At 37.8% G+C, this 56,944-nt stretch carries 61 protein-coding genes and 2 pseudogenes (1 of these 63 only partly in view); 39 read left to right on the top strand and 24 right to left on the bottom strand.

Annotation, left to right across the window (positions count from 1 at the left end; all coding sequences use genetic code 11):
• The 7 genes from HEQ36_RS03010 to HEQ36_RS03040 form a co-directional block, all read left to right on the top strand.
• A protein-coding gene (locus HEQ36_RS03010) for a type IV pilus twitching motility protein PilT (protein ID WP_053538276.1) crosses the window boundary here: on the top strand, positions 1-335 show its 3' portion. The gene continues 883 nt to the left of window position 1, outside the view; only the last 335 of its 1,218 coding nucleotides appear in the window; its start codon lies off the left edge, out of view; its stop codon occupies positions 333-335.
• A gap of 48 nt (positions 336-383) precedes the next feature.
• Entirely contained in the window at positions 384-1,154 is a 771-nt protein-coding gene (locus tag HEQ36_RS03015; RefSeq protein ID WP_168637206.1) for a circadian clock KaiB family protein, read from the top strand.
• A 72-nt stretch (positions 1,155-1,226) separates the two neighbouring features.
• Entirely contained in the window at positions 1,227-1,445 is a 219-nt protein-coding gene (locus HEQ36_RS03020; protein ID WP_168637207.1) for a type II toxin-antitoxin system HicB family antitoxin, read from the top strand.
• Between the two features lie 2 nt (positions 1,446-1,447).
• Positions 1,448-1,591: a type II toxin-antitoxin system HicA family toxin gene (locus tag HEQ36_RS03025; RefSeq protein ID WP_168637208.1), complete on the top strand. Its 144-nt coding sequence runs from the start codon at positions 1,448-1,450 to the stop codon at positions 1,589-1,591.
• Positions 1,592-1,780: 189 nt separating this feature from the next.
• Complete coding sequence (locus HEQ36_RS03030; RefSeq protein WP_053538274.1) at positions 1,781-2,533, top strand: MBL fold metallo-hydrolase; 753 nt, start codon at positions 1,781-1,783, stop codon at positions 2,531-2,533.
• A gap of 99 nt (positions 2,534-2,632) precedes the next feature.
• Positions 2,633-3,946 (top strand): ABC transporter substrate-binding protein, encoded by a 1,314-nt coding sequence (locus HEQ36_RS03035; protein ID WP_168637209.1) that lies wholly within the window; start codon positions 2,633-2,635, stop codon positions 3,944-3,946.
• A gap of 23 nt (positions 3,947-3,969) precedes the next feature.
• Complete coding sequence (locus HEQ36_RS03040; protein WP_290706692.1) at positions 3,970-4,251, top strand: hypothetical protein; 282 nt, start codon at positions 3,970-3,972, stop codon at positions 4,249-4,251.
• 40 nt (positions 4,252-4,291) lie between these two features.
• Here HEQ36_RS03040 and HEQ36_RS03045 read toward each other — a convergent pair whose 3' ends face one another.
• Both HEQ36_RS03045 and HEQ36_RS03050 read right to left on the bottom strand, forming a co-directional pair.
• Positions 4,292-5,020 (bottom strand): hypothetical protein, encoded by a 729-nt coding sequence (locus HEQ36_RS03045; RefSeq protein ID WP_168637210.1) that lies wholly within the window; start codon positions 5,018-5,020, stop codon positions 4,292-4,294.
• A 315-nt stretch (positions 5,021-5,335) separates the two neighbouring features.
• A complete protein-coding gene (locus tag HEQ36_RS03050; RefSeq protein ID WP_053538271.1) occupies positions 5,336-6,922 on the bottom strand; it encodes a helix-turn-helix domain-containing protein in 1,587 nt (528 codons plus the stop codon).
• A gap of 901 nt (positions 6,923-7,823) precedes the next feature.
• Between HEQ36_RS03050 and fdxB the strand changes: the two genes are divergently transcribed.
• The 4 genes from fdxB to HEQ36_RS03070 all read left to right on the top strand — a co-directional run bounded on the left by fdxB (position 7,824) and on the right by HEQ36_RS03070 (position 12,034).
• A complete protein-coding gene (gene fdxB / locus HEQ36_RS03055) occupies positions 7,824-8,117 on the top strand; it encodes a ferredoxin III, nif-specific (protein ID WP_039200275.1) in 294 nt (97 codons plus the stop codon).
• Between the two features lie 570 nt (positions 8,118-8,687).
• Positions 8,688-9,623, top strand: coding sequence for a cytochrome c oxidase subunit II (gene coxB, locus HEQ36_RS03060; protein ID WP_053541197.1), 936 nt, complete (start codon positions 8,688-8,690; stop codon positions 9,621-9,623).
• Between the two features lie 49 nt (positions 9,624-9,672).
• On the top strand, positions 9,673-11,337 hold the full coding sequence (ctaD, locus tag HEQ36_RS03065) for a cytochrome c oxidase subunit I (RefSeq protein ID WP_053538270.1): 1,665 nt from the start codon (positions 9,673-9,675) through the stop codon (positions 11,335-11,337).
• Positions 11,338-11,437: 100 nt separating this feature from the next.
• Positions 11,438-12,034 (top strand): heme-copper oxidase subunit III, encoded by a 597-nt coding sequence (locus HEQ36_RS03070; protein ID WP_015078454.1) that lies wholly within the window; start codon positions 11,438-11,440, stop codon positions 12,032-12,034.
• Positions 12,035-12,152: 118 nt separating this feature from the next.
• Here HEQ36_RS03070 and HEQ36_RS03075 read toward each other — a convergent pair whose 3' ends face one another.
• On the bottom strand, positions 12,153-12,719 hold the full coding sequence (locus HEQ36_RS03075) for a Uma2 family endonuclease (RefSeq protein ID WP_053538269.1): 567 nt from the start codon (positions 12,717-12,719) through the stop codon (positions 12,153-12,155).
• Positions 12,720-13,066: 347 nt separating this feature from the next.
• Here HEQ36_RS03075 and HEQ36_RS03080 point away from each other — a divergent pair, with 347 nt between their 5' ends.
• On the top strand, positions 13,067-13,216 hold the full coding sequence (locus HEQ36_RS03080; RefSeq protein ID WP_168637211.1) for a DUF4276 family protein: 150 nt from the start codon (positions 13,067-13,069) through the stop codon (positions 13,214-13,216).
• Positions 13,217-13,227: 11 nt separating this feature from the next.
• Entirely contained in the window at positions 13,228-13,599 is a 372-nt protein-coding gene (locus HEQ36_RS03085) for a hypothetical protein (protein WP_168637212.1), read from the top strand.
• A gap of 491 nt (positions 13,600-14,090) precedes the next feature.
• On the opposite strand, the gene HEQ36_RS03090 is transcribed toward HEQ36_RS03085, so the two are convergent.
• The gene (locus HEQ36_RS03090; protein ID WP_053538267.1) at positions 14,091-15,389 is read right to left on the bottom strand and encodes an amino acid permease; all 1,299 of its coding nucleotides are present in this window, start codon (positions 15,387-15,389) and stop codon (positions 14,091-14,093) included.
• Between the two features lie 80 nt (positions 15,390-15,469).
• Complete coding sequence (locus HEQ36_RS03095; protein ID WP_053538266.1) at positions 15,470-16,672, bottom strand: AAA family ATPase; 1,203 nt, start codon at positions 16,670-16,672, stop codon at positions 15,470-15,472.
• Between the two features lie 415 nt (positions 16,673-17,087).
• On the opposite strand from HEQ36_RS03095, the gene cruG reads away from it, so the two are divergent.
• The 6 genes and pseudogenes from cruG (at position 17,088) to HEQ36_RS03120 (ending at position 20,358) form a co-directional block, all read left to right on the top strand.
• On the top strand, positions 17,088-18,263 hold the full coding sequence (cruG, locus tag HEQ36_RS03100; protein WP_168637213.1) for a 2'-O-glycosyltransferase CruG: 1,176 nt from the start codon (positions 17,088-17,090) through the stop codon (positions 18,261-18,263).
• Between the two features lie 752 nt (positions 18,264-19,015).
• Positions 19,016-19,273, top strand: a complete 258-nt coding sequence (locus HEQ36_RS03105) for a hypothetical protein (RefSeq protein WP_053538263.1) — start codon at positions 19,016-19,018, stop codon at positions 19,271-19,273.
• 9 nt (positions 19,274-19,282) lie between these two features.
• Positions 19,283-19,519 carry an HNH endonuclease signature motif containing protein gene (locus HEQ36_RS25960; protein ID WP_325064637.1) on the top strand — a complete coding sequence of 79 codons (237 nt, stop codon included), beginning with the start codon at positions 19,283-19,285 and terminating at the stop codon, positions 19,517-19,519.
• A 3-nt stretch (positions 19,520-19,522) separates the two neighbouring features.
• Positions 19,523-19,726 (top strand): hypothetical protein, encoded by a 204-nt coding sequence (locus HEQ36_RS25965; protein WP_325064638.1) that lies wholly within the window; start codon positions 19,523-19,525, stop codon positions 19,724-19,726.
• A gap of 111 nt (positions 19,727-19,837) precedes the next feature.
• Positions 19,838-20,050, top strand: a pseudogene (locus HEQ36_RS03115) (glycosyltransferase family 2 protein); the annotation flags it as partial.
• Positions 20,051-20,142: 92 nt separating this feature from the next.
• Positions 20,143-20,358 carry an NAD(P)H-quinone oxidoreductase subunit O gene (locus tag HEQ36_RS03120; protein WP_027401856.1) on the top strand — a complete coding sequence of 72 codons (216 nt, stop codon included), beginning with the start codon at positions 20,143-20,145 and terminating at the stop codon, positions 20,356-20,358.
• Between the two features lie 104 nt (positions 20,359-20,462).
• Here HEQ36_RS03120 and HEQ36_RS03125 read toward each other — a convergent pair whose 3' ends face one another.
• Both HEQ36_RS03125 and HEQ36_RS03130 read right to left on the bottom strand, forming a co-directional pair.
• Positions 20,463-20,753, bottom strand: a complete 291-nt coding sequence (locus HEQ36_RS03125) for a hypothetical protein (RefSeq protein ID WP_053538261.1) — start codon at positions 20,751-20,753, stop codon at positions 20,463-20,465.
• Positions 20,754-20,764: 11 nt separating this feature from the next.
• A complete protein-coding gene (locus tag HEQ36_RS03130) occupies positions 20,765-21,250 on the bottom strand; it encodes a hypothetical protein (protein WP_039204234.1) in 486 nt (161 codons plus the stop codon).
• 403 nt (positions 21,251-21,653) lie between these two features.
• Here HEQ36_RS03130 and HEQ36_RS03135 point away from each other — a divergent pair.
• From HEQ36_RS03135 to HEQ36_RS03145, 3 genes and pseudogenes are all read left to right on the top strand, one after another.
• Positions 21,654-21,965: pseudogene (locus HEQ36_RS03135) on the top strand (hypothetical protein); the annotation flags it as partial.
• A 67-nt stretch (positions 21,966-22,032) separates the two neighbouring features.
• A complete protein-coding gene (locus HEQ36_RS03140; RefSeq protein ID WP_168637215.1) occupies positions 22,033-23,100 on the top strand; it encodes an ATP-binding protein in 1,068 nt (355 codons plus the stop codon).
• A 394-nt stretch (positions 23,101-23,494) separates the two neighbouring features.
• Positions 23,495-24,589 (top strand): reverse transcriptase domain-containing protein, encoded by a 1,095-nt coding sequence (locus HEQ36_RS03145; protein ID WP_168637216.1) that lies wholly within the window; start codon positions 23,495-23,497, stop codon positions 24,587-24,589.
• Positions 24,590-24,766: 177 nt separating this feature from the next.
• Here HEQ36_RS03145 and HEQ36_RS03150 read toward each other — a convergent pair whose 3' ends face one another.
• The 4 genes from HEQ36_RS03150 to HEQ36_RS03165 are packed head-to-tail and all read right to left on the bottom strand — an operon-like array spanning position 24,767 to position 26,163.
• A complete protein-coding gene (locus HEQ36_RS03150) occupies positions 24,767-25,129 on the bottom strand; it encodes an aspartyl protease (RefSeq protein WP_168637217.1) in 363 nt (120 codons plus the stop codon).
• Positions 25,126-25,443, bottom strand: a complete 318-nt coding sequence (locus HEQ36_RS03155) for a hypothetical protein (RefSeq protein ID WP_039204224.1) — start codon at positions 25,441-25,443, stop codon at positions 25,126-25,128. Before HEQ36_RS03155 ends, HEQ36_RS03150 begins: the two co-directional genes overlap by 4 nt.
• 43 nt (positions 25,444-25,486) lie before the next feature.
• Positions 25,487-25,849, bottom strand: coding sequence for an aspartyl protease (locus HEQ36_RS03160; RefSeq protein ID WP_168637218.1), 363 nt, complete (start codon positions 25,847-25,849; stop codon positions 25,487-25,489).
• Positions 25,846-26,163 carry a hypothetical protein gene (locus tag HEQ36_RS03165; protein WP_027401848.1) on the bottom strand — a complete coding sequence of 106 codons (318 nt, stop codon included), beginning with the start codon at positions 26,161-26,163 and terminating at the stop codon, positions 25,846-25,848. The genes HEQ36_RS03160 and HEQ36_RS03165 overlap by 4 nt, the downstream gene beginning before the upstream one ends.
• Positions 26,164-26,245: 82 nt before the next feature.
• Between HEQ36_RS03165 and HEQ36_RS03170 the strand changes: the two genes are divergently transcribed.
• A complete protein-coding gene (locus HEQ36_RS03170; RefSeq protein WP_053541195.1) occupies positions 26,246-26,830 on the top strand; it encodes an L-threonylcarbamoyladenylate synthase in 585 nt (194 codons plus the stop codon).
• Positions 26,820-27,728 (top strand): sensor histidine kinase KdpD, encoded by a 909-nt coding sequence (locus HEQ36_RS03175; protein WP_053538256.1) that lies wholly within the window; start codon positions 26,820-26,822, stop codon positions 27,726-27,728. The genes HEQ36_RS03170 and HEQ36_RS03175 overlap by 11 nt, the downstream gene beginning before the upstream one ends.
• Here the strand turns inward: HEQ36_RS03175 and HEQ36_RS03180 are convergent.
• From HEQ36_RS03180 to sufB, 5 genes are all read right to left on the bottom strand, one after another.
• Positions 27,694-28,158, bottom strand: coding sequence for a GNAT family N-acetyltransferase (locus HEQ36_RS03180; protein ID WP_053538255.1), 465 nt, complete (start codon positions 28,156-28,158; stop codon positions 27,694-27,696). The genes HEQ36_RS03175 and HEQ36_RS03180 overlap by 35 nt on opposite strands.
• 357 nt (positions 28,159-28,515) lie before the next feature.
• Positions 28,516-29,781, bottom strand: a complete 1,266-nt coding sequence (locus HEQ36_RS03185) for a cysteine desulfurase (protein ID WP_168637219.1) — start codon at positions 29,779-29,781, stop codon at positions 28,516-28,518.
• Positions 29,782-29,966: 185 nt separating this feature from the next.
• A complete protein-coding gene (sufD, locus tag HEQ36_RS03190) occupies positions 29,967-31,316 on the bottom strand; it encodes a Fe-S cluster assembly protein SufD (RefSeq protein ID WP_168637220.1) in 1,350 nt (449 codons plus the stop codon).
• Entirely contained in the window at positions 31,316-32,101 is a 786-nt protein-coding gene (gene sufC / locus HEQ36_RS03195) for a Fe-S cluster assembly ATPase SufC (protein ID WP_053538252.1), read from the bottom strand. The genes sufD and sufC overlap by 1 nt, the downstream gene beginning before the upstream one ends.
• A gap of 51 nt (positions 32,102-32,152) precedes the next feature.
• Complete coding sequence (gene sufB, locus HEQ36_RS03200) at positions 32,153-33,592, bottom strand: Fe-S cluster assembly protein SufB (protein WP_027401841.1); 1,440 nt, start codon at positions 33,590-33,592, stop codon at positions 32,153-32,155.
• A gap of 238 nt (positions 33,593-33,830) precedes the next feature.
• Between sufB and sufR the strand changes: the two genes are divergently transcribed.
• From sufR to HEQ36_RS03245, 9 genes are all read left to right on the top strand, one after another.
• Entirely contained in the window at positions 33,831-34,502 is a 672-nt protein-coding gene (sufR, locus tag HEQ36_RS03205) for an iron-sulfur cluster biosynthesis transcriptional regulator SufR (protein WP_168637221.1), read from the top strand.
• 167 nt (positions 34,503-34,669) lie between these two features.
• The gene (locus HEQ36_RS03210; protein ID WP_168637222.1) at positions 34,670-35,365 is read left to right on the top strand and encodes a hypothetical protein; all 696 of its coding nucleotides are present in this window, start codon (positions 34,670-34,672) and stop codon (positions 35,363-35,365) included.
• Between the two features lie 49 nt (positions 35,366-35,414).
• A complete protein-coding gene (locus HEQ36_RS03215) occupies positions 35,415-35,882 on the top strand; it encodes a hypothetical protein (RefSeq protein WP_168637223.1) in 468 nt (155 codons plus the stop codon).
• A 27-nt stretch (positions 35,883-35,909) separates the two neighbouring features.
• Positions 35,910-38,732: a CHAT domain-containing protein gene (locus HEQ36_RS03220; protein ID WP_168637224.1), complete on the top strand. Its 2,823-nt coding sequence runs from the start codon at positions 35,910-35,912 to the stop codon at positions 38,730-38,732.
• 327 nt (positions 38,733-39,059) lie between these two features.
• Entirely contained in the window at positions 39,060-39,947 is an 888-nt protein-coding gene (locus HEQ36_RS03225) for an IS982 family transposase (protein WP_168634808.1), read from the top strand.
• 209 nt (positions 39,948-40,156) lie between these two features.
• Positions 40,157-40,804: a Uma2 family endonuclease gene (locus tag HEQ36_RS03230; protein ID WP_205748650.1), complete on the top strand. Its 648-nt coding sequence runs from the start codon at positions 40,157-40,159 to the stop codon at positions 40,802-40,804.
• Positions 40,805-40,939: 135 nt separating this feature from the next.
• The gene (locus HEQ36_RS03235) at positions 40,940-41,200 is read left to right on the top strand and encodes a hypothetical protein (protein ID WP_015080923.1); all 261 of its coding nucleotides are present in this window, start codon (positions 40,940-40,942) and stop codon (positions 41,198-41,200) included.
• A 242-nt stretch (positions 41,201-41,442) separates the two neighbouring features.
• A complete protein-coding gene (locus tag HEQ36_RS03240; RefSeq protein ID WP_168637225.1) occupies positions 41,443-43,131 on the top strand; it encodes a SulP family inorganic anion transporter in 1,689 nt (562 codons plus the stop codon).
• Between the two features lie 201 nt (positions 43,132-43,332).
• On the top strand, positions 43,333-43,881 hold the full coding sequence (locus tag HEQ36_RS03245; RefSeq protein WP_053538240.1) for a carbonic anhydrase: 549 nt from the start codon (positions 43,333-43,335) through the stop codon (positions 43,879-43,881).
• 26 nt (positions 43,882-43,907) lie between these two features.
• Here HEQ36_RS03245 and HEQ36_RS03250 read toward each other — a convergent pair whose 3' ends face one another.
• Positions 43,908-44,546: a hypothetical protein gene (locus HEQ36_RS03250; protein WP_053538239.1), complete on the bottom strand. Its 639-nt coding sequence runs from the start codon at positions 44,544-44,546 to the stop codon at positions 43,908-43,910.
• Between the two features lie 331 nt (positions 44,547-44,877).
• Positions 44,878-45,204, bottom strand: a complete 327-nt coding sequence (locus HEQ36_RS03255; protein WP_027402424.1) for a YbjQ family protein — start codon at positions 45,202-45,204, stop codon at positions 44,878-44,880.
• A 401-nt stretch (positions 45,205-45,605) separates the two neighbouring features.
• Between HEQ36_RS03255 and HEQ36_RS03260 the strand changes: the two genes are divergently transcribed.
• On the top strand, positions 45,606-46,286 hold the full coding sequence (locus tag HEQ36_RS03260) for a tetratricopeptide repeat protein (protein ID WP_168637226.1): 681 nt from the start codon (positions 45,606-45,608) through the stop codon (positions 46,284-46,286).
• Between the two features lie 77 nt (positions 46,287-46,363).
• On the opposite strand, the gene HEQ36_RS03265 is transcribed toward HEQ36_RS03260, so the two are convergent.
• Complete coding sequence (locus HEQ36_RS03265; RefSeq protein ID WP_027402426.1) at positions 46,364-46,513, bottom strand: hypothetical protein; 150 nt, start codon at positions 46,511-46,513, stop codon at positions 46,364-46,366.
• A 461-nt stretch (positions 46,514-46,974) separates the two neighbouring features.
• On the opposite strand from HEQ36_RS03265, the gene HEQ36_RS03270 reads away from it, so the two are divergent.
• Entirely contained in the window at positions 46,975-47,808 is an 834-nt protein-coding gene (locus HEQ36_RS03270) for an SWIM zinc finger family protein (RefSeq protein ID WP_053541192.1), read from the top strand.
• Between the two features lie 10 nt (positions 47,809-47,818).
• Here HEQ36_RS03270 and HEQ36_RS03275 read toward each other — a convergent pair whose 3' ends face one another.
• From HEQ36_RS03275 to psbD, 4 genes are all read right to left on the bottom strand, one after another.
• Positions 47,819-48,442 carry a Uma2 family endonuclease gene (locus HEQ36_RS03275; protein WP_053538237.1) on the bottom strand — a complete coding sequence of 208 codons (624 nt, stop codon included), beginning with the start codon at positions 48,440-48,442 and terminating at the stop codon, positions 47,819-47,821.
• Positions 48,443-48,618: 176 nt separating this feature from the next.
• Positions 48,619-49,599 (bottom strand): hypothetical protein, encoded by a 981-nt coding sequence (locus tag HEQ36_RS03280; protein ID WP_053538236.1) that lies wholly within the window; start codon positions 49,597-49,599, stop codon positions 48,619-48,621.
• Between the two features lie 213 nt (positions 49,600-49,812).
• Positions 49,813-51,195 carry a photosystem II reaction center protein CP43 gene (psbC, locus tag HEQ36_RS03285; RefSeq protein ID WP_168637227.1) on the bottom strand — a complete coding sequence of 461 codons (1,383 nt, stop codon included), beginning with the start codon at positions 51,193-51,195 and terminating at the stop codon, positions 49,813-49,815.
• Positions 51,179-52,234, bottom strand: a complete 1,056-nt coding sequence (gene psbD, locus HEQ36_RS03290) for a photosystem II D2 protein (photosystem q(a) protein) (protein ID WP_015080309.1) — start codon at positions 52,232-52,234, stop codon at positions 51,179-51,181. Before psbD ends, psbC begins: the two co-directional genes overlap by 17 nt.
• A 624-nt stretch (positions 52,235-52,858) precedes the next feature.
• On the opposite strand from psbD, the gene HEQ36_RS03295 reads away from it, so the two are divergent.
• From HEQ36_RS03295 to HEQ36_RS03310, 4 genes are all read left to right on the top strand, one after another.
• Positions 52,859-53,428, top strand: a complete 570-nt coding sequence (locus tag HEQ36_RS03295) for a photosystem I assembly protein Ycf4 (RefSeq protein ID WP_027402431.1) — start codon at positions 52,859-52,861, stop codon at positions 53,426-53,428.
• 158 nt (positions 53,429-53,586) lie between these two features.
• Positions 53,587-54,369 carry a peptidylprolyl isomerase gene (locus HEQ36_RS03300; RefSeq protein WP_053538234.1) on the top strand — a complete coding sequence of 261 codons (783 nt, stop codon included), beginning with the start codon at positions 53,587-53,589 and terminating at the stop codon, positions 54,367-54,369.
• Positions 54,370-54,501: 132 nt separating this feature from the next.
• Positions 54,502-55,638 carry a beta-ketoacyl-ACP synthase gene (locus HEQ36_RS03305; protein WP_168637228.1) on the top strand — a complete coding sequence of 379 codons (1,137 nt, stop codon included), beginning with the start codon at positions 54,502-54,504 and terminating at the stop codon, positions 55,636-55,638.
• A gap of 9 nt (positions 55,639-55,647) precedes the next feature.
• Positions 55,648-56,475, top strand: coding sequence for a class I SAM-dependent methyltransferase (locus HEQ36_RS03310; RefSeq protein WP_053538232.1), 828 nt, complete (start codon positions 55,648-55,650; stop codon positions 56,473-56,475).
• A gap of 51 nt (positions 56,476-56,526) precedes the next feature.
• Here HEQ36_RS03310 and gcvH read toward each other — a convergent pair whose 3' ends face one another.
• Positions 56,527-56,919 carry a glycine cleavage system protein GcvH gene (gcvH, locus tag HEQ36_RS03315; protein WP_053538231.1) on the bottom strand — a complete coding sequence of 131 codons (393 nt, stop codon included), beginning with the start codon at positions 56,917-56,919 and terminating at the stop codon, positions 56,527-56,529.
• Positions 56,920-56,944: the final 25 nt, after the last annotated feature.

The raw sequence follows: 56,944 nt of genomic DNA on the forward strand, positions 1-56,944 counted from the left end.
ATTTGTATTCGGGTGAAGAACAGGAAGCTATGCGAATAGCGGTTGCGGAATCTTTAGTAGCGGTGATTGCTCAAGGCTTGTGCCGAACTACAGATGGTAAACGGGCGGCTTTCCACGATATTCTCATTAATACTGAGGCTGTTAAGGAATGGGTGAAGGATGGCAAGTATGATGAGATTGCGGAGTTAATGAAACAAGCTGGTTTTGATGGCATGGTGACAATGAATCAGTCATTGCTCGATCTTTACCAAGAAGGTCGGATTACCGAGGAAACGGCACTAGAAATGTCGCCAACTCCTAACGAAATGGCTCAATTCCTCCGAGGTCGTGTTTAATTGGTAATGGGTAATGACCAATGACCAATGACCAATGACCAATCACTAATGACTAAGTTGAATGTAGACAAACTTTCTAAACCCCAGTTGTTCAAGGGTATTGCCTTGTTTACGCCTGGGGGGGATTTGATATATTGTATTGACCCTAGTAAGCAAGGACGATGGCATTTAAATTTATGTGCGGCTTTGCAGGAAATTCTCGATTTACCGGAGCCGCCACATTTTTTAGTGCCTTGCTATACTGCAACTATTGATCACTGGTTAAATCCTCGGACTCAACAAGTGCAAATTTTTGCCGAAGCTTATCCGGCGGTGATTAGGCATCAGGCTGTGTTGAATGCGATTTTTGGGACGGGAGATTTGGTGTGGCAATCAGCACCTTGGCAGGATGGTTTATGCGATCGCTTGGTATTATCAACTTATCGGTCGACATTTCCTCAGCTTTGGCAAGATCATGATTTAATTGTGCGGTTAGATTTGGCTGATTCTCCCTCGCAATACCAGCTACCAGTTGTCAATAGACAACCTGTGCTACAAAATATTCAAGGAGCGCCAGGCTTTGTTTTGCGTTTGTTTGTGGCTGGTCATAGTGCGACTACAGAAAAAATTTTACAGAACTTGCACGAATCCTTAGAGCGATCGCTAGGATATCCTTATACTCTCAAAGTTATTGATGTCCTCACAAATCCAGAACAGGCAGAAATAGATCAAGTTTCTGCTACTCCTACTTTAGTTAAGGTTTGGCCCCATCCAATTCGGCGGATGGTTGGTAACTTAGATAACATGGATAAATTATTACAAATGTTAGCAGGACAATAGACAACCGGTGACAAAGAATGTATAAACTCAAAAAAAAGTTATAATTTATAGAATACTCTTGATTAATGTCTTATGCTAACTACATACACCGCAAAATATACCAAAATAAATAGTGGATATATGGGACAATTGATTGAATGGCAAGAAGTCATTACTGAGGGAGAAACACTAGAAATGTGCAGAACTATGTTACAAGATGCACTCAAAGAAATGATTCTTGCCTATCATCAACAAAATAAAGAAATTCCCACAGGAAACTCTTTACTGGAACAAATTCCTGTAGAAGTTTGATTATGTCAGTAAAACGAAAAGATTTAATTAAGTATTTGGAAGAAAATGGATTTTATTTATTGCGAGAAGGTGGCAATCATTCTATTTATACTAAAGCCATAGGAATAGAGATAGCGCGACCTAGTAGTCTGTCAAGAACTAATTGACGGGTAAATAAATTTTTCCTCTTCCTTCTTCCTTCTTCCTTCGCGCTCTTTGCGTCCTAATGCCTACGGCACGCTCCGCGAACGTGGTTCATTTCTTCTTTATCCGTCAAAATTTCTTTGACAGACTACTAGTAATCGCTATTTACGAAGTTTGATCTTTAATATTAAAAATAAGGAATTTCTGTGATTATGAACCTTACTTGGTTAGATAGTAATAGTTGGTTAATTGAAATTGGTGAACAACGAATACTTATTGACCCTTGGTTAATTGGTGATTTAACCTTTAATAACTTAGATTGGTTATTTAAAGGTTCTCGTTCTCAGGATCGGTCAATACCAGATAATATAAATTTAATTTTGCTTTCTCAAGGTTTAGAAGATCATGCACACCCACCCACCCTAAAGCAGCTTAACAAAAATATCCCAGTTGTCGCTTCCCCCAATGCTGCCAAAGTTGTCAAACAACTGGGTTATCAACAAATAATTAGCCTCAATCATGGCGAAACCTTTACCTTAAATCAGCAAGTAGAAATCAAAGCTTTTCCTGGTTCTCCCATTGGACCCACCCTATTAGAAAACGGCTATCTGCTCAAAGATTTAGTAAATAATTCCACACTTTATTATGAACCTCATGGCTATCATTCCCCTCAACTCAAAGAAATAGCACCCATTGACGTAGTAATCACTCCAATCATTGATTTGAGCTTACCCTTACTCGGTCCGATTATCAAAGGGATGAATAGCGCCCTAGAAGTAGCAAAATCCGTAAAACCTCAATTTATCCTCCCTACCGCAGCCGGAGGGGATATTTTGTTTGCAGGAATATTAGTAAAATTCTTGCAAGAAAAGGGAACTGTGGCAGAATTTCGCGCATTGCTAGGGAAAAACAATTTAACAACCCAGGTAATTGCCCCTAAACCCGGTGAAAAAGTTATGGTTTAATTGAAACCAATGATAGTTTGAGGATGTTATAATCTGCGATTTAAAGGCTTGATGTAAATATATCTACATCAAGTTTTCTGAATATCTGTGTGATTAACTATGGCAAAAATTCGTGTTTCCCTAGCCTTGAGTATAGCAACCTTAGCCAGTGGTTTCTTGTTAGCCGCTTGCGAAAATCCCAATCCCCCATCATCTACTGGAAGTAGTACCACTTCCCCAAGTGCTACCACTACAACCAGTGATACTAAAGGATTGAAAATTGGTAGTTTATTACCCACAACAGGTGACTTAGCTTCCATTGGACAACAAATGGTTGGTTCAGTTCCCTTATTAGTAGACACAGTTAACGCTTGTGGGGGTGTTAACGGTGAAAAAGTCACTTTAGTACAAGTAGACGACCAAACAGATCCTAAAGCCGGTGCTGCGGGAATGACCAAATTAGCAACCTTAGATAAGGTAGCTGGTGTAGTCGGTTCTTTTGCTAGTAGCGTTTCCACTGCGGCGGTTTCTGTTGCTGTACCCAATAAAGTCATGCTGATTTCTCCTGGTAGCACCAGCCCCGTATTTACCGACAAAGCTAAAAAAGGTGACTTTAAGGGCTTTTGGGCGCGAACTGCTCCCCCTGATACCTATCAAGCATTAGCTTTAGCTCAACTTGCTAAGAAAAAAGGTTTTAAAAGAGTTTCCACAGTAGTTATTAACAATGACTATGGCGTGGGGTTTGAAAAAGCATTTGTAGATACTTTTGAAAAATTGGGCGGAACAGTAGTTAATAAAGATAAGCCTGTGCGCTATGATCCCAAATCCCAAACATTTGATACAGAAGCAACTGCGGCTTTTGCTGGGAAACCAGATGCGGTTTTAGGCGTATTATATGCGGAAACAGGGAGTTTATTTCTCAAAGCTGCTTATCAACAAGGTGTCACGAAAGGCGTACAAATTTTACTCACGGACGGCGTAAAATCTTCTACTTTCCCTGACCAAGTTGGCAAAGGTAGTGACGGCAAGTATATTTTATCGGGGGCTATTGGGACAGTTCCTGGTTCTAGTGGTCCAGGTTTGGAAAACTTTAATAAACTTTGGCAAGAGAAAAAAGGCGGTTCTCCTGGAGAATACGCACCTCAATCTTGGGACGCTGCGGCTTTGTTGGTATTAGCCGCTCAAGCTGCGAAGGAAAATACAGGGGTTGCTATTGCTGGTAAAATTCGGGAAGTATCCGCTGGTCAAGGTACACCAGTTAGCGATGTTTGTGAAGGATTGAAGCTACTTAAAGAAGGGAAACAAATTAATTATCAAGGCGCAAGCGGTGATGTAGATGTTGACGCTAATGGTGATGTCATTGGTACTTATGATGTCTGGACTGTGGGCGATGATGGCAAAATCAAGGTGATTGATAAGGTGAGTCCTAAGTAGGGGATGTAGGGGATGTAGGGGATGTGGTGGATGTGGGGGATGTAGGGGATGTGGTGGATGTGGGGGATGTAGGGGATGTGGGGGATGTGGGGGATGTGGGGGATGTAGGGGATGTGGGGGATGTAGGGGATGTAGGGGATGTAGGGGATGTAGGGGATGTAGGGGATGTAGGGGATGTAGGGGCAGGGGGAGAAATTTCCCTCTTCTTTCTTCTTTCTTCTTTCTTCTTTCTTCTTTCTTCTTTCTTCTTTCTTCTTTCTTCTTTCTTCTTTCTTCTTTCTGAACTCCTGACTCCTGACTCCTGACTCCTGAGAAAGGGCGCAGGCCCTGCGCCCCTACTCGCTTCTAAAAACCAGTAAAGTTATAACCGACTCCTAATAAAATTCCCACATCAGTTTTATCAAAAAATCCAGCGTTGACGGCGGCTGTGGCGGTTAATCTGCTATTGAGAGGTACGTCTATACCACCAGTGACTAGCAAAGCAGCTTCAGTGTTAGACTTATCACCTGTTTTAATAGCTGCACCTAGTCCAATATAAGGAGCTATGGGTAAAGGTTCTGTAAATGGATCTGGTGATTTAAAAGCAAAGTCGTAAGTAATAGGAGTAAGAAATGTTGTATCTGTTCCTAATATTACTGATGGTCTAACTGATAAGGTTTTGGTCAGACCAATTTTACTGATAACAGTGAAATTACCATCACTCAAAGCTGAAAAGCTACCGGATGCACCAACGTTGAGACCAACACCAATATAGCTACTACCACCACGAGTGGCTCTACCTATGCCAATCGGACTTTGTGCTATTTGATTGGATGGTTCTGTTTTTTCGGTAGCTTGTGTAGAACCAGAATTGAGCATAACTGATGAAGTTTCTACAGTTCCTGGTACGGGTGTGATTGTCCGACTGGCTATTTCTTCTGTAGCAACGGTGGATATTGATGTTTGCTTGGTGGGAAGAACAATTGTTCCTGGTTCGACTGTCTGAGCATTTACGGAAAGTCCGCTACCTAAAACTACCAAAGCTGCAAGACTTGGTAAGGCTAAACAAGTTTTACGAAAAATAATATTACTCATGTTCACTCCTCAATAAATTAAGATTGATACCTATCTAAGTAGGTAAACAAAATAAAAATGAGGGGTATTGCGTTTTGTAAAATGGCTGAAACTCAATCAGAATATTGCATTGAGACAACTTTACATACCGTTACATACCTTTAAATTTTCCTGTTTACCTACTTAGATATCATCTCAAGTTAACAAATTTTGTTAATACTCACCATCTAACACCAAAAATCAAAATTCGGATCTTGATTTTGTTTAATTAACTAAGCTGCGTAAAAAATTTACATCAAAAGCCAAGAGAATTTTCCTCCTGACTCCTGCTGTACCTTATGAAATATCTAGCAATTGTCTCAAGAGCATTTGATCGTCTAGTTTAGCTTTTAAGCGCCCTTTTTCCACATCACGAATCCAGCTTTGGCTTTTTTCCATCAACTTGGCTAGTTCCCTTTGGGAGAGGTTCATTTTTTTTCGTCCTTCCATAACCTCTTCCCCTAGCAAATTACCTGTTTGTTGATGATTGCTTTTTGCTTTAGTGGAGCGACGTTGTTTTTTATCTGATTCTGAACGATTTTCCCAATCGGTCGGGAGTTCAAAAGATAAAATGCGTGCGTTCAGAAGTAAATTCCATTTACCACGTGGTCCGCTGTCTGTGAGGCGATTTTCACCACTACCATCATTAATCCAAAATTCTAACGCTTCCTCTGGATCTTCCGGTATATCTACTAATTTTGCCCACAGGGGCTGAATTTCCGGGGGATAGGTAACAGGATCAAATAATGGCTTGACTCCATAATGATTGAGAACTTCTAAATCATTTTCATAGGCTTTAAGTAGGCGTTTCCGTTCTTCCCTGTGTCTGGAAGCTTGGGTCACTTTTTCCTCACCATAAGCAACGCGCAGCAAGGTAGGAATAGTGATGCGTTGTTCTCTCCCCATTTTTGTTTTAAACAATAACCAAAGCATAAGTCTAACAGCACCTTCGTGTTGTTGCCACAGACTCATAACTGTGGTGAGTAAAGTTTTGGGAAGACTGCCATATTGATAAAATGTGGTTCGTTCTTTGCATCCTTGTCTGTTGAAGAAATGTTTAGTCCAAATCCCAGCTTTAATTGTAAATGTCAGTCCCACTAAATATTTACAACCTTGATCATCTTCTTGAAAATGGTGTTGGGTATCTGTCAAATTCCATAAATAACTATCTTTAATGGAAAAACTGGGAACTCTACCTTGTTGTGGCCAGTCAATAGAAACCATGAGAGAACAAGTCTGAGAGACGATATTTTTAATTAAACCGAGTTTGGCACTTTTGCTGAGGTCTTTACGTTTTTCTAAGCCCAAATACTGTTCAATTTGTCGTTCATCAATGGTAAATTCTTCTTCCCAAGGTTGATCTAAGGCTGTAATTTGAGCGGCGAAAATAAGATGAATACAAGCAGCCCGGATGTCTAAATAATCAATTGCTTGTGAATTATTAGCACGGTTGTTAACTGGAAATAGGTCTTGAAGATGAAAGGAAATTGTTCCTCGTCCTTGATTAACTGAGCGACTGTAATGTAAGTTACCTTCCTCATCTTTTTCCCATTGTAAAGATGTTCGTTGTGCTAGTAAATTACAAGCTTCCCAGATAACTATGGCTGAAGCAAAGGGGTTATTCTTACCATTAGAAAATAAATCTGGACTGGTAACATCTCGTGGTTCAATTTTACATCTTCCTTTTTTGGCGTGTACAGGAATAGGCGCATTTGTGGGACAGGCAATTACACATTGTGGTTGTGAATAATAGCCATCACAATTATTACAAAGGGCAGGATCAACCCAATATTCATCATCTTTGATTTTAATTGCACCCGTAGGACATAGGGGTCGGCAGTTGTCACATCCCACGCAACTGTGGTTAGGAATTATATGCGGCATAGTCCGTCTTCCTACTTTAATCGTTGAGATGTTTGGCTCAAGTCTCCCCTTAATGTGTCCTTTTGATTCATAACTCGCTACCAAATTACCTCTATAACAAGAAGATATGTTTCTCGCCTGATTAATTACTCATAGGGTGAATGAAGCCAGATTTTGTAGCTATTTATATTTTGCAAAGTTGGGCTTCATTGCTTCTTCATTAACTATACTTTTCATAAAGATTTCAATAAGATTGTTCAGTATGAGCTTGGCAGGATTTCTTAATATTTACCTGGATATTTACTGTCATAATGTTTATTTTGGGCTATATAAAATATGTAAAATGTTTTTGAAGAACATCTTATAGCCGTAGGTTGGATTGTTCGCGTCAGCCTTACGGAGTAATGGAACAAAACTCAACAAGGTGGCGAAAATGTTGGGTTTCCTTTGTCAACCCAACCTACGTGATTTAGGATGTGAAGAAAATAGTTCAAAAATAGAGGAAATGATTTTTTTAAGTTTGTATTTACTAATACTGTTAGTAGAATATTTTTATCTAATTAGAAAATATTTGCAAATAGGAGGTTAATGAAGCTAATAATAATGGGTGCTAATTGATTATTATTCTTATTGAATGGGGTATTTTTAGACGCATTAATTGATATTTATTGAGAAAATAACTTTAAACAAAATTCTGGAAACCTTTAATTAATCAGCTTTTTATCCAAGCACACTAGATAAATTTATCAATAAGTAATATCATTTAATAGTTTAAAATAAGCAAAAATAAATAATATTATTTAGCAGGTCATCAAAATTTGATAAAAAAGTTAACTTTTGTGATTGAAAAAATGAAATATCAGGCTAGTATGAAGATTAAAGGATTAACTAACATCTAGCTAAAATTGCTGAGGTTTTATTCATGGCTACATTAACAGGATTGACCTTTGGAGGTACTGCTTGGACTCCTAAATTTGCCCAAGAAATAGATAAAGAGAAATGTATCGGTTGTGGCAGATGTATGAAAGTTTGTGGTCATAAAGTTTTGGGCTTAATGCCTTTAAACGAAGAAGGTGAATTTGTAGAAGATGAAGATGAGGAAGAAGTAGAACGGAAAGTAATGGTTGTTACTAACCCAGAAAACTGTATTGGCTGTGAAGCTTGTTCTCGAATTTGTTCTAAAAATTGTTATAGTCATGTAACACTAGACAAATAACATCTTTGGTAATGTTTAACGATGTGATGTCCTGCAAAACATCGGTTATTTTGGTTAAGTCTATAGGCAAGGTAATTAGAGGGGAATCTTAATATTTACCGTAGTCGGTTAAAAGGTTTGCAGTAAACAGAAACGTAAATCGTAAGTTGCTATCATCTAAAAAAATCATACTTGCTAATATTTTTTCTGCTGCTATTTGATTTATGAAAATATCAACCTCTTAGATCCTCGATTTCTTCAAGAAGTCGGGGATTTTGTGGTTATCAATATGAAAAAATATGGAAGTTTACCGATTTTTGATTAGATACAAGTTAGAACAGTAATAGTGAAAATATCAAAGATAATTTTGTCCTCAGAAAATAATTCTGTGGCTACCAAAGTCTATCTTTACTGACCGAAAAATTTCAGATTTTGGATTGGGAATTTTCGGGACAGGTTCCCCGCCTCTTCAGGGCGGAATTAATCAAAAACCACCAATCTAAAATCCTCAAGCTCTACACTCGTCTGGTGGAGTCAATCCAAAATCTGTTGACTCTGGTTTTACTACTATTTACAAAGCAGGTAGCATTTATGCAAAAAGTTCCTGTTTCGCTGTGGACACTGTTAGCTGGGATGATAATAGCCCCTATCAGTATCTGGGTTGGTCAAAATCATCATTTATTACCGGAAGCAGCATCGCAACAAGCGCCTTTGGTGGATGGTTTTTTCAATATCATGTTAACAATTGCGGTTGCTCTTTTCTTAATTGTTGAAGGGACGATTCTGCTGTTTCTAGTTATCTATAGACGACGCAAAGGAGATAACTCTGATGGTACACCTGTAGAAGGTAACTTGAGTTTAGAAATTTTTTGGACGGCAATTCCTACGGTAATTGTGATTGCTTTAGGTATTTATAGTGTTGATATTTATAACCAAATGGGTGGTTTTGGTGTGGGTAGTCATCCTCACCATGAGTCAGCAGGTGCTATGAATGTTAGTCAAACAGCTAATATTGGGATTGGTGAAAATCCGCAAACCAAAAATAAACCGGCTGATTTGGTTGTAGATGTTAAGGGTATACAGTTTGCGTGGTTATTTAATTACCCTGTAAGTGGTATTTCTGCTGGAGAATTGCACGTTCCTGTTGGTGCTGATGTGCAATTGAATTTATCCGCAGATGATGTGATTCATTCTTTTTGGGTTCCCCAATTTCGTCTGAAACAAGATGCTATTCCTGGAGTTCCTACACAACTGCGATTTACAGCTACAAAAACTGGTACTTATCCGGTAGTTTGTGCAGAATTGTGTGGTGGTTATCACGGTTCAATGCGATCGCAAGTAATCGTCCATGAACAAGCAGATTATGATGCTTGGATGAGTGAAAACCAGATTGCCCAAAAGCAAGATATGAATCATGCTGTAGCAGTTAATTTGGAGAATTTATCTCCGTCAGAATTTCTTGACCCCTACATTCACAATTTGGAAGTAAGTCCAGCAGATCTTAAGTCATTAGTTATGAGTCATTAGTAATTATTAGCTAATAACTGAAAACTGACAAAAGACAACTAACAAAAATATGACACAAGTAAATTTTCCAGTTAATCCCCCACCTGATGAAAGCGAATCAACAACCCGGCTGATTACTCATAGTTCTCATCCCCCAGCCTGGAAAGTTCGAGATTATTTCACATTTAATACTGATCACAAAGTTATTGGGATTCAATACTTGGTGACAGCCTTTGCATTCTATCTAATTGGTGGGTTAATGGCGATCGCCCTTCGCGCCGAATTAGCCACACCGGACTCGGACTTTCTTGATCCAAATCTGTACAATGCCTTCATGACAAATCATGGCACAATCATGATTTTCTTGTGGATTGTTCCCAGTGCAATTGGTGGATTTGGTAACTATCTAGTCCCATTAATGATGGGTGCTAGAGATATGGCTTTTCCTAAATTAAATGCGATCGCCTTTTGGTTAAATCCCCCCGCCGGATTATTATTATTAGGTAGTTTTATCTTTGGTGGTTCTCAATCAGGTTGGACAGCTTACCCACCATTAAGTCTAGTTACCGCCAACAACGCCCAAACAATGTGGATTTTAGCGATTGTTTTGGTAGGAACTTCTTCAATTTTAGGTTCACTTAACTTTGTCATCACCATTTTGATGATGAAAGTTCCCAGCATGAAATGGGATCAAGTTCCCCTGTTTTGTTGGGCAATTTTAGCAACTTCTATCCTTGCCCTTTTCTCTACTCCCGTATTAGCAGCCGGTTTAGTTTTGCTGTTATTTGATATTAATTTCGGCACATCCTTCTTCAAACCAGATGCAGGTGGTAACGTCGTTATTTACCAACATTTATTTTGGTTTTATTCCCATCCGGCGGTTTATTTAATGATTCTGCCGATTTTCGGGATTATGTCCGAAATTATTCCCACCCACGCCCGGAAACCGATATTTGGTTATAAAGCGATCGCCTTTTCCACAGTCGCCATTTGTGTCGTTGGTTTATTCGTTTGGGTTCACCATATGTTCACCAGTGGCACACCCGGTTGGATGCGGATGTTCTTCACCATTTCCACACTCATAGTTGCAGTCCCCACAGGTGTGAAAATCTTCGGTTGGGTAGCAACTCTCTGGGGAGGAAAAATCCGTTTCACCAGCGCCATGTTATTCGCCATTGGATTACTTTCCATGTTCGTCATGGGCGGTTTAAGCGGCGTAACCATGGGAACAGCCCCCTTTGACGTTCACGTTCACGACACCTATTATGTAGTCGGTCATTTCCACTACGTCTTATTTGGTGGTTCAGTCTTTGGGATTTACGCAGGTATCTATCACTGGTTTCCCAAAATCACCGGCAGAATGATGAACGAAACCTGGGGACGAGTTCATTTTGTCCTCACCTTCATCGGCACAAACCTCACATTCCTACCCATGCACAAACTAGGGTTACAAGGAATGCCCCGCCGAGTTGCCATGTATGACCCCCAATTTACCAGCTTAAACCAGCTTTGCACCATTGGCGCAATCCTTTTGGGTATTTCTGTCATTCCCTTCGCCTTAAACGCCATTTTCAGTTGGAAAAACGGTGAACTCGCAGGTGATAACCCCTGGGAAAGTTTAACTTTAGAATGGACAACCTCTTCCCCACCCATCATTGAAAACTGGGAAGTTCTACCCGTTGTTACTCATGGACCTTATGACTATGGTCATGATAAATCATCGCTAACAGATTAAAACGCAGAGGTACGCAGAGGTTTTTTGAGGATAATTCTTTCTATCTTTGCGCCTTTGCGCCTTTGCGTGAGACTAGAAAAAATTTACTAGGAATAATAATATGACTGCGATTACACCAATTGAACATCATAGCGACGGGCATGAAGAACATCCAGATTTACGAGTGTGGGGATTAATCACATTTCTCGCTTCTGAATCATTAATGTTTGGTGGATTTTTTGCCACCTATTTGTTTTTTAAAGGGACAACCGCAGTTTGGCCACCAGCAGGAACAGAAGTAGAATTATTTATCCCAGCCATTAACACGATCATCCTCGTTTCTAGTAGTTTTGTCATTCACTTTGGTGATATGGCAATTAAAAGAAATAGTGTGGGTTGGATGCGGTTTTGGTATTTTATCACCGCAATTATGGGGGCTGTATTCCTAGCTGGTCAGGTTTATGAATACATGAATTTAGGTTATGGATTCACTACTAATGTTTTCTCTAATTGCTTTTATTTAATGACAGGCTTTCACGGTTTGCACGTCTTTATTGGATTGTTATTAATTTTGGGTGTATTATGGCGTTCTTTCCGTCGTGGTCATTATTCTGCCACTAAACATACGGGCATCGAAATGGCGGAAATTTATTGGCACTTTGTGGATATTATTTGGATCATTCTCTTCACATTGGTGTACCTGCTCAATATTTTGTAAATATAGGTAATGAGTAATTCTCAATGATGAATTACTCAAATCCTGAAAACCTTGATTTAGACATTTTCCTAATCCTGTAAATCCTTAAATCCTGGATATCCTGATTCACACATTTTCCTTATGCAAAAATTTGTGATCCTTTCAAGTTTAGACTATTAAATTGTGGAGATAAAACTAAATCATCACCGGAGAAAATCCCAATCTCATGATAAATTTTGTTAATTAACTCTAAAACCAATATGCTTTGGGTTTGGGGGTCAATAATCCAATATTCAGGAATACCACAATCTTGATATTGTAGACGTTTGGCAATAAAATCTCTATCTCTTTGTAATTCCCCAGGACTAACAACTTCAACAACCAATAAAGGTGGTAGCATTGATAGGCGAATAGTGTTCCGATTTGCTAATTGTTGAATATGCTCTTCTCGAATAATAGTCAGGTCAGGATAACGGTTTCTCGGTTCTCCTCTGACTTCCAACTCTAAACCATGTCCTCGCACTCTATCAATCCCTATTAACAATGCAAAGATTAAGAAAAGACGATTGGCAATTTGCACATTAATTCCTGATTCTGGTGGCATTTCTATTAACTCTCCATTAAATAATTCATAAAGTTTGTCCGTACCATCATCATAAGATAAATATTCTTCAAAGCTTTGAAATTGATGTTTAACTTGTAGCATCAGAGTTACTCCATCTATTGCCGTAGTTAGTTAGATTTTAACACTATTTATTTCTCTCTACGTCTCTGCACGAAATTAAATGTAATTCACTCAGAACTTACGCAACTGGCATATTCGTAGGGTGCATCAGATTGCATAAATCCTGCAAATAAATAGATTGTTGGTATCTGACGCACCCTACAACAGATTTTTGGTGTGACACTTCTATCACTTCTATCACTTACCAGAAAATTTTAGACCTTCACATTAGCAATAGTCCCCATTTTGCTATAATCGTGATCACTTCAATGTAATCGGTTACAACATGATGATTACCACAGTTGAGGTAATGAGGAAAATATAGAATAGTGAAAAAATTAGCTATTTTTGTAGAGGGTAAAACAGAACAGATTTTTGTCGCAAAGTTGCTGAGAGAAATTGCTGGAAAATTTCAGATTTCCATAGAGATTAAATCTCGGCAAGGAATTAACTTTGATAAAGTAATAATGAAAATATAGTTCTTGCTGTTATGGAAGTGGAATCATGGTTTTTAGCAGAATATAATCACTTTCTCAAAATAGATCCAGGTTTGACTCCAGAGCAAATTCAATCAATTTTTGGATTTAATCCTCAAACTGATGATATGGAACAAAGACCTCATCCTGCTGATGATCTGAAACAGATTTATAACTATGCAGGAAAAGGTTATAACAAAAGCGAGAAACAAATCAATAGACTTGCATCTAATTTAGATTACGAGTTTCTATATATGTACCTTGCTAATAGCGTTCCTAGTTTGGGAGAATTTGTCGGATATATTGATAAATTGGCGTTGCTGATTAAGGGTATGAATTTTAGTCTCACGCAAAGGCGCAAAGACGCACTGAGGTTTGAGTTTTAAAGGTTCAATTTGGGAATTTCATACCTCAATTCAGCAACGCCGATAAATTCATGATTTCTTCATGAATATGATATATGAATAAATGTATTTATGTTAATAGTCTAAAAATATACAACAATATCTTCATATCACAAATTTTTATCTACCCAATGGAGGAATCAAGACGTACCCAATAAATATTAAATAATTAAACATTCCGATCACCTGACGAACTTTAACAGTATATCCCTTTGTTTGCACTATACAAACAAGGGATTTTTTTATGCAAATTCGTAAATGATACCAATTGTAGATGATAATCATCAATTTATATGTCTTAGGGGGGACTGGATTAAACCCGAATAAATATTAAATATTAAATAGCCCGATTACCCTACCGGACTTTAGCTCCAAATCCTCTCTTGTCATTATCCGATAAGAGAGGTTTTATTCACTTTTTATCAGCTTACTCAGAAATTTGCTAATTTTCATTAACCGAAAATTATTCATTTTTAGAATTGATATATTACCAAAATTTGTCTACATATTAAAAATAATGCCCCGACCATAATAAATATTAATGTTATTTTTCCCCCAGGAACTAGGGTTTGATAGTTACCATTAGCAAATTCTGGTGTTTGACTTTGTTTCCAACTCATTAATGCTGGCATAATTCCTCCGAGAATGGAAACACTAAATGCTCCCGTGTATTCTAAAGCATGAAAAAAGATATTAGGATTAAATGTTCCTAAACTCAGAGGTGGAAGCAACACTAAGGAATAAAGAGGTAAACGAGAAATTTCGCTTTTGGTAATGATGGAAATATCTTGAAAAAAGTCTGCTAAACCATAGGTAATACCTATAAATGATGTCACAATTGCAAATTCAGAAAAAATTGATAATAAGACAGCAAACCATTCTCCTAATTGACCAGTTCGCAGAATTTGCAGTGGATCAAATACGCTCTCATTTGCGAAATTATGGGATAAAATATCTGGAGTCATACAGCCTAAAATAACAGCATTCCAAGCTAAAAACATGAATAAGGGAATTAATGAACCAATAATCATAGATTGGCGAATTTTATTAATGTCTCCTTCTAATTGAGTTACAACCAGTGGAATAATACTGTGAAAGAACATTGCTACATATATAATAGCAATAGCATTACCAATAGATTGCCAATTTTGTACTAGAAGTTGAGAGTTTTGAAATTGCATTCCTCCTAATATTAATAAACCCAAAAAAGTAATTAATAAAATAATAATAAATATACCATTTATTCTTTCTATCAATCTATCTTTACCCCAATACATTAGGCTACCAAATACGAGAAAAAAACTGACTGTTCCTACCCACTGAGGTGAAATATGCTCTAATTCCCAAACTTTATCAACTGTGGTTGTTAAAATTTTGCCACCTTCAGTCATATATGCCACTAACAGGGCATAGTGGTTAAATACATAGGCAATTCCGGCAATTCTCGCTCCTGGTTTACCGAGAATCTTTTCTATGATTGCTAATAAACCTATATGAGAAATACCCTCAAATCTCATCACATTTAAAGTCAATTCTGCAATTAATAAACCGGAGGTTAAAGTATACAGCCATACAGTAATAAGTAGGATTGTGGATGGTATAATCCCCGATGGTAAAGTTACAGCAGGTAATCCAATAATCCCCGCCCCAATGGTAGTTCCGACAATTAAAGCTGTATTTCCTAAAACACTACCGGGTTGATGTTGAAATTTATGATTATCAAATTTTAGATGGGAAAATAATCGCGTTACTGTTTGTTCTTTTTTATTCATAAGTGCAGGTAATTAGTGTTATTGAGATTATTTATATCCCCGACTTCTTGAAGAAGTCGGGGATATTGTCTTGTGGTTAATTAAACAAATTTTTTGGTAAACTCACATATTAAGTCTACTCTACCTTTACGTAACATGGCTGGATCTAATCTTTCCGTGGTATTACAAGTCATTAGTATGACTAATTTCTGTTGCATTTGAATACCAGATTCGTCAATTATGCTTTGGTATAATGTCCCATCTAATAAGGCTAAAATATGCTCGGTTTTGTTGTTATATTGTGCTACTTCTGAAGCTCGATCTTGAGCTAAATTATCAGCTTCGTTGATGATAATACAAATCTTTTCTAAATATGTTGGCGGCACAAAGTTAGTGATGGCATCATGATCTAAAATGAAAATTACATATCCTAAAGGGACAAGAATTTCTTTAGCAACACTTTGTGTCCATGCTGTTTTCCCTGTACCTGGTGCGCCATGTACTACAACGGCTAATTGATTTTGATCTAAAATTGTTTGTTGAACTATGTCAGTAAAATCTTGAATATCTTGGGGAAATGTCGGTAATGAATACTGACTATGAACTTTCCCAACACGACTTTGATATCCACTCAGCATGACTGCTAGATCATAGGTGGCTTTATTAATTAATGGCTTGATATTTTTAGCCATTAAAGTATAATTTCTTCTGCCTCTTTCATAAGCTTCAATTTGTAACCAAATATCATGTTCTGACCAGTAGGCATAAACTGTATTAACCACATCTAGTCTTTCCCAGTTTACAAATTTTTCAACGGGGAAATAAAAGTCTCGTTCTGAGTAATATTGAGTGATAACATCAGGACGTTCTAATAGTTTTAAAACTCGTAAGACGGTTATTTCTTGGAGAAGATTCAGGACGTAATCAATAGGAATACTGTTGCGACTGACAAATTGGACTAGGGGTGTTTCTGTGGTTAAAAAGTCTTTATGGCGCTGTTCTGGGGTGAGCATATCTGGTGTAATATAATTCCAATATTTTTGGAATTCACCACGGGTGTAATCTGAAGCTAAATTTAAAATATTTGCCCACCAAGCATATTCTTTTCTCGCTAAAGCATCAGCATAATAACTGGCTAAATTAATACTTTTTTGGGTTAATTCTTGAGTGTCATGGAATAGAATTTTACCGAAGTATTCCCAATCAAAATCTCTGTGAAATGGTCGCCAACCACTAGATAACAAGTGTTGAAAGTTCTTATTGGTGTTATTACTTTCGTTGGTTCGGAAATAGTCAAAATCCATAGTCAAATTATTCTCTGTTGAAACAGGCAATGATGCACAACTTTTTAATCACACTTATAAAGTAGATGCCGAAAACCCTTGAAGATGCGTTCGACTTAGGAGAACGCATCTGGGCTTCAGACAAGGGATGAAGGCTAGTTGCTTTCCTTTATCCGGATATAGACTGAAACTCTCTATAGAATCTCCACGTCTTTAGACCGGAGAGTGTCAAGTAACATACTATAGCATTACACCAAAAGGTTTTGCTGCTTAATGCTGATGGCGTAGCCTGTCCTTAGAGGTTGTTGGAAAAGTATTAGATGAAACCGATAATCTCCAGAAACCTAATGCCTATTGCATATCGCTGGATAATTTAGGTCAATTTGCCTAAATTGCGAGAAGATTTAAAGTAGCTAGTTTATACAAAAAGTCAGGGTTGAAATTGCTAAATATTATTCCACTCCTATTGCTACTTGTCCAAGTACCGGCAACGGCGATTTTGCTTTCCCGGTTGCTGAAGGGTCCTAGACGTGATCCAGCTTTAACACCACAACAGCCAACACCGGAACTTTTAGGAAGTGTGAGCGTGGTTGTACCGACGTTAAATGAGGCTTTGCGGATTTGTCCGCTTTTGGCTGGTTTGACTCGCCAAAGTTATGAGGTTCGGGAAGTTATTGTGGTTGATAGTCGCTCTCAAGATGGTACTCCCGATTTGGTAAAAGCGGCAGCAGCGACTGACCCACGCTTTCGGGTGATGACGGATGATCCTTTACCTTCTGGGTGGGTGGGTCGTCCTTGGGCGTTGCATAATGGTTTTTTGTTCAGTTCTGAGGGGAGTGAGTGGTTTTTGGGTATGGATGCAGATATCCAACCTGATGCTGGTTTGGTGGCGAGTTTGGTGCAAACGGCGATCGCTAAAGGTTATGATTTGGTATCTTTATCACCGCAGTTTATTCTCAAGTATCCGGGGGAATGTTGGTTACAACCGGCTTTGTTAATGACGTTGTTGTATAGATTTGATCCGACGGGGATTTATACTGAACAACCGGAACGGGTGATGGCTAATGGTCAGTGTTTTTTGTGTCGTCGGTCTGTGTTAAAGGCTGTGGATGGTTACAGCAGCGCGAAGGGTTCTTTTTGTGATGATGTGACTTTGGCGCGGAATATTGCCGCGAAGGGCTTTAAGGTGGGCTTTTTGGATGGGGCTAAGGTGCTAAGGGTGAGGATGTATGAGGGGGCGTGGGAAACTTGGAACGAATGGGGGCGCAGCCTTGATTTGAAGGATGCTGCTTCTCCCGCTCAGATTTGGGGGGATTTATGGGTATTGTCGGCGGTGCAGGGTTTACCTATTTTGATTTTACTGGGTTATTTGTCGCTGCCTTCTTTGGTGCTTTCACTGCCGGCGCTGCTGTTGTTAGGATTGAATATATTTTTGGTGGTGATTCGCTTTGCTTTATTATTAGCGATCGCTCCCTCCTATGATCGCAAAGATGCCACTGGTGGTTGGTTATTCTGGCTTTCTCCGTTGGCTGACCCTTTAGCGGTGCTACGCATCTTTTTATCTGCATTTCACACTCCTAAGCAATGGCGCGGGCGGAAATATGGGGATTAAGGCTATTTAGGGCGGTGACTGAGGGTATCGCTCTTTATTCCAGTTTGTCTTGTGGGGAGAGCGATCTTAATCATGAGAAAATATCTTGGTTCTTAGGGACTTCCAATTAAAAAAATACCCAAAAATTTCTTGTGGTGCGGGACGAATTGCCCGCTAATCATCAAGGACGGGCAGGATGCCCATCCCACAAAATTGGGTAATTTATTTTTTGGTGTTCCCTTAAAGAACACAGGCTATTTTGACACTCTCCGGTCTAAAGACGCGGAGATTCTATAGAGAGTTTCAGTCTATATCCCTCAGTTATCCCAGTTTCAGGCACTGCCTTAAATATTTGGGTTCTTGCCCTGATTTCGTTGGCCCTGGCGGGCGAAATCATATCTGACAAGCGTAACTTTCCGAGAGTCCCTCGGTAGCTTTTTATGTCTTTAGTGACAATATAGTTGTATCACGAATATGGATTAAAATCAATGCAGGATTTATCCTGCCTCTAGTACAAAACGGCGTAAATAAACCAACCATTCTAAATCCTCCAAAAGCCTATACTGTCTTCATTTTGACTTTTGACTTTTGACTTTTGACTTCCGCCTTGCGGTACTAGCCTTCATCCCTTGTCTAAAGCCCAAATGTGGCTTCCTGAGTCACCCACATTTTCAAGGGTTTTCGGCGTTCTTCCTTATAATTAGTGTATCTGTAAATTCTCTACATTTATTTGCTCTATGGATTTTAAATCCTTAATAAAGGAGATAATCATCATGAAAACATCAATCACCATTAATCCAGCGTATGAAGAGATAATTAACTTTCTCGCTGCTGGCATAACATCTCAAAGTTTAGTTAAATTTCAAGTATCGGAAACAGTAAAAGAAAGAGTATCTGATTTAATTTTTCGGGAAAAAACTGATGGAATTTCTCCAGAGGAGAAATCAGAATTAGATCATTATTTGATTCTAGAACATTTATTAAGACTAGCAAAAGCTAGGGCTTATGATTTTATTAACGAGAAGGCTTAAAATTAAATTATGGAGCGTCCTTATTTAAATCTAGAACTTCGCCGTTTAGTTACAGAAAGAGCGGATAATTTATGTGAATATTGCCTGATTTCTGAACATGATACCATTTTAGGCTGTGCCATTGATCATATTATTAGTATCAAACATGGTGGCTCATCAAATATAGATAATCTGGCTTATTGTTGTGTCTATTGTAATCGTTTTAAAGGAAGTGATATCGGTTCAATTATTTTAGATAAAAAATAATTTGTGCGTTTTTATCATCCTCGTTGGGATAATTGGGGGGAACATTTTAAACTGAATAATTCTACTATTGAATCTCTCACAAATATAGGACAAGTGACGGCTAGAATTTTAGGATTTAATGATCAACCTCGTTTATTAGAACGTCAATTACTTATTGATAATAAAAAATATCCTTCTCTCTCAGCAATTAAAAGAATGAATGCTTAATGCAATGTCTTCCAAATTATGGGAAATGCGATAATTATGCAGATGGTAAAATGAGTCGCTGGATCACTAATTCTGGATTGTCTAAGGAGGATTTATGAGGATATTGCGGATTTGTTGTTAGGATTGAATATATTTTTGGTGGTGATTCGCTTTGCCTTATTATTAGCGATCGCTCCCTCCTATGATCGGAAAGATGCCACTGGTGGTTGGTTATTCTGGCTTTCTCTTTTGGCTGACCCTTTAGCGGGGCTACGCATCTTTTTATCTGCATTTCACACTCCTAAGCAATGGCGCGGGCGGAAATATGGGGATGATGTCGGCTAGAAAACCAGGTGATTAATAGAAAAATTCCCCTTGTGTCTGGGTACAGGCTAAAATTTTCAGTAAAAGCGTTTATTTTGGAATGAGGGGAACTTATGGCGATTAAAAAAGGAAATATGGTGCGGGCTATTCGGGAAAAGCTAGAAAATAGTCTAGAAGCTCAAGCTAGTGATTCCCGTTTACCTAGTTACTTGTTTGAAACCCAAGGGGAAATTGTGGATATTAAGGGTGATTATGCTTTGGTCAAGTTTGGACAAGTGCCAACGCCCAATATTTGGTTAAAGTTGTCACAGTTAGAAGAGTTTGCCTAATTTAGATGTCTGATAGAAATAGATATCTCCAAAAAAGTAGAGACGTTCCATGGAACGTCTCTACAAGGGTTCTGGAAAACGCAGATTTAATTTTCACCAGATAGTTAATTTTCCTCGTCAGCGGGGTCGCCATAGGGATCTTCACTGGCGGGACGAACATTGCCAAAGTTGCCTTGGTCGGCGGGGTCGCCGTATGGGTCTTCACTGGCGGGACGAACATTACCAAAGTTGCCTTGGTTGGCGGGGTCGCCATAGGGGTCTTCACTAGCGGGACGAACATCACCAAAATTTGCTTCGTTTAGATCATCACGAGGTGGACGGATTTCTTCTTGATCTCGTTTATCGCCTAACCCTACTAAAAAATCTTTCGCCTTTTGCAAAAAGTCGTTAACCATGATCTGTCTCCTTATTGTGTTGCTTCTGGTAGTTGAGTGAGATCCCGACCTGTGGTGCGTCCGTTATAGCCTTGGAATTCACTATACTTTTGCGCTTCTGATTCGGGAACACGAATACCATCTGGGGGAGGAGTTACCCAGTGAGCGCGGTTTTGCTCATCACGGTAATATACGCGCCCATTTTTGGAGAGATAATATTTGCCTTTTGCTCCTGTTCCTTGAGCGTTTTTTTGTTTGTTGTAGAGATAGTAAAGAGCGGCTGCTCCCCCTAAAAGTGCCACTTTCTGACCTGTGGATAATCCTTTTTTGGCTTCGGGTTGATTTACTAAAGAGCGATCGCTCATGTTTCTACCTGCTGTATCATCAACAGGTGGTGGTACTGATGCGTTTCGAGAACCACCGCCACAGCCTGTTAATAAAAGAACTGAGAGTAATGTAGACATCAGTATTGCTTGCACGCGTAAACCGAGTTTACGCTCTTTATATATAGTCTTCATTCTTATTCCTATTATTTACAACTCTTTAATCTCCGTACAGACACAAAGGCAGATTTGAGCTTTTGTTTTTTCGTACCTAGAAAAGGATGGGTATAGTATTTGTATGTAATCATGAACTATTTTTGTCGGTCTTCCATCTTGCTGCTGATATAAGCGACTCTAATTTCTTACCTCTGCGGAAATATGCAATTAGAGACTTCTTACTCAAAAAATATCCCCATCCTGAGTATAAATGTAGGGGTTTAGCTCATGCTTTACCCTTACCTGTTCAGGGTATTTGCGGCATAAGTCATAAATATTGATTTTTGTCTTATTTACATCAAAATAGTTAATATTATTTGAATTTTGTCCAAGTAACAAATAAAATACTTATAATATTTTTTAGTTAAGTAGGATACTGAATATGAACGCCCAAGCCCAAAATTTACAGACTTTATATGCTAAAACTCGCTTGCTGCTTGCGTTGTGGGATTTAGGAGCAAATGAACAGGAAGTGAAAAAAGGTTTGCTGACGAAGCGGATAGTGGCTAAGGGTCAGAAAATGGCGGACTATAAGGGGATTTTAGAGGATTTGCAGGGACAGGGGGCTGTTACTGTTTCCAAGACTGGTTATACTCTCATGTCACCAATAGGTTTAGATGTGTTGGGTGTGGGTTTGCGTAGTGGTGAGTTTAAGTTTGAGGGAACTATTGTAGGGACTTGGGCGGCTAATGCGTAAAACTATTGATATGATACAAAATACTTGGAGTACATAGTAACTTAGAGAACAAACCGTATTTTATATGATGCAGGAAATTAAATTTATTAAAGGACAAATTTTCCATCGAGAAGAGGATGAATATGTTGAATTTAAGTCAATCGAGTCTCAAAAACCTATTAAGAAAATTGTAGATTATGCAGAGCAATATATAACAGGATTTCTCAATGCCTCAGTTGAGGGGGATATTTATGTAGGTATAAATGATTCAGGAGAAATTGTAGGTATTACTCTTAATAGAAGTCAGATAGATGAACTTAAAAAAGGTATAACTGATAAACTCAGAAATTTAGAACCCAAAATTGCTCCAAGTTATTATAAGATTCCTATACATGATGTTTATAATGAAGAAGGTAAACTAATAAAAGATTTGTATATTGTACAATTACATACTGTAAAAGTGGAAAACGATGATCTATATAGAACATCAGAACGCGAATATTGGATGTATAAAACAGGAGGAGGTAGTATTTATCTCAAAAAAGAATCAAGCTGTTTTAAACTCGATGGTGAAGAAATTAAAAAAGAGTTTAAAATACGTGAACAGACGCATTTAAGAAAAGAATTGGAAAAAATTGATACTAGACTTTTGCAAGAACCAGAGAATATTCATCTTTTAAAAGAAAAAGCTAAAATAGCGGAATATTTGTCTGATGTAGAGATGATGAGTAACACTTATAATAAGATATTGAGTTTAAAACCGAGTAGTTCCAAAACACGAATTGCTTATGCGTCTGCATATAAAAATCTTGGTAATTTAGAAGTAGCATTATCAATCATAAATGATGCTGTAGCACTAGATAAAACTAATCAAGATTATTTAAAAATACAAGGAAAAATACTTTTTATTTCGGATAGAGCAAGTGAAGCAATTCAAGCTTATCAAGAAGCATTACAAATTAATCCAAATGACTATAGTATTCTAACTCAAATAGGTATTACACTGCGAGAACTAGGTAAATACAAAGAGTCTCTTTATTTTTTGAATTGCGCTTTATTAAAAGCTCCTAATTATAGAGCAGCGAAATATGAAAAGAAAAAAACGTACTCCAAGATGTTTCAGGGAGGTATAGAAATTAATAAAACTTACTAAGAGGGTGTTTTAAAAGTATTAGATGAAACCGATAATCTCCAGAAACCTAACCCCCCTTCCCTACGAGGGAATGGGAGTTTCAAAGCCTCTCCCCGATGCGGGGAGAGGTTTGGAGAGGGGTTTATTTATACATTAAAAACTTTTCAAACATCCTCTAAGAAAATCATAACCCTCTTTTTTTGGAATACTTGTAGAAATACTGTATAGATTATGTTACGATATCAAGGATACCTGCTTAATGGGCATTTATTTCCGTTGACGATACTGCAACGGTGTATTTTTAAGTTAGCCTTACGCAAACCAAGCGTGCTACAGTGATTTGCCACTGTATAAATAAGCGTGAATGTCCATAGCAGGTATTATTTTAATTTTTTAATAAAACTAGTAATAATTTGTGAGTAAAAATCTTTCCCACTCTATCTTGCTATATGATAGTTGCGAAGAACTATCCAAAAAATTTAAAGAATTAAAGTCTCCACGAGATGTTGCTAGACTCTTAGAAGTTCCCTTTGGGGATTTAAACTATTATCTTTACAGAAAATCAGAAGATTCACGATATAAAACTTTTATAGTTCCTAAAAAATCTGGTGGTTCTAGAACTATTTATTCTCCTCATAAATCATTATCAATTATCCAGAGAAAATTAAGTCAGGTTTTATATGCTGTTTATCGTCCTAGAGCCTCTGTTCATGGATTTGCTGTTCAAAGAAGTATAATTAGTAATGCTAAAGCTCATACCAAGAAGAAATTTATTCTCAATTTAGATATCAAAGATTTTTTTGATTCCATCAACTTTGGTAGAGTTAGAGGTGTATTTATTGGAAAACCTTACGAATTAAATGATCAAGTTGCCACTATATTAGCTCAAATTTGCTGTTTTGATAATAAGTTGCCACAAGGAGCGCGAACTTCACCAATTATTTCCAATCTTATTTGTGCAAAAATGGATAGTGAATTGCAGAGATTTGCAGAAAAATATGGTTTCTTTTATACGAGATATGCTGATGATATAACATTTTCCATAACACGAGAAGAGTTACCAACTGAATTGGTTGCTTGTTATAAGAAAGGATTACCTAAAGTAGTTTTAGGAACTGAATTACGCTCAATTATAGAAACAAATGGATTTGAGATAAATGAAGCAAAAGTTAGACTGGCTTATAAAACTCAAAAACAGGAAGTTACTGGTTTAATAGTAAATAATAAATCTGTAAATGTTAATCGTAAATATATACGTAATATTTATGGGACTTTTCATGCTTGGGAAAAATACGGTTTAGAAAAAGCATTGGAAATTTATAAATCAAAATATGCTAAAAAATCAATATTACCAGAAAAGGACATACCGCACTTTTTAGACTCTTTGCGGGGAAAAATTGAATTCATAGGAAGTGTAAGAGGTAAAGATGATAATTTATATCAAAAACTACTAACAATTTTTAACGATTTAAAAAGTAAAGAAACTAATGCAGAAAATATAGAGAAATAATGAAATTTATTTAAAAATTCGATCAAGTTATCAACCTTTTTTAGTATAAATTGGAAAAAATATCGCTTTTACTACTTACGCGACTTATCAGTAAATTAAAAATAACTCTTTTCTCTCTTCTTTTCTTTCTTCCCTTCGCGCTCTTCGTTGCTTCGTGGTTTATTTCCCCAAAATCATTCATCCCAAAGTCAAAACACCAGCTTGAAAATTCACCACTAAAGGCAAAAACTCCAACCACTCTGAACCCAATAAAATTTCCGTTAATTCATCTCCAGCATAAACAGGAATTTCATACTCTTGGTTATCCAATATCACCTTACCCAAATATCTTTCAAACGTGATTTCACCCTGAGCAGTTCGCAGAATTTCTTTATCTACATAATCCCAATTAAGTCCATCTAAATCTTGTGTATTAATAGCCATAAAGCCTGTGAAACCACTATCAAATAAAGCATCCACAGGCAAACTTAAACCATCATTAGCAACCAACTCAATTTCAAAAAATAGCTGCTTTTTTTCACCAAATTTACCCTCTATCATATTCTCCCAGTTGCTCCAGATTCATTCAAACAAAAAACGCAATGATCAGCATTTGGGTATTTATCACGGGCTTTTTGATGTGCAATTTCTTTATCTTGATCAATTAAATAATCACCACTATTTAACTCAATAGCAATATACCAACCATAATGTTCTTTGATCAACTCAGGACGTACACGCTCAAAAATTGTTCGATAACGTTGATACTCTGCCTCATTTTCAGCTTTACGTCTAGCCAATTCTTCCGGTGATAAAGTCAGTTCCGGGAAAATCCTTCCTCTTCTTGCTGGTTGTTTTGGTGTTAGTTGAGTCATGTTTTTAAACCCCATTTCTACTATGATAATAATATCAAAAAAATCATCCTAAAGTCAAAATATCAGCTTGAAAATTCACCACCAAAGGCAAAAACTCCAACCACGCTGAACCCAATAAAATTTCCGTTAATTCATCTCCAGCATAAACAGGAATTTCATACTCTTGATTATCCAAAATCACTTTACCTGAATAGATATCAAATCTTGACTCTCCCTGTGCAGTGCGTAAACGTTGCTTGCGTATAAATGACCAATTCAATCCTTCTAAATCTTGTTTATTAATAGCCATAAAGCCTGTGAATCCAGTATTAAATAAAGCATCTACAGGCAGATTTAAGCCTTCAGCAGTAATTAATTCAATTTCAAAGAAAAGCTGCCCCTCATCACCAAAATAACCCTGTATCATATTCTTCCTGTTACCCCTGTTTCATTGATGCGAAATAGAAAATGTATCACATTAGGATGTTTCTCCCGTGATTTTTTACTAGCGACTTCCATATCCTGATCAATGAAATAATCACCGCTATCTGGTTCTACAGCAATATACGAGTTATAATGTTCTTTCATCAATTCAGGCAGTAATCTTTGAAAAATTGCCCAACAACGTTGATAAAATTGTTCATCTTCTGCTTTACGTTTAGCCAATTCTTCCGGTGATAAAGTCAATTCAGGGAAAATTCTTCCTCTTCTTGCTGGTTGTTTTGGTGTTAGTTGAGTCATGTTTTTAAACCCCATTTCTACTATGATAATAATATCAAAAAAATTATCCTTAACTCAAAACACCAGCAGAAAAACCATCTTTATGAACCTTTCATTATCAGTCCTGATAGAAGCTGCAAAAGCGGGAAAACTCATCAGTTTCCCTACAGATACCGTCCCTGCATTAGCCACCATACCAGTACAAGCAGAATTAATTTATGCTGCGAAACAACGCAGTTTTGATAAACCTTTAATTTTAATGGCTGCCAAAGCTGAAGATTTATGGGATTATGTTCAAGGTAGCCAAAGAGAATATCAAATCTGGCAAAAAATTGTTAATCAATATTGGCCAGGTGCTTTAACTTTAGTTTTACCAGCTAGTGACAAAATTCCCACTGTCATGAATCCTCTTGAACCGACTACTATTGGGATTAGAGTTCCAAATCATCCAGTTGCTCAAATTATTTTGGCGCAAACTGGTCCAATGGCGACAACTAGCGCTAATTTATCAGGACAACCAGCTTTAGAAACCAAAGCAGCTATAGAAGCTCAATTTCCAGAGGTTTTAACATTAGAATCAACAGAATACCAAGGTTTGGGAATACCTTCCACCGTTGCTAAATGGACAGGGAACAATTGGCAGATTTTACGACAAGGTAGTATTAAATTGGATAATTATGAATTTTAGTAACTGGCTATATTTAGGCGCAGGAATAGGATTAGGAATAGGTTTTTGTAAATTATTCCTTCAGTCTAGCAAATCGGCATCTGTTACGGTGGAAAATGCTCCACAACAGCCAGAAAACCCACTTTTGGCAGAATTAGAGCAAACCCAATTAGCCTACTATCAGGCGCGGGAAATGAGCCAATTTCAAGGGGGGTTTTTAGCCAGGATTGGTCATGAATTGCGATCGCCTTTAGGGAGTATGATGGGTTTACATCAACTGATTTTGGCAGATTTGTGTGAAAATCCCCAAGAAGAGCGAGAATTTATCGGACAAGCTTACGAAAAATCTCTGAAATTATTAAAAATAATTGATGAAATTCTCAATGTTTCCAAAATTGAATCTGGTAGAAATAAATTAGATATTCAGGCTTTTCAATTAAGTGAATTTCTCCAGGAAGTTTATGAACTAACTTATTTATTAGCCGTTAACCGCAATTATCCTTTTATTTTATCACCCTCAGATCCAGAAATTCAGATTTTGACAGATTACCATTGGCTCAAACAAGTATTAATCAATTTGATAAATACAACAATTGCTAACATGGAAGAAGGGAATATATATCTTTCTGGCAATTTACAATCTCCAGGTAATTTTGCCAATATTTGGTTAGACGTACCCACTGATACCGTAATCACAAATGAATCTCTGCATTTGATGAAATCAGAACTTCAAACAACTCAAGAAAATATAGATTTGTCACCAGGAATGAAACTTTCACTCAATCAACGTTTGGTAGAATTGATGGGAGGAAAATTAGAAATTTTGCCTTTTCCCACCAACCAGGAAGAAACATCGCAGTTAACTAGACTGCAAATATCCATACCTACAGGGACTCTTGCAAACAAATCTCCTCACTGACAAAAGCATCAAAATTAGATTGATTATTTAAAACCATTGTCGTGGTATTATTGACTCGAAAACCAATCTTTTCATAAAATTCCCGTTGATGCGTTGTCATTAAGTATACACGCTCTACCTTCTGCATTCGGGGATGACTTAAAACCGTTTCCACCAACTTGCTACCCAAACCGTTACCTTGATAATCTGGATGAATGACAACATCCCAAATTGTAGCGCGATAGATGCCATCAGAGGTGGCTCTAGCAAAACCAATTAATAATTCCCTATCCCAGATAGAAATAACAGGTTCACTGTTAGCAAGAGCTATACCCCAATCCTTAATACTACGTCCTTTTGCCCAAAAAGCAGCCAGATTAAACAGTTCTTGGAGTTGGAAAAGATCAATATCCGCAAGGCTTTGGCTAAATTGAATCTGAGAATATTTCATCTATAGACACCTAATGATCGGAGTATCTTCGCTTCTGTTATGGCATATTTTCCTAGAAATTACTAACTTTGTATATGTATATGCAACATTTTAATTAAGGTCAGGATTCAATACAATACTGCTAAGATTCTACGGGTAGGGGTAAAGCAAAAGCTAATATGTGTCAAATTAAGCTCAAATCCCTACCACATCTCGTTCCCAGTCTCTGACTGGGAACGAGATGATGCAACTACCTTGTCCGCTGAGGGAAAGTTAACGCTTGGGGAGAGAACCACCTCTGGTTTAAATACCGCAAGGGGTTTAAGTTAAGTGGACTCGTTGAACTAAGAATCTCAGTGGCTAAAGACAGTGAGAGTGTCAATCGCCAAACACACCAGCAAAAAAGTCCAAAGTCTCCTTCAATGCTTTGATGAAAACATCAATTTCTTCACGAGTATTGTAAAAAGATAAACTTGCTCGTGCAGTTCCTGATAAACTCAAGTAACGGTGTAATGGTTGCGTGCAATGATGTCCAGAACGAATTGCTACACCTTCTTGATCTAACAATGTTGCTAAATCATTAGCGTGAACACCTTCTGCCGTAAAAGCTGCTAATGCGGCTCTCCCTTCCCCTTCAGCATTGGGTTTTGGTCCGTAGATTCTAATTTGGGGTATTTGTGCTAATTGCGCGAACAAATAAGCAGTTAATTCCGCTTCATAAGCATGGATTTTATCCATACCAATATTAGTAAGATAATCTATCGCTGCACCAAGGGCGATCGCTTCCCCAATAGCCGGAGTACCCGCTTCAAATTTATGGGGTAATTCTGCATAGGTGGAATGGTCTAAAAATACCTCTGCAATCATCTCACCACCACCGAAAAATGGCGGCATTGCTTCTAGTAATTCCAGCTTACCATATAAGAAACCAATGCCAGTGGGAGCGCACATTTTATGTCCAGAAGCCACCAACCAATCACAGTCAAGTGATTGAACATCAATGGGAGTATGGGGGACACTTTGACAAGCATCAAGTAAGAATTTCGCACCATATTTGTGAGCAATTTCGGCTATTTCTTTAACTGGATTTATGCAACCCAAAGTATTAGAAATATGCACGATAGACACTAGTTTTGTTTTGTCAGAAATCAAGTTTTTAAACTGTTCCAAATCAAAAGTTTCTGCCGGTGTTAATTCGACAAACTTCAAAACCGCGCCTGTTTTTTGAGCCACAAATTGCCAAGGAACAATATTACTATGGTGTTCCATAACCGAGAAAATTATTTCATCTCCTGGCTGTAAATTGTTCATTCCCCAACTGTAAGCGACTAGGTTAATGGCTTCAGTTGCATTGCGGGTGTAAACAATTTCTTGGCGTGATTTAGCATTAATGAATTTAGCAATTTTATCACGCGCACCCTCATAAGCATCAGTAGCTTTTCCACTGAGAAAATGTGCGCCACGATGAACATTAGAATTATATTGTTCATAATAATCACGCCAAGCATTTAACACGAACAAAGGCTTTTGAGAAGTAGCTGCATTATCGAGATAAACCAGGGGTTTACCGTGGACTTCCTGATGTAAAATGGGGAAGTCAGAACGAACTTTATCAGCGAGAGATTTGGTAGAAGTGATGGTCATGTTGAAGAAGAAGTTCAGGAGTTTAGATGTTCAGAATAATAACTAGAATTTAGGAGTATTGCAGAATTTAAGAAGAACGAACCACAGAGGCACAGAGGACACAGAGAAAGAAAGTTTTAGAGCTTTTTGTGTTAGTAGGTGCGGGGTTTACTCACCTTTTTTAGGGGTGAGTTCCCGAAGTTTTATCATTTATTGGTGAGACTTGTAACAGTTTTCAACAAACTCTCACGCAAAGAAGGAACAGGGATAAAGTTAATAATTTCCATTGCGAAACCATTAACTAATAATTTGCGAGCATTATTTTCATCAATGCCGCGACTTTGCAGGTAGAATATTTGATCATCTTCCAACTGACTGACAGTAGCACCATGAGCGCATTTAACATTATCAGCAGTGATTTCCAATTGAGGTTTGGTGTCAATTCTGGACTTAGATGATAATAGCAAATTGCGATTTAATTGAGATGCGTTAGTTAATTGCGCCAGTTTAGGAACAAATATTTTACCATTGAAGACACCATGAGCGCGATCGCCTATGATGCACTTATGTAACTGTTTGCTCACACCATGTGGATGATTTAAAGACAAAGCACTGTGAGTATCAGCCAATTGATTATCAGCAATCACAGTCAAACCATTCAGCGTCGTTTCCGTTTGTTCACCAGTTTGCAAAATCTCCAAATTGTGACGAGAGATTTTCCCCCCAACCGTCACCGCATTACAATTATAACGACTATATCGCGCCTGAGTAACAGCAGTTTTCCCAACATGAAAAGCCGCTGCACCTTCCCGCACAACCCTATTATGACTCACCTGAGCATTTTCATTTACCCAGATTTCCGTTACCCCATTAGTAAAATAGACTTCCTTCTCTGTGTTCTCCGTGTCTCTGTGGTTCGTATATTCCTCAATCAAACCCACCTGAGAATTACTTTCAGCTACCACTAAAACACGAGGTTGGGAAATAGTTGGAGACTCACCAGAAACAGAAACAAAAAGTAAATGAATAGGAGTTTCCACAACCACATTTTTAGCAACCCATACCACCGCGACATCATTTAGAGCCGCAGTATTTAAAGCCGTAAAAACTTCTTTAGCACCTTCAGCTTGCGCTAAATATTCCTGAACAACTTCACCAGGTAAAACATCCAAATTACCAACTTTCAAACCAGCAGGTAAATCTTCAGTATTAGATAAATCAGGTGCATAAACACCATTTACAAAAACTAACCGCTGAGAAACTTCAGGTAAAATCATGGATTGTAGAGACGTTCCATGGAACGTCTCTACATTATTATTGAATGTTACCTGTTTGAGAGGTGATAAATCAGTAAATCGCCATTCTTCCTCGCGGGTATTGGGGATAACAGAATGACGCACCCAATTAACAGCACCGTCGCGCAAATCCTGTAACCAACCATCTGATTTTTTGGTAGTTACCCGACTTAATAAACCACTTAAAAAAGCATCTCTATCTAATAGATTTTGTTGTAGAGACGTTTCATGAAACGTCTCTACATTAATTGGAATAGACATTACACACCCACTCCCAAAGCTTCTTCTAGAACCCAATCATAACCGCGAGATTCCAACTCAAGAGCCAACTCCTTACCACCACTTCTAATAATTTGTCCCTGCGCCATAACGTGAACAAAATCAGGGACAATATAATCTAAAAGACGCTGATAGTGAGTAATCATAATCGTCGCATTTTCAGCATTAGTTAACTGATTAACACCATTAGCGACAATTTTCAGAGCATCAATATCCAAACCAGAATCAGTTTCATCCAAAATCGCTAACTTTGGTTCTAAAATTGCCATTTGCAGAATTTCATTCCGCTTCTTTTCCCCACCGGAGAAACCCTCATTCACACTGCGGTTCAGAAAAGAAGAATTCATCTTCACAACATCCAACTTTTCCTCAACCAAATCATCAAAATCGAAAGCGTCAACCTCTTCTAAACCTTGAGCCTTCCGACGAGAATTATAAGCCACCCGTAAAAAATCCAAATTACTCACACCAGGAATTTCCAGAGGATATTGAAAAGCTAAAAACACACCACTCCTAGCCCTGTCTGCGGCTTCCATATCCAAAAGATTTTGTCCCTGGAAAATCACCTCACCACCAGTAACAGTATAAGCTGGATGTCCCGCTAACACCTTAGAAAACGTACTCTTCCCAGAACCATTTGGACCCATAATCGCGTGAACTTCCCCAGCGCGAACCTCCAAATTCAACCCCTTCAAAATCTGAGTTCCATCAACATCAGCCGTCAAATCCTTAACCGACAAAATCAAATCACTATTCTCAACAATCATCTTCTCTTCCTCTCTTTCTCTGCGTACTCTGTGCCTCTGTGGTTCGTTTTCTTAACCCACACTACCCTCTAGTTTCAGACTCAACAACTTATCAGCCTCAACAGCAAACTCCATAGGAAGCTGATTAAAAACATCCTTACAGAAACCGCTAATCATCATCGAAATAGCATCTTCCGAAGAAATACCCCGTTGAGCAAAAAAGAATAATTGATCTTCACCAATTTTAGAAGTAGAAGCCTCATGTTCAACCTTACCCGTATTATTCTGAACTTGAATATAAGGAAAAGTATTAGCTTGAGCATTATCACCAATTAACATCGAATCACATTGAGAATAATTTCTCGCACCCTTAGCAGTGGGATTAATCTTCACCAAACCCCGGTAACTATTGCTAGATTTACCAGCAGAAATACCTTTAGAAATAATTGTACTGCGGGTATTTTTCCCCACGTGAATCATCTTACTTCCAGTATCAGCTTGCTGCATATTATTTGTTAATGCAACCGAGTAAAATTCACCCACAGAATTATCACCAATCAAAACACAACTAGGATATTTCCAAGTAATAGCAGAACCTGTTTCTACTTGAGTCCAAGAGATCTTAGAATTGACACCTTGACATAAACCACGTTTCGTCACAAAGTTGTAAATTCCGCCTTTCCCATTAACATCACCAGCGTACCAGTTCTGCACAGTAGAATATTTAATTTCCGCATTATCTAAAGCCACCAATTCTACAACCGCCGCGTGTAATTGGTTGCTGTCGTACATGGGGGCTGTACAACCTTCTAAATAAGAAACATAACTTCCTTCTTCGGCGACAATTAAAGTCCGTTCAAATTGTCCTGTATCTCCGGTATTAATGCGGAAATATGTAGACAATTCCATTGGACATTTTAAGCCTTTGGGAATATAAACAAAAGAACCATCACTAAACACAGCCGCATTTAAAGCTGCAAAATAATTATCAGCAATGGGAACAACGCTACCCAAATATTTTTTAATCAGTTCTGGGTGTTCTTGTAAAGCTTCCGAAAAAGAACAGAAAATTACGCCATCTTTGGCAAGTTTTTCTTTATATGTAGTCGCAACAGAAACACTATCGAAAATCGCATCAACAGCAACGTTACTTAATCGCTTTTGTTCATTTAAAGGAATACCTAATTTTGCAAAGGTTTCCAATAAAGTCGGATCAACTTCGTCTAAACTGTTGAGTTTGGCTTTCTTTTGTTTCGGTGCGGAATAATAAATAATATCCTGATAATTAATAGGCGGATATTGGACATGAGACCAAGTTGGTTCTGTCATTTTCAGCCATTGATGATATGCTCGGAGACGATATTCCAGCATAAATTCCGGCTCATTCTTTTTGGCGGAAATTAGGCGGACAACATCTTCGCTTAACCCACGAGGAATAGTATCGGCTTCAATATCGGTAACAAAGCCGTACTTGTAAGGTTGGTTGACTAAGGTGGTGACGGATGCGCTCATCGTTTCTCTTATGTTCTCTTTAAAGGACGGGCGACGGGCTGCACAAAGCTAATTCCCGTTTTCTGTTACCAATTCCTAACAGGACTGCTAGAATAGGTTTAACGACTAAAACAATTCGGCTGTTGTTTAATCTATTTTCATTGTACGATAGATTAACAACAACAATGTTGTTTAAGTTAAATTTTCAGAAAAAAAAGTTTTTTATTTTGGGACGTTTGCGAAGCGTCTAGTAGAGAAGATGGCGACTACCCAGCAGACCTCAACTAAGCAGGATATCCTAGAGTATCTATTGAAACACTCACAAGCAACGGCTGTTGAATTGGCTAACTTTTTGGATGTGAGTCCCCAAGCGATTCGCCGTCATTTAAAGGATTTAGAGACGGAGGAGTTAGTTCTATATTCGGTATCAGAACAGCCGAGTATGGGCAGACCCCAGCACGTTTATCATTTGAGTCGGGGGGGAAGATCACATTTGCAAAAAAGTGCTAACCGCTTAGGTGATGGTTATGGTGAGTTTGCGGTTTCTCTCTTGGATACCTTAGCGGAAACTGTGGGACGTGACCAAGTAAAGTCTATTTTACGGAAACAGTGGGAACGTAAAGCCCAAGAATATCATGAACGGGTGGGTAATGGTTCTTTGCAGGAACGGGTCGCCAATTTGATAGAATTGCGAAAAGCTGAAGGTTTTATGGCGGAGTTTCACGCTGTGGAATCAGATGCTAGTGGTGCGGAAAGATTCATTTTTGTGGAACATACCTGCGCTATTTCTGATGTTGCGGAATCTTTTCCCAGTGTTTGTGGTCATGAATTGGAGATGTTTGCGGCTATTTTACCAGATTGTACTGTGGAACGGACTCACTGGTTAATTCATGGTGAACATCGTTGTGGTTATTTGGTGGAAAAAAGTTAGGTGGGGGTTATTTGTGTGCTTCTATACCCACCCGGAAATCAATTTCCGGGATAATGGCTTAATTACGTTAAAATGTACTTATGTTAACTAAATAAATTGTTACTTTACAAAACCATTAACAATATCTAAACTAAATAAAGATTTTTATTATTTTTCAGCTATATATTTTGCATCCACAACAGATTAAGGAACAACTCAAATTATTAATTGAGGAAGCATCAACCATAGATCCCAGTTTAGCAATTAGGTTAAATCAGATTAATAACTGGATTAAAGATGTTAAACCTGGTACATTAATGTCTAAACGTTTCGTTCTTTTGTTTTTACAACAATTTATTCGAGATACAGAAATTAGACTTGATATAAAACGTTTAACTTCTGAAGCAGAAAGACAAGACGTTTATGAATTAATGACACCTCCTGAAAGATACTGGTATGGTGAATTGTTTCCTAGATGGTTAAGTAAAAATGACCCCAAATTTCATATTTGGAGAAAAAAATTAATGTCTGGTGAGTTTAATCAGGAGGATGAAAAATTAATTAATTTGATTGCTGATGTGATTAAACGGAATGGTGGTCAAGCCTTACAACGCTATATTATAGACTTATCTATGGCAAGTGATATAATAGTTAGTAGTATTCAAGAACAACCCCTTTGTATTCAACTAACTAGCCAATCTCAAGAATTTACACAAGCAAAATCTGATGATTGGGAAAATACTTTGATTTCTTGGGGAATAGCAAGAGGATTATTTTTAAGTTTTAATCCTGGTGAAAGTGATTTTATCAATCAAATAGTTAATTTAGCACTAGATAAGAGTAATAATCTGAATAATGGTATTTATCAAAAAATAAATTTATAGTGTTTGGTTAGTTTGATTATGTATAGCAAAAATTCTCACAGAGGTAATTATGATTAACCAAGAAATTACTGAACGTCAAAAAAGACTAGAACAATTTTTACAGCATTTAGAATCAGCCCGTCAATTAGAAGATGATATTATGAAATATGGGTTAGAAGCGGCTGATTTATATTTTGAAGATATAGATGGTGATTGGTTAGAAACTTGGGGTGATGATGACGATGAACCGGGTTATATTGAGAAACTTACTACTTTCTTAGAAAGTGATGATGTGGTTGCGGTGGAGGTAAGAAAACGTTTACAGAATAAATCTCATGATGAAATTATTGGTGGTTTGGAATATTGTTTGAGTCAATTAACGGAGAAAGATCGGATTTTTGCAGCTAAGGATTTTTTAGTTGGTAATGTTGTGGTTTCTGGAAGTAGTCGCGGTTCTAGTAATAGTGATGTTGATGAGGTTGAGTTGTTGGAGTTAGCGGAAGATTTGATGGAGAAGTTGAGGGAAATTTTGGGGTAATTTTTATTTAATCAAGGTGCAGTAAATATGGCTAAGGGATTTGGAAAGAAACAAAAACAAGGTAAATTAAAGCGCAGAGATTATTTAGATTTTTTGCCTAAAGTCTTATGGTCAATTAGAGAGAATAAATTTGATATAACTATAAAACTTATAGAGGAGAATTTAGAAAAAATAGATCATAATTTTCCATCTATATTCAGAGATTGGGCAACAGAAACCCTGTCAAAACCAGAAAAAGATAAAGCTTATGAAAGAGCTTTAGATATCTATAACTTCTGCAAAATAATACAAGACATTATAGAAATTGAACCCGTAAAAAAATCTATATATATTGAAATTGCTATTGTTGGTTATGAAATCGCACTCCCAGTTTTTAATCAGGATTCATTTCCTGAAATAAGGGCTGAAATAGAATATTATTTGGGTAATGCTTACTGTGATCGGATAAGCGGTGGTGATTGGGTACAAAATCTAGAGAAGGCAATTGAGTCATTTGAAAATGCTTCACAATTTTACTATCATGAAGGTTTTCTAGAAATTTGGGCTGACATCCAAAATAGTTTAGCAACTGCTTATTCTGATTATGCTAAATGGGTGAATTTTAATAAGGAAGAATATTTGGAACTAGCAATTTTATGTTGTAAAAATGCTTTACAGGTTTATTTACGAAATATTTACCCAGAAGATTGGGCAATGGTTCTAACTAATTTAGGTGCTGCCTATCGTGTACGGATACAAGGAGATCCAACAGAAAATTTAAAGAAGGCAATCTGCTGTTATAATGCGGCTTTACAAGAACATACTTATGAAAAATTCCTTGAAGATTGGGCTGGTTTACAAAACAATCTTGGCAATGCTTACCGTGAGCTTCTGGAAGGGGAACGGGAAAAAAATTTAGACCTATCACTTTATCATTTGAATGAATCTTTAAAAGTTTATACTCGTGAATCAACACCACAAGATTGGGCAATGGCTCAACATAGTTTAGCTCTCACTTACTATGAACAAGGACAGATTGATAAAGCAGTTGATTGTTTCCGCTTATCGCTAGAAATTTATACACACACTACTTTACCTAAAGATTGTCTCGAATGTGGATGCGATTTAGGTAATATTGCATTTACAACGAAATGGTGGGAAGAAGCCATCTATGGATATGCTAAAGCTGTTGATGCGGTAGAACAAAACCGCACATGGTCAACTACTGAATCACGCCGTCAGGAAATTTTAGAAACATACATTAGTATTTATCACAAGATAGTACAAGCTTGTATCAATGCTGGACAAATAGATAAAGCCTTTGAATACTCTGAACGATCTCGTTCCAAACGTTTGGTAGACTTAATGGCAAGTTCTCACCTTTCCCAAAGTGAAAATATACCCCCAAAAGTCCAAGAATTATTACAAAAATACGAAGAATTACAACAACAAATTGATATAGAACGCCAAAATAATAAATCAGAAAATAATCGCAGTGAAACCCGTGCCATTTGGCAAGTATATAATGAAAAAATCGCATCATTAGAAACTGCAAAACAAGAAATTTGGGAACAACTCAGAAGAGAAGATCCCATTTTAGCAGGTGAAATTCAAGTTAAACCTCTGAGTTTATCAGAAGTTCAGCAATTAATTGATAATCCCAAAACTGCTATTCTCAGTTTCTACACTACCAACTCTGATACCCATATTTTTATCATTACCCAAAAGGAAATTGATCTGCTTACCTGTATAGGAGAAGGTTTAGAAACATTACAAAACTGGATTGCACAAAATTGGTCATTAAACTATATCCATCATCCTGAAAAATGGGAAAATGACATGGAACATTTTCTCCATGAACTTGCTGAGAGATTACAACTATCAAAAATTATTAATCAATATCTTCAAGACATAGAAGAATTAATTATAGAACCTCATTTATTATTACATCAAATACCTTTTGCTGCTTTACCTACAGGAGAATATCAAGAATATTTAGTAGATAGATTTTTGATTCGTTATACTCCTAGTTGTCAAATTTTAGATTTTTGTCATCAAAACCACAAGAAGAAATACTTAAATTTAGATTCTGAGGATTTCCAATATGGTACAGTTGCAGATACCTTAGATAATAAGCCTCGACTTTCTATACCTTGTTCTAGATGTGAAGAGGAAGAAATTGCTAAAATGTATAATATTCCATCAGAGAAAAGATTAATAGGTAGTAGTCAAGCTACCGTTAAAAATTTCCGAAAATTAGCTGAAAATGTGCAAACTCTCCACTGCTGTCACCATGCTATATCTTGTTTATATAATCCTTTAGAATCTCAGTTAAATTTAGGCGATGGTAGTATTACTCTAGGTCAATTAATGTCTCCTGGTTGGCGTTTAACCAATCTTTTAGAAGTCTTTCTTTCTTGTTGTGAGACAAATTTAGATAACCCAGATATAACTGATAATTTACTCACACTTGCGACAGGTTTTTTATGTGCTGGTGCGATAAGTGTAATTAGTTCTTTATGGCAAGTGAATGATTTAGCAACTGCGCTATTTTCTGTTTTTTATTATCAACAAAGACAAGATGGTAAAAATCGTCCAGAAGCATTAAAAGCAGCACAAATTAAACTTCGGGAATTAAGCAGAGCAGGTTTAAAAGAAATATCTCAAGTAGCTAAAAATGAGCGTAAACAAGCTAAAAATCAGAAAAAACACTATCCACAAGATTCAGTAGAGTATTTAGAGTGCGATCGCCAACATCAAAAATATGCAAAAATATCAATAGCAATTAATAACATCCAAAAATCAAAAGGAGAATTTCCCTTTGCACATCCCCGTTATTGGTCGGCTTTTATTGCTCAGGGATTACAATAATATCAAGTTAAAAATTGACAACCTTTTGTTATCAACTCCCTTTGATCAATCATTTCCTCTAATTGAAATTGATGATACCTGAGTTCGATGTAAGAAAACCAGCTAAAAATGAGTATTCAAAAGGGTTAGAGGCTTTTCTGGAAAGAGCCTATATTCTCAATAAGCCTTAATTATTGAGAATTAATAGGAAACCAGCCTAGATTTAAGTAAATTTTCATAACAAAATCTAAATTTATATTACGAATACTATTTGAATACAAACTCAAAGTACCTCAGATTAGGGACAATAGAAGAGGTTTAATTAAAGAAAATTAATGATTATAACTCATGGAATTAGAAACTATTTTCTGTGAAATTGATGATTTTTGTACCTATTTTGAGCCAATATTTCAAGCTCAACTTATCCCATCCCAAATAAAAAAAAGAATTAGACCCAGCCGATTATGTCTAAGTGAAATTATGACAATAATTGTGTATTTTCATCGCTCTAGTTACCGCAATTTTAAAGATTATTACCTGAAACATATCTTCAAATATTGCCAAGGTGAATTTCCCAATTTAGTGAGTTATCAAAGATTTGTTGAATTAATGCCAAATGCTTTAATTCCCTTGATGTATTATCTGAATACACGAAAAGGACTCAATACAGGTATAAGTTTTATTGATAGTACCTCTATTCCCATTTGTCATTCTAAAAGAGCCAAGACAAATAAGGTCTTTAAAGATTTAGCTGGCTGGGGGAAAAGTTCTATTTGTTGGTATTTTGGGTTTAAACTTCATTTGATTATTAATGATCAAGGAGAGTTACTTGCGTTTCAAATTACTCCTGGAAATACAGATGACCGAAAACCTGTTCCCACTTTGACTAAGAACTTATTTGGGAAAATATTTGGAGACAAAGGATATATTTCTCAAAAACTCTGGCTTGAACTTTGGTCTAATGGACTCAAATTAATCACTCCTTTCAAGAAAAATATGCGGAATAAGCTCTTGTCCCTGGAGGAGAAATTAATGCTCCGAAAACGCTCTTTAATTGAAACTGTTAATGACCAACTCAAAAATATTTCACAACTTGCTCATTCTCGACATCGAAGTGTTACTAATTTCATGGTTAATGTTGTTGCTGCAATAATAGCTTATACTTGGCAACCTAAAAAACCTTCTTTAAGATTTGATGAAAATGAAATTGAAACCTTACCAGTTTTATTAGCTTAATTACCAATTAAATATCAATATTACCTAATAGTAAATACATTTCAAAAAATTAATTTTTTGAGAACTTTTTGGCGTGGGCTTTAATTCTCAATAACCAATACTTATTGACAGAACTGTTGCTGTTACGTACTTTTAGACTTTTTATTTACATCGAACTCAGGTGATGATAGTGATATAATAGAATAATTAAAACTGCGAGGTGAATTTTTATGGTAACTCTAGCACCTACTCACAGCGACACTCACACCAATAGCGTCATTCTCCATCATATTTCCTGGCAGACATTTGAACGAATTTTATTAGAAACAGGTGATGATCGCCATAACAGATTTACTTATAATCAGGGAATCTTAGAAATTATGACTCCATTAATGCCCCATGAACATAATAAAAGATTGATAGAAAAAATAATTGATACTTTAGTTGAAGAATTAAATCTCAATGTCAAAAGCACTGGTTCATTAACTTGCAAAAGAGAAGATTTAGCTAGAGGTGTAGAACCTGATTCCAGTTTCTATATTCAAAATGAACCAATCATGAGAAATAAAACCAGTTTAGATTTAACTCAAGATCCTCCACCTGATTTAGTCATAGAAGTTGATTATGCTAGTTCTTCTATTGATAAATTACCGATTTATTTAGCTTTAGGTGTTCCTGAAGTTTGGCGTTATGATGAACCTGTGATGCAAATTTATAGTTTATCTGAGGATAAATATATTCCTTGCAATGGTTCACCAACCTTTGCGAATTTACCTTTAAATACAGAAATCCCTCAGTTTTTAGCTTCTAGTTTACAAGTGGGTGAGGTGTCAATGATTAAGAATTTTCGGAGTTGGTTAAAAACACAAATTTCCTGATTAAATTAAGAAGTCGGGGATCTGGGTATTATGTTTTTTAAGGTTGAGTTACTTATTGCTGGGCTTTTATTGCTCAGATGTTACAATAATTTGATTTAATGGTAGAAAGGCAATTAAACAGAATTTTGAATTTTTATGGATATCTCACCTAATCAATCATCAACCCAATTTTTATCTTCAGAAGAATCCGCTCAAGTTGACGCGGCTTTGTTATCTTCTCCTGAAAAGTTTTTAAGTAGATTGACAATTTCTTCTTTGCGGATTTTACAACATATTGCTCAGGAATATGATGTTTCTATTGAGGAATTGACGACAAAGCAAATTATTACCTGGTTTGAGATTGATGCCAAAATTAGAAGAGAAAAAGGGATTGAGGAAGCGTTTTTGAAGTGGTAAGTTGTGTTTTGCAGTAATCTTTTCACTGTTCAACGCCAATATAAAGTATTGGGGGTTGACAATTGATTTAAAATTTGCTATGATGGTTCCGATAAGGAAGAACTATCTTGTAATAAATACCATAAGAAATCGCGTGTTTGGTAGACAGCGATGTTTTAGAGAGCAAAATTAAACCTTACTAACAAGTAAATAACTATTACTGCGTGTATCAACTAATTTTGTATAAGAGTTGAAATAACAATATGGCAATCTCTGATACCCTGCAAGAATCAAAGCTTTCGCGTCTAGGTCGTTGGTTGAGTAGTTTCCGTGGCGATTTGACGGGAGGATTAACAGCAGCAGTAGTAGCATTACCTTTGGCTTTAGCTTTTGCTGTAGCCAGTGGAGTCGAACCAAAAGCGGGACTCTATACTGCTATTGTTGCGGGAATTGTGGCGGCCATTTTTGGCGGTTCTCCAGTCCAGATTACCGGACCAACGGGGGCAATGGCCGTGGTTTTGGTGGGAATTGTTGCTAAATACGGGATTGAGAAAGTTTGGATTGCTGGAGTAATGGCTGGTATGATCCAAATTGCTTTGGGTGTAGCCAAACTCGGACAGCTAGTGAAGTTTATTCCCTACCCAGTGACAGCAGGTTTTACTAATGGGATTGCTGTTATTATTTTTTGTGGTCAATTAAATAATTTCTTTGGTTTAAAACTACCCCGAAGTGAACATTTTTTGCCGGGAGTTTGGCAAAGTTTAACTCATGTAGAAGCTTTAAATTGGGCAGCAGTGGGACTGGCAATTGTGGTAATTGTCACTACAGTTTTGTGGCCGAAGATTAATAATACCATACCCGGTTCTTTAGTGGGGTTGGTGTTAGCAACGGGAATAGCTACTTATTTCCATTTGAATATTCCCACAATTGGCGCGATTCCCCAATCTTTACCCATGCCCCAAGGGATTCCCCACTGGAATGATTTTAGTGTAATTCGAGAACTAATTAATCCAGCTTTGGCTTTAGCCGCATTGGGAAGTATTGAATCTTTATTATCAGCGGTTGTAGCTGACGGTATGACGGTCAGTGAGAAACATAATAGCGATCGCGAATTAATTGGTCAAGGGTTAGCAAATATCATTGTCCCATTTTTTGCTGGTATTCCTGCCACAGGGGCAATTGCGCGAACTGCTGTTAATGTCCGTTCTGGTGGAAAAACCCGACTATCTGGAGTAATTCACGGCGCTGCATTAGCCATGATTGTGCTAACTTTAGCACCCCTAGCGGCACAGATTCCCCTAGCGGCATTAGCGGGAATCCTGATGGTAGTTAGTGTGCGAATGATTGAATGGGAAGCCATTGGCTTGTTAATGCGGGCTACCTATTCCGACTTTGCGGTGATGATTCTGACTTGGTTGGTGACAATCTTATTTGACTTAGTTCTCGCTGTCGAGGTAGGATTAATTGCTGCCGGCGCTTTGTTCATCAAACGCATGAGTGATTTAAGTTTAGTGAAGATTCCCGAAACCGAAGTATTCCCCCCCGGAACTTCGCTAGAATTAGGGAAAGAAATTGCTGTTTATCGAGTAGATGGTCCGGTATTTTTTGGGGCTGCGGAGAGATTTGCTACCTTTATTCGAGATGAACCAGAAGTCAAATATTTAATTCTGCGGTTGCGGTTTGTGCCAAATATGGATACAACTGGGTTAGTGGCTTTAGAGGATATTTACCACGACTTAGAACGCCATAATTGTCGTTTAATTCTCACAGGTTTACAACCGGAAGTTAAACAACTGCTAGAACGTTCGGGATTATTAAAAACTATTGGTTTGTCCAATTGTTTTGAAACAACCACAGATGCTATTTATTCTATCTCTCCTCAAATTATAGAATATTCGCAACCAGGAGCAATTGATTTGAAATCAAAAGAATTAATGGAATTAAATGACTAATTCAGAGGGAACAGGGAACGGGCAACAGGGAACAGGAAAAACTCATGTTTACAAACATGAGATTGAAATAATGACACTGTTTTCTTCGTGCTACGCATCTTTTAAAAACATCCTTTTTTTGACTGAGCTTTAAACTGGTGCAAATGAGTGTTTCTTATTTGCTCCCTGTTCCCTGTTCCCTGTTCCCTTCTTTTGTAAAACATGAATAAAAATATCAATCAATGTCTTTGTTGTTCTAGTCGTCGTCATTTTCTTAGATCTTTCCTTCCCGCAGCAGTGGGATTTACTGTTCTGCAATCAGCGACACCAGCAAAAGCCACAGTCAATCAATCCCAAGCTTTAGTTCTGAGTTGTATTGACTTCCGGTTTTTGACAGCAGAACAGTCTTTTTTAAGGAATAAAAATCTCACAGATAAATATGATTTAACAGCTTTAGCTGGTGCTTCATTAGCTTTAACAGGATTCCCCCACAAGTCTGACGCTGAAGCATTTTGGGATCAGTTAGACATATCCTATAAACTCCATCATATCAACAAAGTGATTATCATTGATCATCAGGATTGTGGGGCTTATGCAATGATGATTGACCCTAATTTAAGCAAAGATCCAGAACGAGAGTTGCAAGTACATACAGATTATTTAAATCAAGCTTATTCATCAATTTGCGATCGCTATCCTGATCTTAAAGTTGAACTGTATTTTGCAACTCTCAATCAAGGAGAATTCCAACAAATTTTACCAAAACTTTAAAAATGGAACATCTTTAATCCTTTCAATCAAGAATTGTAATTATTAGTTCTAGAGGTGGTACGTGCGCCGGCAACTGCTCCTACTAAAGCAGTAAGTAAACCTAATAAAGAACCAAAAACATAAAACCACAAAGTTCTCGAAGTAGCAGCAGCAACATCACGAGTTTGTTCAGCAGTTAATATCGGTGCATTTGGTGCTATGACATTACCTTGTTGCTGTAGTTGATTAATAACTTGTGCTGCATTATAAGCCACTACTCCAAAAGCACCCCAGACTCCATTTGCTAATAGAAAAGAGCTAAGTGCTAAAGTTGTTGCCCAAAGAATTGCCCCGTTGAGTATTGCTGTATCTCGGTGCATGGGTCCACAAGCACGGGTAGTGATCCAAGCACCAATAAATAGGGATAGTAATAATGCAATTGTTGACCAAATTCCGACATTACTAATAATAGTAGGAGCAACTGTTCTTGGTGCTAAGGATTCAGCAATTCTCCCTGCACCAAGGGCGCTAAAAAATGAACTCAATATTAATTGAGTTGCTAAAGCCACTAACACACCGGAAACTATTGGCCCCCAGCGCACTCTGTCCCGATATTCAGTGACTCTACTAGCTATCAAAGACTCAGAAGGACTTATTTCCTCACCGACTCGATTTACGTATGACATAGCTATTTTCTCCCTTGCTATTGCGGCAAAGTTGCTTATATTTTGGATATTTTTCCTGAAAAATCTTTGGTTTTGAATTTTTTCTTATAGCAGTTATCTTTAGGGTGCAATACAATCGAGTGAGGGAAAACCCCTACAGGCTTTACGATTTGCTGACTGTATCTCACCAAGAGTGCATACCGCTATATCAAATCTTTTTTATGCCCATATTTAAAATTAAATCGCTAATTATAATTCTCAATCTCTATCAATAGAAAGAGTTGTTTACCCTTTCTTTAGTTATAAATTGGCTAGATGAGAAATGTTTGAAAATGGCAAAATTATCAAAATATTAACGAATTTTGACCGCTGTTCCTGTGGCTGTAATTACTAATAAAACACCAGATTGATCAACATTAATTGTCCCAGTATCAACAGCAATACCGACAACAGCATCTGCGCCTAAACGTTGCGCTCTTTGTTCTAATTCCTCCATTGCTTTCCGCTGCCCTTCTTCAAAGAGACGCTCATAGCTGCCAGTGCGTCCACCAACAATATCCCGAATACTCGCTAAAAAATCCCGGAGAAAATTGCTACCATAGACAACTTCTGCTGTAACAATACCTAAGTAGGATTGAATTACAGCACCTTGAATCACATCAGTAGTAGTTAAAAGCATACATTTATGGAGAAATTAGATGACTATAGCCAAATTCAGGGGGAACCCTCGTTCCACACTCCATTATACCTGCAATTTTGTGTAATTTATCAGTATTGGTTGGCGAAAGGATTAATTTATTGTTATATAGGACTCCTATTTGATTTTTGATAGCTTGCGTGGCGTAGCCATACAGAACTCGGTACATACTGAAATCCTTCTTCCCTGTTCCCTGTTCCCTGTTCCCTAACTCAACGGAAAATTCAGGAATCAAACCGGATTCCTATAGTTATGAAGATGTCAAGTAATTTTAATAAATTATTAATATTCTATAAATGTGAATAAATACAGATTACAAAGATCAATATTTTTGTTTTAATGTACTAATAAAAACGGGTTAAGAAAATTTAGGAAAATTTACTATGTACAAAAAAACATCAGTCCTGTTAAGTGCCTTATTATTAGGATGTTTATTTACTAGCACACCTGTAGTAGCAAAAGCTGATGTCCTACTGACACAGGTGAATAATCCAGAGTTGAAAAACTTGATAGATGAGGGGAAAAGACTGGTAGATTCTAAAGATTATAATGGAGCGATCGCTATTTATCAAAAAGCCGCAAAATTAGATCCCAAAAATGAAAGAATTTATGCTGGGATTGGCTACTTATATACTCAACAAGGCAATTTCACCTCCGCTTTAGATGCTTATCGTCGAGCTATTGCCATTAATCCTAATAATAGTGATTTTTACTATGCTGTTGGTTATCTGAAAAGTAGTACAAAAGATAACAAAGGCGCAAAAGAAGCTTACCGTCGGGCTATCCAGTTAAATCGGAATAATCTCAACGCTTATTTAGGATTAGGAGTTGCTCAAACTAGCTTAGGTGATTATAAATCAGCCATGTGGGCTTATGAACAAGCAATTAATTTGGATAAAAATAATCCCCGCACCTATGAGTTAATTGGTTCTATGTTTAAACAACGACGACAAACGACACAAGCAAACAAAGTTTTCAAAAAGGCATTAGATTTATATCAGCAGGGAAATGACGCGGAAGGTGCTGCAAGAATACAAGCAATGCTGCAAGAAATAGGCGGTTAGAATCAATTAAAAACAGGGACATGGTATCAAAATTTTTACCATGTCCCTACTTTTAGGATGGAGGAAAATCTTCAGTGTTACCAAGCTGCTTTACCTTTTTTATATATTTTCCCTGTAAAGGGCTGTACCCCAATCACAGGATAGGCATCATTAGCAGGGGTGAAAATCCGCATGAAGGCTTCAGAAATAAACTGAGCCATATCAGCAAACATTTTGGAGATAGCCATAATACTATAGCCGTTCTATAAAACTTACCCAAAATTACCAAAGTCTAGACACATCTGGACAGCGATAATCTTAGTGTTTATTTCCTGCTTCATCGCGGTCTTAGAATGACTTCCAATCTTGTTTGCCCGCTCCACAGGCAATCTCGGTAGAACTTACCGTTTCTGACCGTAGTTCCTAAAAAGAACCCCTTTTTTTCAATCTTTATAATCGGTGACATTTGTACTTTAATACTGTGATTATCTATTTGCCCATATTCTTCATATATCTTATCTATACTGAAAATTGTCGTTATAGCAAGGCAAGAGGCAGGGGCGCAGGGCTTGCGCCCATTCAGGAGTATGGCTAAGAGGGTGTTTGAAAAGTTATGGTTGATGTATCAAATATTTTTTACCCCACCCTAACCCTCCCCAAAGCATCGGGGAGGGAACTGGATTATGACACCACAAAAAGATCAAAGATTATGAGTAACGAAACCTTACAAGCAAGTCGGGAATGGTGGTCACAAAGATGGTTAGATCTACTAGATTCTTACCGATTTAAAAAGCGATTAGAACGGGCAAGAAATTATTCTCGACAAGGAAATGTTCTCAGTATTAAATTTAAAGCTGCGAAAGTATTAGCGAGAGTACAAGGTAGTGAAGCAGAACCTTATAAGGTTTCTTTATCTCTTGATGCTTTTAGTGATGAAGAATGGGGTTATGTGGTGGAAACTATGTCCCAAAAGGCGATTTTTGCGGCTAAGTTATTAGCGGGAGAAATGCCACAAAATATTGAAGAAGTTTTTATCAGTAATGGTTTATCGTTGTTTCCCTTTACTCTTACTGATGTTCACAGTAAATGTTCTTGTCCTGATAAGGCTGTTCCTTGTAAACATATAGGTGCAGTATATTATCAATTAGGCGATCGCTTTAGTGAAGACCCCTTTGTATTATTTCAACTACGTGGACGCACCAAAGAGCAAATTATCAGCGACTTACGCCAATTACGCAGCACTAAAAATGTCGAGACAATTCAGGAAACATCGGCAATTCAACCAGAAGTTTCTGGAAATAAATATCCCGTTAAAATAGATGATTTTTGGCAATATAATCAGCCGTTAGAATCGTCTTTAGTAGTAATTTCACCTGCGGTTAGTGAAACAGTATTAGATACATTAGGGACAATTCCTTTAGCAAAAGATGAAGAAAATCCAACTAATTTACCTGCTGGTGAATTGGTGATGAAATATTTAAAATCCCTTTATCAAGATGTCAGTCAAAAAGCTTTTTTAGCAGCGATGAATGTAGGGAGATGAATATTTTTAATTATTTCTGATGTACCCATTCCCTAACAGCCTTCCTAATTGACCGTCTACCATTTGCCCGATTTTGTTCAATTATTTTTGGTAAATCCCGAATTTCTAAACTAGGAAATACTGAACTTTTCTCGGATTCTAGATATTCCCCAGCTTGCAAAAGATAGATTTTCAACTCACCAGAATCATAACACCAAATTTCAGAAACTCCCAAACGAGCATAAATAGGAAAACGGTCTAAAGACTTACTCGTAACATCAATTTCTAAAGCTAAGTCAGGAGGTGGATCTTTTTGCAAATCTAAATCTAATCTACCTCTAACTAATGGTTCATTTTGAAAATAAAAGCAATTATCTGCCTCTATTCCTGCCATTTTGCGTTCTTTTTTCCAGGTAGTTGAACCTAAACTTTCATAGTCTAAATCCAACTCTTCAGCGATATCTTTAACTGCATCACTAATTACTTCTTTATATTGTTCGTGTTCTGGTAAAGGGGTCATAATTTCCAAATTTCCATCATCATAAGCCACCCTAGCAGCCCGATTTTCTCCCAAATCTTGGAGAAGACTTTCAAACTGTTGCCAACTGATGTTATGAAGTATGACTCTATCAGCGCGATATTTGGTGATGGTCATTTGTATATCTAAGAATAAAATACAAGTTAATTTAATTATAGCAACTGGTATAGAGGAAAATTAAAAGTAGAATTTATGCAAATGTGATACTAAACATCTCTTTTAGGGTGCGTCAAGGTTGATAACTCAGTAACAATAAACATATTTTCAACATCTGACACACCCTAAATTGTCAACTAGAATTGGTAAGAAATACCAAGAGAAAAAACAGGATAAACACTTAACCAATTCAGATCGCTTTCTTGTTTTTTCCTTTCTGCTTCGATGTTAGTATTAATTTCCTGTTGTAAAGCAGGCGTTGCATCTGGACCAAACCCAGGTGTTAATGATACCTTTGGGGAGCCAGCAAACATTACACCTAAATTTGTGGAGAATCCCCAATGTTTACCAGGCTTCACAGCATTACCCCAACCCAGTCCAATATATGGTGCGACACTATTGGGAAAGGAAACTTTAGAGTTCAATGATGTAAGCACAGTTGTGCTGTTATAGTCTTTGTCATTGATCCTAATGGTCACACCATTCTTGGGTTTCCCAGTTCCTTCCAAATTATTATCTTGAAATACCAAACCTCCGGTCAAATGAAAACCACCATTTTTCCAAGGTAGGTAGTCAATTAAGGTAGACACATTAAATAGGTTGAGGTTAGCCTTATAATCAACATCGGACAAGCTAACATCTCTACTTATACCTAAGCCATTAATGCCTAATTTAGCATTGACATTAGGTGTTATGGACTTAGTGACTGTTGCACCAACACCTAATGTACTAATTTCAGGTGTAATTGCCCAACCGCTAGTTTTTACAGGAGTTTGGCTTGCTTCTTCGGTAGGTTTAGATTCTTCTGGCTGTGGTTTTGATGGAGTAGAACGCTCAGTACAGCGAGAATTTAAAGGATAACTTTTGCAAAATATATCTAAATCCAGTGGTCTTTTTGCCAGTAAATCACCAGCACTATAACTGAAAGTTCCTGGTTGAGGATGAGTTTCAGTTTTTTCAGGAGTGATTGATGTGGCAATAACTTCATTTGTAACTACTGGCTGAGTAATTGGTTCTGCAACAACTTCCTCAGCAATAACAACTTGATTTATTGATGTCCCCATTACCAAACCAGCAGCAACTGTCAATACAGAAGTGCTGAACTTTAGCTTATTCATTACTTGACCCTTAGTAAGATTTATTTGTTACATTGTATATTAGCAGCAATGTTTAATTATTGTAAGTACCTGTGCAAAATTTATTTTAAATTTTTACTCTTGCTTAACAAAGCTTAATGTGTGAACTTACACAGAAAAATACAAAAAAAGCCCTTGCGGTTAGGCAAGAGCTATCAAAAGCATTATATTGTCAGTAATTAAGCCTAGAAAAACCTAGTCAAGGTCAGGCATAAACATTGCTGGTTCTGTTTCACGGTTAATACCCTTCTCAAAACCACCAGCAGCAGCCCGGGCGCGACCTGCGTGCCATAAGTGACCAATGAGGAAGAAGAATCCTAAAACGAAGTGTGAAGTCGCCAACCAAGCACGAGGAGACACATAGTTGAAGGAGTTAATTTCCGTAGCCACACCACCCACAGAGTTCAAAGAACCCAAAGGCGCGTGGGTCATGTATTCAGCGGCGCGACGAGCTTGCCAAGGCTGAATATCATTCTTGATTTTTTCCAAATCAAGACCGTTAGGTCCACGAAGAGGCTCTAACCAAGGACCACGAAAATCCCAGAAGCGCATGGTTTCACCACCGAAGATGATTTCACCAGTAGGAGAGCGCATCAAGTATTTACCTAGACCGGTAGGACCTTGGGCAGAACCGACGTTAGCACCCAAACGTTGGTCACGAATCAAGAAGGTTAAAGCTTGAGCTTGAGAAGCTTCAGGACCAGTAGGACCGTAAAATTCGCTAGGGTAAACGGTGTTGTTAAACCACACCATAACGCAAGCGATGAACCCCATTAAGGAGAGCGCACCTAAGCTATAGGATAGATAAGCTTCACCAGACCAAATGGAGGCACGACGTGACCAAGCAAAAGGCTTGGTGAAGATGTGCCAAATACCACCGGCAATACAAGTTAAACCAATCCAAATGTGACCACCGATAACATCTTCCATGTTATCAACGCTAATAATCCAGCCTTCGCCACCGAAGGGAGCTTTGATTAGATAACCGAAGATGATTGCAGGGTTGAGTGTGGGATTAGTAATCACACGCACATCACCACCACCTGGGGCCCATGTATCATAAACTCCACCGAAGAACATAGCCTTCAGCACCAATAACAACGCACCGCATCCCAGGATGATCAGGTGGAAGCCGATGATGTTGGTCATCTTGTTCTTGTCTTTCCAGTCATAACCAAAGAAGGCAGAATATTCTTCTAAGGTTTCAGGACCACGAACGGCATGATAAATACCGCCAAAGCCTAGAACTGCGGAGGAAATCAGGTGAAGTACACCGACAACGAAGTAGGGGAATGTATCAAAAACTTCACCACCTGGACCAACGCCCCAACCCAGTGTGGCGAGGTGAGGAAGCAGAATCAAGCCTTGTTCATACATAGGCTTCTCTGGGACGAAGTGAGAGACTTCAAACAAAGTCATTGCTCCAGCCCAGAAGACGATTAAACCAGCATGGGCAACGTGTGCGCCAAGTAGTTTACCAGACAAATTGATTAAACGGGCGTTGCCGGACCACCAAGCGAAGCCGCTTGATTCTTGGTCGCGTCCACCACTAATAACTCTATTAGAGAGCGTTACCACGTGGAAGTACCTCCTCTGGGAATACGAACTGTTCGTGGGGTTGATCTTGAGGAGCCATCCAAGCGCGGATACCCTCGTTTAGTAAAATGTTTTTGGTATAGAAAGTTTCAAACTCTGGGTCTTCTGCTGCCCGTAATTCTTGGGAAACGAAGTCATAAGCCCGGAGGTTTAATGCTAAACCAACGATCCCAATGGAACTCATCCACAAGCCTGTCACAGGGACAAACAACATGAAGAAGTGTAACCAACGTTTGTTGGAGAAAGCAACTCCGAAAATCTGTGACCAGAAACGGTTTGCTGTCACCATGGAGTAGGTTTCTTCAGCTTGGGTAGGGTTGAAGGCGCGGAAAGTGTTTGAACCTTCGCCGTCTTCAAATAGGGTGTTTTCTACTGTGGCACCGTGAATGGCACAAAGTAAAGCTCCACCTAAGATTCCCGCTACACCCATCATGTGGAAGGGGTTGAGTGTCCAGTTGTGGAAACCTTGTAGGAATAGGAGGAAACGGAAAATTGCGGCTACTCCAAAGCTAGGTGCAAAGAACCAGCTAGATTGTCCTAAAGGATACATCAGGAACACGCTGACGAATACGGCGATAGGACCGGAGAAAGCAAGGGCGTTATAAGGACGAAGACCGACGAGACGGGCTACTTCAAATTGGCGTAACATGAAGCCAATCAAACCGAATGCGCCATGTAGGGCGACGAAAGGCCACAAACCACCGAGTTGAATCCAACGGGTGAAGTCACCTTGAGCTTCAGGACCCCACAGGAACAACAGGGAATGTCCCATGCTGTTTGCTGGTGTGGATACTGCTACTGTTAAAAAGTTAGCTCCTTCTAAGTAAGAAGATGCTAGTCCGTGGGTGTACCAGGAGGTGACGAAGGTTGTACCGGTTAGCCAACCGCCTAATGCGAGGAAGGCACAGGGGAATAGTAATATTCCTGACCAACCTACGAATACAAAGCGATCGCGCTTTAGCCAGTCGTCTAATACGTCAAACCACCCTCTACTGGGGGCGCGTCCAACTGCGATGGTCATTTACTAAAATCCTCGTTTTTACTAAAATTTCAACGTTTTTTAAGCAGTGTTTCAGCAAGTTTACTGATTTATATCATCTGCCGTGAGGAATTCAACGTTTTTTTTCAATCCTAGCAGCTTTACAGACGCTAAGATTGTGAGAACTGATTGCTTGACAAAGTGATCATTTCTCATAAATTATGACATGATCGGCTACCGTTAACCAGCAATCTAGGTTTTGGTAACGTAATGATTCTTAACTTATCACATTAGTCAGAATTTGGGCTGGATATAGAACAGGAAGTTAAATATTTTCTATCAATATCAGAATTTTAACAATTTGACACAGATTTTCTCATAAATCTTCGTAGGGGCGCAGGGCCTGCGCCCTAAATTCTCTGAATGGCCTGCGCCCTAAATTCTCTGAATGGCCTGCGCCCTAAATTCTCTGAATGGCCTGCGCCCTAAATTCTCTGAATGGCCTGCGCCCTAAATTCTCTGAATGGCCTGCGCCCTAAATTCTCTGAATGGCCTGCGCCCTGAAATCCTGCAAGTTGAGGATAAAATTCATTGTCATCTCTTCGATAACTTGCAATCCAGACTGCTTCAGTGGCAGACTTGAGAAAGATAGTCCAAGGTAGTTTAATGACCGTATCAACAACAATTAATAAAAGCGAGAACATCCTCTCTCAAAAGGTTCTTGGTTCACGTCGGTTTAGTAACTACTGGTGGGCAAGTATTGTGACTATGGGAGCCAGTGGTTTTTTCTTAGCTAGTATTTCTAGTTATCTCAAAGTTAATTTACTCATAGTTACTGATGCAACACAACTAATATTTGTCCCTCAAGGATTGGTGATGGGACTATATGGTGCTGCTGGCTTGCTATTAGCTACATATCTGTGGCTTGTAGTTCTATGGGATTTAGGTGGTGGTTATAATGAGTTCAATCGGGAAACGGGGACATTAAAAATCTTTCGTTGGGGGTTTCCCGGAAAAAATCGTCAAATCCAAATTGACGGCAGGATTTCAGATGTACAATCTGTCAAGATTTTGATTAAGGAAGGTCTGAATCCTCAACGCGCTTTATATCTTCGGGTTAAAGGTAGACGGGATATTCCCCTTACACGAGTAGGTCAACCCTTATCTTTGGCAGATTTGGAAACCCAAGGTGCGGAATTAGCTCGTTTTTTAGGAGTATCTTTAGAAGGACTCTAGGAATTTTGGATTTTGGATTGGTGAACAATAAGAATCAGATCCCCGACTTCTTAGAGAAGTCGGGGATCTGAGGTCAAGTTATTTTCACAATTTAAAATCCAAACTTCAGGAATGGGCAAGAACAAATTAAGATATTTTGATTAATGCAGTCACTAACAATGCGGTTTAAATTTCCACAATTTTTTGTAGTTCTATTGATGATTGGCGCTTTAACTTTGGGAGGATGTGCGAGTAATACAACATCGTCTAGTGCATCCCCAACTGCAACAGCTACCTCAGACACGACTACTAGTGCAAAAACAGTATCAGAAACTATTAGCGAGAGTGTTCCTGGAATCAAAGGTTTACCACGTCTTGAAGGTAAGGCTACGGTGGTGATGACGGTGAAGCGTGGAGAAGTAGTTAATCCCACACAAATTGAGATTGAAATAGATGGGACAAATGCACCAATTACTGGCGGTAATTTTGTGGATTTGGTACAAAAAGGTGTTTATGACGGTTTAGTATTCCATCGTGTTGTGCGCGAACCTCAGCCTTTTGTAGTTCAAGGTGGAGATCCACAAGGTAAAGACCCCAAATTTCCCGAAAGTAGATTGGGAACCGGTGGTTATATTGATCCTCAAACTGGAAATGAGCGTCGGATACCGTTAGAAATTAAACCAAAAGGCGCAAAAGATCCTATTTACAGTAAGACTATTACTGAGAAGCCTGTGTTACAGCACAAGCAAGGAGCGATCGCTATGGCTAGATCACAATCCCCGGATTCTGCTTCTTCTCAATTTTACTTTGCTTTAGCAGATTTATCGTTCTTGGATGGTAACTATGCCGTGTTTGGTAATGTTACTAAAGGTTTTGAGGTAGTTAACAAAATCCAGCAAGGCGATCGCATTGAGTCTGCTAAAGTCACGAAAGGTGCAGAAAATCTGAAAATTCCTCAGTAGTTAGTGGTCAGTTGTCAGTTGTTGATTTGTGATTTTATAAGTATTCTGACTTCTGACTTCTGACTCCTGAGAAAGGGCGCAGGCCCTGCGCCCCTACCTCCTGACTCCTCAGTTATTATATAAAATCTAAAATTGGTTAAAGTTGTTGTTACTGGGATTGGTTTAGTTTCTGCTTTAGGTAAAAGCTTAGAAGATAGTTGGCAAAATTTATTATTAGGAAAAACGGGGATTAAATTACATCAAATATTTCCAGAATTGGGAATATTTCCCCTGGGATTAATTGCTGAAAAACCCTCTTTATTAAATACACTCGCAGAAATAGTTGTTAATTCAGCCCTACAAGATGCCGAATTGGTAGCACCTTTGTTTGATTGTGCTGTAGTAATTGGTTCTAGTCGGGGTTATCAAGCATCTTGGGAGATCATGGCACGACAGATGTATCAGGAAGAGGCAGAATCAAACTTAGACAATTGGTTAAATACTCTACCGCAAATGAATGCGATCGCTATAGCCCAAAAAATAGGCTCAACAGCAGCAGTTTTAGCACCAATGGCTGCTTGTGCAACGGGAATTTGGGCGATCGCTCAGGCTACAATGTTAATTAAAACCGGGCAATACCAACGAGTAATTACAGGGGCAATAGAAGCACCCATAACCCCCCTAACAATTGCCGGATTTAGGCAAATGGGGGCTTTAGCCAAAACAGGTGCTTATCCCTTTGACTTACAGCGAGAAGGCTTGGTACTAGGTGAAGGTGGTGCTATTTTGATTCTTGAATCTGCGGAGTTAGCAGCCCAACGACAAGCTAAAATTTATGGAGAAATATTAGGTTTTGGCTTGACAGCAGACGCATATCATGGAAACTCACCAGAACCATTAGGTAAAAGTGCCATCATAGCCATTAAGCAATGTTTAGAACGTAGTCATATTTCACTCACAGACATAGACTATATTCACACTCATGGTACAGCCACCCAGTTAAATGACCGGATAGAAAGTAAAATTATTCAACACTTATTTTCACCAAAATTAGCGATTAGTTCCACCAAAGGTAGCACAGGTCATACATTAGGAGCATCAGGAGCTTTAGGTGTAGCCTTTTCACTCATGGCATTGCAACAGCAAATTTTGCCCCCCTGCGTAGGACTTCAGCAACCAGAATTTAATTTAAACTTCATCCCTTCAGCACAAGAAAGTAAAATTCAGCAAGTCCTATGTTTTAGCTTTGGTTTTGGTGGACAAAATGCTGTGATAGCTTTAGGGAATTAAGGATCAATCATGAAAGAACTAGAAATACTTAAAAACTTATATTCTCAAGACTTAGAAACCAGAAAAAACTGGTATTCTCATGTAGCAGAAACTTATAATAAATTCAGACCTCGCTATCCACAAGAAATTATTAATGGTGCTGTACAAGCAGCCCAACTTTCCAGCAAAGCTAATATTCTAGAATTAGGTTGTGGACCAGGAAATGCAACTTTAGCATTTGCTCAATTAGGTTTTTCTATGATCTGTCTAGAACCAAATTTAGCAGCTTGTAATTTAGCAAGAAAAAACTGTGAAATGTATCCACAGGTAGAAATACATCAGACAACCTTTGAAGAATGGGAACTAGAACCTGGAAAATTTGATGCTGTTTTAGCAGCAACTTCTTACCATTGGATTAATCCTGAATTTGGTAATCTCAAGATTAATCAAGCTTTACAGAATGATGGGTCTTTAATTTTGCTGTGGAATATGATACCACAACCAGAATATGAAATATATCAAAGTTTCCGAGAAATTTATCAAAAATATGCTCCAACCTTGGATAGATATGAAGATATAGAAACTCAAAAAGAGATAGTACAGTCTTTAGGACAAAAAGCTATTGACTCAGGTAAATTCAAAAATTTAGTTTCCGAACAAGTTGTCTGTAAGGCTAATTATTGTATGGATGACTTTATATTACTTTTAAGCACTTACACTCCATACTTAAAACTAGATATAGAAACTAGAAATTGTTTATTTACAGAATTACGAAGAAAGATTGAAAATAACTATGGAGGAAATATACAAATCGCCTATATCTCAGCCTTTCAAGTTGCCAAAAAAGCTGAGATATAGTTTAATTGATAGCCTTTCTTTTCATTTTCGGGAATGTGTAAATGAACTTATTTACACACCCTCTACCAAAGCACTATATTCATCTGCTGTTAATGTATCCTCATTCACTTCATCAGGGTCATTGATACGAACTTTTAAGAACCAACCCTCACCGTAAGGATCTTCAGTTACTTGTTCTGGATCATTTATTAAAGCTTCATTGCGTTCTACAACTGTACCAGTAACAGGTGAATTCAAGTCTTCAACAGCCTTCACGGATTCAATAGAACCAAATGTCTCTCCCTTGGTAATAACATCACCAATATCTGGCAGTTCCAAAAAGACAATATCACCTAATTGTTCTATAGCAAACGCAGTAATACCAATAGTGGCAATTTCTCCATCTAAACGAACATATTCATGGGAATCTAAGTAGCGAAAATCCTGGGGATATTCTAAAGACATATCACTTTCTCTTCCACGTTAAAAA

Origin of the sequence: Anabaena sp. 54 (genome assembly GCF_017355725.1) — a bacterium.
GTDB classification, from domain to species: domain Bacteria; phylum Cyanobacteriota; class Cyanobacteriia; order Cyanobacteriales; family Nostocaceae; genus Dolichospermum; species Dolichospermum heterosporum.

What these genes read in the sequence shown, in the direction of transcription:
- HEQ36_RS03275 (WP_053538237.1), bottom strand. Translation starts at nt 48,442, where the DNA reads ATGACCATCACCAAATATCGCGCTGATAGAGTCATACTTCATAACATC.
- HEQ36_RS03025 (WP_168637208.1), top strand. Translation starts at nt 1,448, where the DNA reads ATGTCAGTAAAACGAAAAGATTTAATTAAGTATTTGGAAGAAAATGGA.
- HEQ36_RS03265 (WP_027402426.1), bottom strand. Translation starts at nt 46,513, where the DNA reads ATGGCTATCTCCAAAATGTTTGCTGATATGGCTCAGTTTATTTCTGAA.
- coxB (WP_053541197.1), top strand. Translation starts at nt 8,688, where the DNA reads ATGCAAAAAGTTCCTGTTTCGCTGTGGACACTGTTAGCTGGGATGATA.
- HEQ36_RS03070 (WP_015078454.1), top strand. Translation starts at nt 11,438, where the DNA reads ATGACTGCGATTACACCAATTGAACATCATAGCGACGGGCATGAAGAA.
- HEQ36_RS03035 (WP_168637209.1), top strand. Translation starts at nt 2,633, where the DNA reads ATGGCAAAAATTCGTGTTTCCCTAGCCTTGAGTATAGCAACCTTAGCC.
- HEQ36_RS03090 (WP_053538267.1), bottom strand. Translation starts at nt 15,389, where the DNA reads ATGAATAAAAAAGAACAAACAGTAACGCGATTATTTTCCCATCTAAAA.
- gcvH (WP_053538231.1), bottom strand. Translation starts at nt 56,919, where the DNA reads ATGTCTTTAGAATATCCCCAGGATTTTCGCTACTTAGATTCCCATGAA.
- HEQ36_RS03045 (WP_168637210.1), bottom strand. Translation starts at nt 5,020, where the DNA reads ATGAGTAATATTATTTTTCGTAAAACTTGTTTAGCCTTACCAAGTCTT.
- HEQ36_RS03175 (WP_053538256.1), top strand. Translation starts at nt 26,820, where the DNA reads ATGAATTTTAGTAACTGGCTATATTTAGGCGCAGGAATAGGATTAGGA.
- HEQ36_RS03185 (WP_168637219.1), bottom strand. Translation starts at nt 29,781, where the DNA reads ATGACCATCACTTCTACCAAATCTCTCGCTGATAAAGTTCGTTCTGAC.
- HEQ36_RS03245 (WP_053538240.1), top strand. Translation starts at nt 43,333, where the DNA reads ATGAATAAAAATATCAATCAATGTCTTTGTTGTTCTAGTCGTCGTCAT.
- HEQ36_RS03095 (WP_053538266.1), bottom strand. Translation starts at nt 16,672, where the DNA reads ATGGATTTTGACTATTTCCGAACCAACGAAAGTAATAACACCAATAAG.
- sufC (WP_053538252.1), bottom strand. Translation starts at nt 32,101, where the DNA reads ATGATTGTTGAGAATAGTGATTTGATTTTGTCGGTTAAGGATTTGACG.
- HEQ36_RS03295 (WP_027402431.1), top strand. Translation starts at nt 52,859, where the DNA reads ATGACCGTATCAACAACAATTAATAAAAGCGAGAACATCCTCTCTCAA.
- HEQ36_RS03310 (WP_053538232.1), top strand. Translation starts at nt 55,648, where the DNA reads ATGAAAGAACTAGAAATACTTAAAAACTTATATTCTCAAGACTTAGAA.
- HEQ36_RS03170 (WP_053541195.1), top strand. Translation starts at nt 26,246, where the DNA reads ATGAACCTTTCATTATCAGTCCTGATAGAAGCTGCAAAAGCGGGAAAA.
- HEQ36_RS03160 (WP_168637218.1), bottom strand. Translation starts at nt 25,849, where the DNA reads ATGATACAGGGTTATTTTGGTGATGAGGGGCAGCTTTTCTTTGAAATT.
- sufB (WP_027401841.1), bottom strand. Translation starts at nt 33,592, where the DNA reads ATGAGCGCATCCGTCACCACCTTAGTCAACCAACCTTACAAGTACGGC.
- HEQ36_RS03230 (WP_205748650.1), top strand. Translation starts at nt 40,157, where the DNA reads ATGGTAACTCTAGCACCTACTCACAGCGACACTCACACCAATAGCGTC.
- HEQ36_RS03250 (WP_053538239.1), bottom strand. Translation starts at nt 44,546, where the DNA reads ATGTCATACGTAAATCGAGTCGGTGAGGAAATAAGTCCTTCTGAGTCT.
- HEQ36_RS03130 (WP_039204234.1), bottom strand. Translation starts at nt 21,250, where the DNA reads ATGAAGACTATATATAAAGAGCGTAAACTCGGTTTACGCGTGCAAGCA.
- HEQ36_RS03105 (WP_053538263.1), top strand. Translation starts at nt 19,016, where the DNA reads ATGAAAACATCAATCACCATTAATCCAGCGTATGAAGAGATAATTAAC.
- HEQ36_RS03050 (WP_053538271.1), bottom strand. Translation starts at nt 6,922, where the DNA reads ATGCCGCATATAATTCCTAACCACAGTTGCGTGGGATGTGACAACTGC.
- HEQ36_RS03260 (WP_168637226.1), top strand. Translation starts at nt 45,606, where the DNA reads ATGTACAAAAAAACATCAGTCCTGTTAAGTGCCTTATTATTAGGATGT.
- HEQ36_RS03155 (WP_039204224.1), bottom strand. Translation starts at nt 25,443, where the DNA reads ATGACTCAACTAACACCAAAACAACCAGCAAGAAGAGGAAGGATTTTC.
- HEQ36_RS25960 (WP_325064637.1), top strand. Translation starts at nt 19,283, where the DNA reads ATGGAGCGTCCTTATTTAAATCTAGAACTTCGCCGTTTAGTTACAGAA.
- psbD (WP_015080309.1), bottom strand. Translation starts at nt 52,234, where the DNA reads ATGACCATCGCAGTTGGACGCGCCCCCAGTAGAGGGTGGTTTGACGTA.
- sufR (WP_168637221.1), top strand. Translation starts at nt 33,831, where the DNA reads ATGGCGACTACCCAGCAGACCTCAACTAAGCAGGATATCCTAGAGTAT.
- HEQ36_RS03015 (WP_168637206.1), top strand. Translation starts at nt 384, where the DNA reads ATGACTAAGTTGAATGTAGACAAACTTTCTAAACCCCAGTTGTTCAAG.
- HEQ36_RS03125 (WP_053538261.1), bottom strand. Translation starts at nt 20,753, where the DNA reads ATGGTTAACGACTTTTTGCAAAAGGCGAAAGATTTTTTAGTAGGGTTA.
- sufD (WP_168637220.1), bottom strand. Translation starts at nt 31,316, where the DNA reads ATGTCTATTCCAATTAATGTAGAGACGTTTCATGAAACGTCTCTACAA.
- HEQ36_RS03300 (WP_053538234.1), top strand. Translation starts at nt 53,587, where the DNA reads ATGCGGTTTAAATTTCCACAATTTTTTGTAGTTCTATTGATGATTGGC.
- HEQ36_RS03270 (WP_053541192.1), top strand. Translation starts at nt 46,975, where the DNA reads ATGAGTAACGAAACCTTACAAGCAAGTCGGGAATGGTGGTCACAAAGA.
- fdxB (WP_039200275.1), top strand. Translation starts at nt 7,824, where the DNA reads ATGGCTACATTAACAGGATTGACCTTTGGAGGTACTGCTTGGACTCCT.
- HEQ36_RS03280 (WP_053538236.1), bottom strand. Translation starts at nt 49,599, where the DNA reads ATGAATAAGCTAAAGTTCAGCACTTCTGTATTGACAGTTGCTGCTGGT.
- HEQ36_RS03120 (WP_027401856.1), top strand. Translation starts at nt 20,143, where the DNA reads ATGGCGATTAAAAAAGGAAATATGGTGCGGGCTATTCGGGAAAAGCTA.
- HEQ36_RS03030 (WP_053538274.1), top strand. Translation starts at nt 1,781, where the DNA reads ATGAACCTTACTTGGTTAGATAGTAATAGTTGGTTAATTGAAATTGGT.
- HEQ36_RS03165 (WP_027401848.1), bottom strand. Translation starts at nt 26,163, where the DNA reads ATGACTCAACTAACACCAAAACAACCAGCAAGAAGAGGAAGAATTTTC.
- HEQ36_RS03075 (WP_053538269.1), bottom strand. Translation starts at nt 12,719, where the DNA reads ATGCTACAAGTTAAACATCAATTTCAAAGCTTTGAAGAATATTTATCT.
- HEQ36_RS03235 (WP_015080923.1), top strand. Translation starts at nt 40,940, where the DNA reads ATGGATATCTCACCTAATCAATCATCAACCCAATTTTTATCTTCAGAA.
- HEQ36_RS03085 (WP_168637212.1), top strand. Translation starts at nt 13,228, where the DNA reads ATGGAAGTGGAATCATGGTTTTTAGCAGAATATAATCACTTTCTCAAA.
- HEQ36_RS03215 (WP_168637223.1), top strand. Translation starts at nt 35,415, where the DNA reads ATGATTAACCAAGAAATTACTGAACGTCAAAAAAGACTAGAACAATTT.
- HEQ36_RS03180 (WP_053538255.1), bottom strand. Translation starts at nt 28,158, where the DNA reads ATGAAATATTCTCAGATTCAATTTAGCCAAAGCCTTGCGGATATTGAT.
- ctaD (WP_053538270.1), top strand. Translation starts at nt 9,673, where the DNA reads ATGACACAAGTAAATTTTCCAGTTAATCCCCCACCTGATGAAAGCGAA.
- HEQ36_RS03225 (WP_168634808.1), top strand. Translation starts at nt 39,060, where the DNA reads ATGGAATTAGAAACTATTTTCTGTGAAATTGATGATTTTTGTACCTAT.
- HEQ36_RS03220 (WP_168637224.1), top strand. Translation starts at nt 35,910, where the DNA reads ATGGCTAAGGGATTTGGAAAGAAACAAAAACAAGGTAAATTAAAGCGC.
- HEQ36_RS03150 (WP_168637217.1), bottom strand. Translation starts at nt 25,129, where the DNA reads ATGATAGAGGGTAAATTTGGTGAAAAAAAGCAGCTATTTTTTGAAATT.
- HEQ36_RS03020 (WP_168637207.1), top strand. Translation starts at nt 1,227, where the DNA reads ATGCTAACTACATACACCGCAAAATATACCAAAATAAATAGTGGATAT.
- HEQ36_RS03240 (WP_168637225.1), top strand. Translation starts at nt 41,443, where the DNA reads ATGGCAATCTCTGATACCCTGCAAGAATCAAAGCTTTCGCGTCTAGGT.
- HEQ36_RS03255 (WP_027402424.1), bottom strand. Translation starts at nt 45,204, where the DNA reads ATGCTTTTAACTACTACTGATGTGATTCAAGGTGCTGTAATTCAATCC.
- HEQ36_RS03140 (WP_168637215.1), top strand. Translation starts at nt 22,033, where the DNA reads ATGATGCAGGAAATTAAATTTATTAAAGGACAAATTTTCCATCGAGAA.